The following is a 56,215-nucleotide window of genomic DNA, read 5'->3' as shown; positions in this document are numbered from 1 at the left end:
AGCAAGGTTGATCACGGCGGAACGGGCCTGCTCGATCTCGATCAGGACATCGGCCATGCGGTGCTGGAGGGCCTGAAACTTTCCGATCGGTCTGCCAAACTGCTGCCGGGTCTGCAGGTATTCCGTGGTCAGCGTCCGGATACTTTCCATCAGCCCCAAGGCCTCGGCGCTGATCGCCGTAACGGCGCGTGCATTGGCACGTTCCAAAGCGTCCCAGGCATTGCCTTCGGACCCTATGAGCGCAGCCTTTGGCACCGACACGCCGTCCAGATCAAGTTCGCCCGCGCGTCCGCCGCCGTTCAGCGGATAGTCGCGGAAACTGACGGCATCAACCGGCAGCAGAAACAGCGAAATGACTGACGTATCGCCTGTGCTGCCCCCGGTGCGGGCCGAGATCAGGACATGTGTGGCAAAGGGCAGCGCGATCACGACGCTCTTGCGCCCGGTCAGGGTCCAGCCATCGCCGGACGCGGTCGCAGTTGCGTCAACATGGCTCAGATCGTAGCGCGACGCAGGCTCAGCGTGGGCAAAGGCCACACGCACCGTGCCGCCAATGATGTCTTCCACAATCCCTTCCTGACCAAGTTCGGCCAGCAATCCGCCCGCAAGAACACCCATCTCGAGCAGCGGTTCAAAGGCACCAACGCGGCCCAGTTCCTCGAACACCAAGGCAAGGTCAAAACCCGCGCCGCCAAATCCGCCCTGATCTTCGGTGAACAGTGCGCCAATCACGCCCATCTCGGCTAGACCGTTCCAAAGCACCTCGGATTGACCAATATCGGACCCGGTCGCCGAGGCCAGAAGATCGGCTGTCACGGTCTCCCGAAGGTAGCGGCGCAACCCGTCCTGAAGCATCTGGCGTTCATCTGTGAGGTCAAAGTTCATGGCTCAAAGCTCCAGAATGGCTTTGCTGATGATCGTGCGCTGGACCTCAGAGGACCCGCCGTAGATCGACAGCTTGCGGTTGTTGAAATAGGCCTGCGTGGCGGGCATCGCATAAGCCGGACCAACGGGTTCGGCGTTCACGCCTTCATCCAGTGCTTCGGATACGAACGGCATCGCATAGACACCAACAGCCTGACGGGTCAGCGCGTTGATTTCCTGCCGGATTTGCGTGCCTTTGATCTTGAGCATCGAACTTTCTGCCCCGGGCGCCTGTCCACCAGCAGCCGCCGCGACAATGCGCATGTTGGTTGTCGCCATCGCCATCAGGTCAATCTCGACCTGCGCGATCTTCGCGGCGAACAACGGATTTTCGATCAGCTTGCGATCCCCGTCCTGCTCCAACCCCGCGATGCGTTTCAGACTGGCAAGTCCCGCCCGGGCAAAGCCGACGCCGGCGATGTTCGTGCGCTCATGTGTCAGCAGATACTTGGCATAGGTCCAGCCCTTGTTCTCTTCGCCGACCAGATTCTCGACAGGCACCCTGACATTGTCAAAGAAAACCTCGTTCACCTCGGGTTCACCGTCCAGCAGAACGATGGGGCGCACTTCGATCCCGGGGGTGTCCATGTCGATCAGCAGGAAAGAGATGCCTTCCTGCGGCTTGCCGTCTTTCGACGTCCGTACGAGGCAGAAGATCATGTTTGCGTACTGACCCAGCGTGGTCCAGGTCTTCTGCCCGTTGACGATATAGTGGTCGCCATCGCGCACAGCCGTGGCCTTGACCGATGCAAGATCCGACCCGGCACCGGGTTCGGAATAACCCTGGCACCACCAGTCATCGCCGTTAAGGATGCGCGGCAGATACTGCGCCTTTTGCGCGTCATTGCCGAACTTCTGCAGCACCGGGCCCAGCATGGCGAGGCCGAATGGAACGATCCTGGGCGCGTGGGCGGCGGTGGTTTCTTCTTCGAAGATATGCCGTTGCACGGCGTCCCAGCCAGTCCCGCCAAACTGCTCGGGCCAGTTTCCCGCCAGCCATCCCCGCGCGTTCAGGATCGCGTGCCATTCCTCGTAGTCGGCTTTTGTCAGACGTTTGCCGCCCGCCACCTTGTCCGATAGCCGTGTGGGCAATTTGTCGGCCAGAAGGGCCCGCACCTCGGCGCGAAAGGCCTTCTGTTCGTCTGTGTAGTTCAGATCCATGTTCGGACCCTTTCTTGTTATGCGCGACCGCTTCACCTTTGGGGGGCGGGTCCGCGCTACTTTGCTGAGTGCGCTTCAGAAGATTTCAAACAGCCCGGCTGCGCCCTGTCCGCCGCCGATACACATGGTCACCACGCCCAGTTTGGCACCGCGACGCTGGCCTTCGATCAGCAGGTGGCCGGTCATCCGCGCGCCGGTCATCCCGAACGGGTGCCCGACCGAGATTGATCCGCCGTCGACGTTCAGACGATCATTGTCGATGCCAAGAAAGTCGCGGCAATAGAGCGCCTGACTGGCAAAAGCCTCGTTCAATTCCCAAAGATCAATGTCGTCGACGGTCAGCCCGTGACGAGCCAACAGGCGCGGAATGGCAAAGACCGGCCCGATCCCCATCTCATCCGGCTCACAGCCCGCGACTGCAAAGCCGCGGAACCGTCCCAACGGCGCAAGACCCGCCTTTGCGGCTTCGTCCGCCTCCATCATCACCAATGCCGCCGCCCCGTCAGACAGTTGCGAGGCATTGCCGGCGGTGATGAACTTGCCGGGCCCCTTGACCGGTTCGAGCTTTTGAAGACCTTCCAGGGTGGTGGTCGGGCGGTTGCATTCGTCCTTGTCCAGCGTGACCTCAACCTCGGATACTTCGCCGCTGACCTTGTCCTTGACTGCCTTGGTCACGGTGATCGGTGCGATCTCTTTGTCGAACCGCCCGGCATCCTGCGCCGCTGCCGTTCGCTGCTGACTTTGCAGGCTCAGCGCATCCTGTGCGGCCCGTGAAATGCCATAGCGTTCGGCAACGATGTCCGCGGTGTCGATCATTGCCATGTAGAGGTCAGGCTTGTTTGCCTCGATCCAGGCCTCGCGCGAATTGCGCACCGGCAGCTGCACCATCGAGATGCTTTCGACTCCACCGACCAGCACGGCTTTCGCGCCTTCGTGGGCGATCATGTGGCCCCCCATGGCCACGGCCTGCAACCCGCTGGCGCAGAACCGGTTCACTGTGGTCGCGGCGATGGACACTGGCAGCCCCGCGCGGATCACCGCCTGACGGGCGATATTGCCACCGGTGACATATTCCGGATAGCCGCAGCCCCAGATGCTGTCCTCGATCAGCGCGGGGTCAATGCCCGCGCGCGCCACGGCCTGCGCCGCCGCATGGCCCGCCATGACCGCGCCATGGGTCATGTTAAAAGCACCGCGCCCGGCCTTGCCGATCGGTGTGCGTGCAACGGATACGATAACGGGATCTTTCATCGGTCTCTCCTTAGCCTGCGTTCAGGCTGTCAAATGTCTGCTCTTCGGCAACCAGCCGCATCAGCAGCGGCGCCGGGTGCCAGAAATAGGGATCGTCCTGAGCATAGGATTCCATGTCGCTCAGGAGGGATTCGAGCCCCTGCATGTCGGCCCACTTCATCGGCCCGCCGCGATATCGGGGAAACCCGTAGCCAGCGAGCAGCGTCACATCGACATCAAGGGGACGCTGCGCGATCTCTTCTTCCACCACACGAGCCGCCTCGTTCACCATTGCCGCCATGTAGCGGCGCACGATCTCGTCCTTGGTGAAGGTGCGCGGAGTGATCCCGGCATCGGCACGAGCCTTGACGATCATCTCGTCGACTTCCGGGTCAGGTGTGCCCTTCCGCCCTTCGTAGATGTAATAGCCACGACCGGTCTTTTGCCCCAAACGCCCGAGGTGGTAGAGTTCGTCCGCCCAGACCGGCACAACCTCTTGAGGGTCTCGGTCCGCCGCTTTGCGCTGCCGCGTCATGTAACCGATGTCGAGCCCGGCCAGATCCGCCACCGCGTACGGCCCCATGGCGAAACCGAAATCGGTAAGGGCCCTATCAATTTCAAACGGGCTGGCCCCAGCCAGAACCATCCGGTCCGCCGCCGCGCGATAATGCGACAGGATGCGGTTGCCGATGAAACCGTCGCAGACCCCGGCACGCACAGCGACCTTGCCAAGTCTTTTTGCCAGGGCAAAGGCGGTGGCGGTCACATCAGGCGCGGTTTCGTCCGCCACCACGACCTCAAGCAATTTCATCACATGGGCGGGTGAGAAAAAGTGCAATCCGATGACATCCGCAGGGCGCGAGATGCTGTTCGCGATTTCGTTGATGTCGAGGTAGGAGGTGTTAGTTGCCAGAATCGCGCCGGGTTTGCAGACGCGGTCCAGCTCGGCAAAGACAGCCTTCTTTACGGCCATATCCTCGAACACCGCTTCGATCACCAGATCTGCGTTTTTCAGTTCGCCGTAATCCGTCGCAGTGGCCAGAGTCCGCCCCAGGATCGCATCGCGCCCCTCTTCGGTCAGCTTGCTCCGCCTGATGGCCGCACCCAGATTTCCGGCAATGGTGTCGCGCGCCTTTTCTGCGGCGGCCCCGTCCTGTTCGATCAGCGTCACCGACAGGCCCCGAAGCAACGCGGCCGTGGCGATGCCTGCCCCCATGGTGCCGCCCCCGATCACGCCGATCTGCGACAGCGTCCTTGGTTCGATGCCATCGATTTCGGGCAGACGCGCGACCTTGCGTTCGATGAAAAAAGCATGGATCAGCCCTTCGCGCTGCGGCGTTTGCATCATCTCCTGAAATTTGGCGCGCTCGAACGCCAACCCCTCGGGCAAATCCTGATCGCAGGCGGCCTCGACCGCCTCGACTGCGGCTAGAGGTGACACGAGGCCCCGTGCCGTTTTCGCCAAGGTGGCCCTGATCGTGGCGCTGGCTGTGGCGTCCGCAGCGGGGCGCGGCATGGCAGAAACAGGGCGCACCGGTGCAGCCTGCGCCAACAGTTCAGAGGCATAAGCCTTGGCATCCTCAAGCAGATCGCCAGTGCCGATACGGTCGATCAGACCGATTTCTAGCGCCGCTTCCGGAGTAACGGGCGCACCGGAGGACACCATCTCCATCGCTTTTGCCAGCCCGGTCAGACGCGGGGTGCGCTGTGTGCCGCCTGCTCCGGGCAGGATGCCCAGCGTGACCTCGGGCAGACCCAGCTTTGTACCCGGCATGGCCAGCCGGTAATGGCATCCCAGCGCCACCTCAAGACCGCCACCCAGTGCCGCACTGTGCATCGCGGCGATCACCGGTTTGGGGCAGGCCTCAATCCGGTTGATAACCTCGGGCAGCCAGGGATCCTGCGGCGGTTTGCCGAATTCGGAAATGTCCGCGCCGCCGATGAACAGCCGCCCCGCGCCATAGATCACTGCAATTCCGGCCTCACCGTCCTGAATGAACGCTTCTATCGCAGCGTCCAGCCCGGCGCGCACAGCCTGACCCAAGGCATTAACCGGGCCATTTTCGATACGGATAAGGCCAATCCGGCCCTCTCGCTCATATGTCACGGGGTGTGTCATGCGATCCCTTTTTCATAGCTCGGACCGGAGTTCAGACCGGTATTCTTCCAACATGCCGCTTTGCATTCCGCTCTGCGGCCAGATTTATGCTCATCCACGCATCGAGACGGCCGATCCCTGCCCCATCATCCGCTCAAGCTCGCGTACAGCGTCGTTCAGCGCCGGGCCGACTTCGGTGCGCAACCGCTCAAGGCTCAGATCGGCGGGCGTCGCGCCACAGGTAAAGATGACAGGCTCGCTCAGATCGCGGGAATGAAACGGCTTGGCGACGGCGTGGATACTGTTCGCAAAATACTCGGTCGGGTCGGCGATCACCGTCCCATTGGCCAGCAGTTGCGCATAGCCCGTCTTGCGGATTTCCTGTGCCCGTTCTGGCGTCAGCCCCCGGTCGCCGTCGGCCTCTGTCACTGTCCTCTCGAACAACTCATCGGAAAGGGCCGACAGCAACGCATGCCCCGAGGATGAGCCGTTGAACGGAATCCTGTGCCCGACCTCCAGCCACAGGGACGACACATTGCGCGGGCGCCATGTCTTGACGATCAGCAACCTGTTCTTGTCCCGCACCAACAACAGCGCCAGCGTGCCGGTTTCGTCCGCCAGCCGCTGCATGATGCCGCCCGACAGATCCACAAAGGAAATCGAAGAAGCCGCCACATTCCCCAGCGCCAGCAGCGCAGGCCCCGGACGATAGCGGTCATGTCGGCGCGCGTGATTCAGATATCCCAGCGACTGCAGGGTGAAGGTCAGGCGCGACACGGTCGATTTCGGCAGGCCCGTACGTTCCGAAATCTCCGCATTGCCAAGACCATCATCCGAGGGACGAAAGGCGCGCAACACCGCCAGCCCCCGCGCCAGCGTGGTAGCAAAACGGCGATCGGTTTCGGTCACTTTGGTCATCGGGAGCTCCTGTTTCGCGTGTCCGGCATGAGCTACATGGACCCCGGAATAAGAAGCGAAATGATCGGAAAGGCCATGATCAGGATGAGTACGATCACATCCACCGACAGGAAGCGCAGGATGCCGGCAAAGATCCGATCAATCGGAACTTCCTTGCCCACCACCCCGGCAATGACAAACACGTTCAACCCGACTGGCGGCGTGATCAACCCGATTTCCAGCAGCTTGATCACAACGACCCCGAACCAGATCAGATCAAAGCCATAGGTTTCAACCAGCGGCACCATCAGCGGAAGCGTCAGCACCATGATCCCGATTGGGTCAAGGAACATGCCCAGCAGCAGATAGATGGCCGCGATGGCCGCCAGAAGCATGAAGGGCGACAGTTGCGCATCGGTCACCACCTGTACGATTTCGCCCGCGACCCCGGTCAGCGCGATGAAAGCGACGAAAATCTTGGCCCCGGCTGCGATAAGGAAAATTGCCGTAGTCTGCACGCAGGTTTCACGCAGCGCCTCGATCAGCGCCTTCACGGTCAACTTGCCTTGGGCAAACCCGATCGCAACGGCTGCTGAGACACAGACCGCTGCCGCCTCGGTCGCGGTGAAGAACCCGCCGTAGATGCCGCCGACAATGATAGTGAACAGGGCAATTGCGGGCCAGGCATCCAGCGCCGCGGCGAATTTTTCGCGCGTCGTGATGATACCGGTGAACCGCGGTGCCGCCGACGGATCGCGCAGAACCCAGACATAGATGACAAGGATGAACCCCAGCAGCGACAGCAGCCCCGGCAGGATACCCGCAAGAAAGAGCGAGGAGATCGAGGTTTCGGTAAAGATCCCGTAGATGATGAAAAGCACCGACGGTGGGATTAGCGATCCAAGGGTACCGCCCGCCGCGACCGACGCCGTGGCGAGGCGTTTGTCGTAGCCCATCCGCAGCATCTCGGGCGAACAGATCCGCCCCATGGTGGACGCGCAGGCGATGGACGATCCGGTGATCGCCGAAAACCCGCCACAGCCCACAACCGATGCAATCGCCACGCCGCCGGGAATGCGCGCCAGCCAGACACGCGCCGCGTGGTAGATCTTGGTCGTGATATCGGCGCGATAGGCGATGTGGCCAAGGGCCACAAATAGCGGGATCATCGACAGATCATAGGAATGGATCAGGTCGAATGAGTTTGAAAACACCAGGGAGGTCGTTGGCCGCACGGCTCGCTCGGGTGCAAAGGCCCCGGTGCGAAAGGCGAACATCACAAATGTCCCCACCGTCGCAACACCGGCCAGCGCAAAGGCAATCGGCACACGCAGGCCCAGCAACAGGATCACAGCTCCAAAGGCGCATAGCCCGACAAGAGTTCCATCCATGCGCTTAACCCTCTGTCCCGTAGGCGGTTTCAGCCAAAGGCTCGCCGTGCCACATCGCCTTGAAATCCGCGACAACCATCAGCAGCAGGCGCAACCAGCAAAAGGACATGCCAATAAGAAAGATCACCCGACCCGGCCATTTCGGCAGCATCAGCTCGCCAAAGAAGAAGCCCCCCGAAGTCATTGCATGTGCCGCCTCGCGCCAGCCCGCATAGATCAGCGGCGCCAGAGCGAACAGGCCCGCGACAGAACCAAGGACCACAAGCGCCTTTTGTCCGTTTTCCGACAGATGGTTGGAAACAAATTCCACCGCGATATGCGCCCTCTGCGCCGTGGTCACGGCCAGCGGCAGCACGATGGCAGCCACCATCAGTTCGCGCACCATGACGATGGCATCCGGCACACCCGAGTTGAAGCACACCCGCAACAGAACCGTCGCCGTGATCAGGACGCCAAGCCCGATCACCGCCGCAACGGCCAGATCAAGCAAAAGCTGTTCGATGCGTCGCAGCATGGACACCTCTGGTAGAGAAATTGGGAAAAGGTGGGCCCGCAAACCAGCGGGCCCGCTTTGGTTCAGCCGTTCAGATCAGCCGCGCGCCCAAGGATAGCCCTGCTCGTCGCGAATGCCCTCATACTTTTCGATCAGGCCACGGTACTCGTCCAGCAGCGCCGCGCCATCAAGGCCCGCCTGCCCTGCCCGCTCGACCCACTGGTCAAGGAACTGCTTGCTGGTCTCGACCAGCTTTGCGCGCTCCGCTTCCGGCAACTCGATGATCTCGACCCCGGCGGCCTTCATCGTCTCGATGGCCTTGTCGTTGTCGGCGGTGATCAACTCGCCCAGTTTGTCTGCCATGCCTTCACCAGCGGTCAGAAGCGCCTCCTGCACCGGCGCATCCAGCGCATCAAACGAGTCCTTGTTCATGAGTACCCCCAGCGCGCCGACCTGACCCCAGTTCAACAGCGTGTAGCTGTCGATCACTTCCTGCTGCTTGAGCGCCGCCATGGCATAGGAATAGCCCTGCGAGCAGTCGATCAGGCCGGTGTCGAGGCCCTGATACGCATCATAGATCGACATCGGCACCATGTTCGCGCCGAACTCACGGAAGGTATCACCATAAGCGCCCACACCGCGCACCTTGAGGCCCTTGATATCCTCGACCGTACGGATCGCCGCGCCCTTGCAGCCGATGTGCACGGCCGAGGTGGTGAAGGTTCCAAGGTAAACAAGGTTCATCTCGGCCAGGTTCGCCTTGATGCTCTCGCTCCCCCGCATCAATTCGTCCGTCGCCTTCATCCCCACCCAGGCATCCGGGTTCTGGATCGGCAGATCAGCGATACCATAGGCGACCATCTCCTGCGGAAAATAGACCGAGATGACAGTACCCAGATCGGCAACGCCATCAGCGATACCGTTCAGCGCCGCACCCGCCTTGAACAGCGCCCCGCCCCATTGGATATCCATTTCAAGCTGGCCGTCCGAAAGCTCGACCGCCTTGTCGGCAAACCATTGCAGCGCCACGGCGCGTGCGCCGCGATTGGGCCCCGCTTCGCCGACGAACAAAGATTGTGCCTGTACGGCGCCGGACATCGCGATCAAAGCAGATGCCGTTGCGCCAAGTAGAAAACGCTTCATAGTGCCCTCCCATTTCCACTATGCAGAATTTATTTCTGACATGCGAATTTGTAGCGCCGAATTTTGCCGAAATCAAGAACTGTGTGCATGGGAAATGAGCAGTTCAAGAATAGACAGCAAACGCGACCGCCGGGCGGCGCCGCGTGTTTTGAAGTTTTGTAAGTGCGTATTTGAAAAGAGAAGAAGCAGGGGACCGACCCCCGCTTTATCTGCCCAAAAATATTCCGGGCGAACCTCTGAAAGGCGATGGGTGAAGCGCCCCCGACTGTGCAGGGATCAGTGTCAGGACTCAGACTGACAAATATGCGTCCCGGATTTCCGGGTTTTCCTGCAGTTCAGTAAGAGAGCCTGCAAATTTCTGCGTCCCGCTTTCAATGATCACCACGGAATCCGCGACCGCCTGAGCAAAATGCAAGTTCTGTTCCGACAGCAGCACCGTAAGCCCTTCGTGCTTCAGCTGCAGGATCACGTTTGCCATCTGCTCGACGATCACGGGGGCGATGCCCTCGCTCGGTTCGTCCAGCAGGACCAGCGCGGGGTTGCCCATCAGGGTCCGGGCGATGGTCAGCATCTGCTGCTCGCCACCCGACAGGGCCTTGCCCCGGTTGCCACGCCGCTCGGCGAGGTTGGGGAACAGGTCGAACAACATATCTTCGGTCCAGGTTACACAGCCCTCGCGCGCAGGCTGGCGGCCAACTTCCAGATTTTCCAGCACCGTCAGCTGGGTAAAGATCCGCCGTTCTTCGGGGACATAGCCCAGCCCGGCCTTGGCCACGCGATGCGGTGCCCAGCCGGTGATATCCTGGCCCTGATAGGTGACCTTGCCACCGCGGGGCTGTATCATCTGCATGATTGACTTCATGGTCGTCGTCTTGCCAGCGCCATTTCGGCCCAGCAGTGCCACGACCTTGCCGCGCCCAACCTCAAAACTCAGATTGTTGAGCACATGCGCCTTGCCGTAGAACGCATTTACGGCTTTCAACTCAAGCATCGGCTTTCTCCTCTGCCGCGTGGAACAGCATCCCACCGCCCAGATAGACCTCTTGCACCTGAGGATTGTTGCGGATCTCTTCGACCGAGCCGTCGGCGATCAACTGCCCCCGGTTCAACACCATGATCCGGTGCGCATGGGCAAAGACCACGTCCATGTCGTGTTCCGTAAACAGACAGCTGACGCCCTGATCCCGAACGATATCCGCCGTCAACTGCATCAGCGCGATGCGTTCGCGCGGGGCCATGCCGGCGGTCGGTTCGTCCATCAACAACAGCTTTGGCTCATGCGCCAGCGCCACGGCGAGCTCAAGCCGCTTGAGGTCACCGTAAGCCAGCACGGCGCAGTGCCGGTCGGCTTGATCGGCCATACCCACAGTGTCGAGAAGCTCCAAAGCCCGGGTGCGGTAGAGTTTATGCGCATAGGGCAGCATGGAATAGATCCGCCGGTGGTGCGAGATCAGCGACATCTGCACATTCTCGACCACTGTCATCGAACTGTAGGTCGCGGTGATCTGGAACGTTCGCCCCACGCCCTTGCGCCAGATCTGGCGCGGAAGCAATCCGGTGATCTTTTCACCGTTTAGCTTCACGACACCGCCGGTCGGCTTGAGCTGGCCCATCAGCATGTTGAAACAGGTACTCTTGCCCGCGCCATTGGGACCGATCAGAGCCAGCAATTCTCCTTGCTCAAGCGAAAAGGACACATCATCCACCGCCTTGATCGCCCCGAAAGAGCGGCTCAGATGCTCGACCGTCAGAACCGCGCTCATCGCTTATCCTCCCCAGTGTTCAGCACGCCAAGGCGTTCGCCCAGCTTGCGCAAGGAACCGACGATGCCTTCGGGCGCGAGGATCACCACGCCGATGATCAGCAGACCCAGCGCGAGGCGCCAGTATTCGAACCGGGTGAGGTAGTCCTTGACCGCCTCGAACGAGGCACCGCCGACCCATCCGCCCGAAAGCGTCTTCACACCGCCAAGAAAGACCACGATCAGCGCATCGAAGGATCGCGCGATTTCAAGTTCGTTGGGGAAAACGCTGCCCTTGGAGAACACGAACAACCCGCCCGCGACGCCCGCCATCGCACCGGCAAAGGCAAAGGCAACCCACTGGATGCGTTTGGTGTTGATACCCATCGCCTCGGCCTGCCGTGCGCTGTCGCGCGCGGCGCGCAGGGCGTAGCCAAAGGGCGAATGCGCCGCGTGGCGCAGCAGCAGGATGCCGCCCGCACAGATCACCAGCGTGAGGTAAAAGAACACCGTGTTGGACGAGGCCCAGGCCGAAGGCCAGATATTGACCAGCCCGTCGTCGCCCCCGGTGATATCGCCCCACTGGAAAACAAGGCTCCAGAGAAGTTGAGCAAAGGCCAGCGTCAGCATGGCGAAATAGACGCCAGTACTGCGCAGACAGACCCAGCCGATGATGACCGCAGCAAGACCCGCGCCCAGTGGGGCCAGGATCAGCGCCAGTTCCATCGGCGTATGCGCATAGGTCACGAACAGCGCCGCCACATAGGCCCCGCCACCAAAAAATGCCGCGTGGCCGAAACTGACCAGACCGCCCATGCCAAGCATGAAGTGCAGAGAGGCGGCGAAGAGGCAGAAGATCAGGATGTCGGTCGCCAGCACCTCGGTAAAGTTGGACCCCAGGATCGGGATCAACCCCAGCAGCACCAGACCGACCGCCACCAGCAGACGCACGGGCAGCCCCGCAGGTTTGATGGGCCGTTCGGGCTCGCCAACCTGTCCGTGTTCGCCTGCAACCTCTTCCTTGCCGAACAGGCCGAAGGGGCGGAACATCAGGACCACGACCATCACCAGAAACATCAACACCAGCGTCGATTTTGGCATGTAGGACACGCCGAACACGTTCAGCACCGAAATGATCACAGCGGCAAGGTATGCCCCCGGCAACGACCCCATGCCGCCAATCACCACCACCACAAAGACCGAGGTGAGGATGTTGAAATCCATCAGAAGGTCCGCACCGCCCTTGGGCAGTTGCACGGCACCGCCAAGGCCAGCCAGCGCACAGCCAAGGAAGAAGACACCTGTAAACAGCCAAGACTGATTGACGCCCAAAGCGCCGACCATCTCACGGTCCTGCGTCGCGGCCCGCACGAGGATACCGACGCGGGTCTTGGTGATCAGATACCAAAGGGCAAAGGCGACAAAGGGCGTGATGGCGATCAGGGCAAGGTCATATTGCGGCACGGGTTCATCCATGATCCGCACGATGCCCTTTAGACCCGGCGCACGCGGGCCAAGCAGATCCTCAGCCCCCCAGATCATCAGGGTAAGGTCCTGAATAACGAGGATAACGCCGAAGGTCGCGACCAGCTGGAACAGCTCTGGTGCGGAATAGACGGGACGCAGAACGCAGATCTCGACGATCACGCCGATCAGCCCGACGATGATCCCGGCAAGCAGGATCGCCCCCCAGAACCCCACCATGCCCGGCAGGACCTGCATCAGCGTCCAGCCGACATAGGCGCCCAGCATGTAAAAGGATCCATGCGCAAAATTCACGATCCGGGTAACGCCAAAGATCAGCGACAGGCCAGAGGCGACCATGAACAAGGCCCCCGCATTGGCCAGCCCGGTCAGAAGCTGTGCAAGAAACAGACCCATCAAAGGTCTCCTGTCAGTCTAGGGGAATTGCAAAAGGAATGGCCCGGACGCATAGCCCGGGCCATTCAAAGGCTCACTCGGAGGGACGCAGCTTTTTCACTTCCTCGTCCGACGGCAGATAATCCGCGCCATCCAGATAGGACCAGTCGACCATCACCCCTGCGCCATCTTTCAGTGCCGTGGTGCCGACAAAGGCGCCCATGGTGGCCTGGTTGTCGATCTCGCGGTAGGTGATGCTGCCCACTGGCGTCTCAACCGGCAGACCTTCAAAGGCTGCGCGGATGGCTTCGGTTTCGGTCGAACCCGCTTTTGCAATTGCCGCCGCGATGGATTCCGCCGCCATATACCCGACGAGCGATCCGATCTTGGGCGTCTCGTTCCACTTGGCCTGATAGGCGTCGACAAAGGCCTTGTTGGCACCGTCATCCTCGGTGAAATCATACCACGGATAGCCGGTCACGACCCAGCCCTCTGGGGCCTCGTCCGCCAACGGCTCCAGATATTCCGGTTCGCCCGACAGCAGGCCGTAGACCGTGCGGCCATCGAACAGCCCACGGGTGGTTCCGTCACGAACGAACTTGGCAAGGTCGGTGCCGAAGGTCACGTTGTAGATCGCGTCGGGTTTCGCACGCTCCAGCGCCTGCACTTCGGCGCCTGAGTCGATCTTGAACAGGGCGGGCCATTGCTCGGCCACGAACTCGACATCAGGCTTGAGCTTGGTCAGAACCTCCTTGAAGGCCGCGACCGCGTCTTTGCCATAGGCGTAGTTCGGCGCGATGGTGGCGTACTTCACCGCATCCGTCTTGGCCGCGGCTTCGGCCAGCATCGCCGCCTGCATGTAGGTCGAGGCGCGCAGACGGAAGGTATAGGGGTTGCCCGCGCTCCAGGTCACGGCATCGGCCAGAGGTTCGGCCGCGAGGTAAACCCACTTCTTTTCGCCAGCGACAGAAGCAATGGCGAGGCCCACGTTCGACAGAATGGACCCGGTCAGCATCACGGCACCGTCGCGGGTCATCAGCTCCTCGGCAATCTTGATCGCCTCGCCGGGATCGCCCTGATCGTCGCGGAAGATGAATTCAAGCGGACGGCCCAAAACGCCGCCGTCACCATTGATCTCTTCCAGCGCCAGCTCGATGCCCTTTTTGTAGGGTTCGGCAAAGGCCGCCATGCGCTTGTAGTGGTTGATCTCACCGATCTTGATCGGCTCGCCGCTTTGGGCGAAGGCCACAGGCGCTGTGCTGGCCAGAAGCGCGGCCCCGATCAGGCCCTTCAGGAAAGTCTTGCGTTGCATAGTGGTTCCTCTCTGTCAGACGCCCCTTTTTATTGGATTTTGGGGCTTTCATGGGAAGTGTTAAGTTCAGTCGTGCTGCACGAATACCGGTCGCACCGGGTCCCCCAGATCCTCTGTTGCCTCTGCTTCGACCAGATCACGGATGCGTTTGCGATAGACATTCGGCCCCTTGTCGATGGCAATCCGGATTGGCTTGCGTCGGTGTGGGCGCTTCTCCTCTTCGTGTACCGCCTCAAGGATTTCCTTGTCCTCAGCAAAGGCGATGCGGAACATCTTGTCCATCTGTTCTGACGCCGCCTCGTCCCCCACCGCCATGTTGCGCAGGTGGGCCCAGTGGTCGATCGTGTAATCTTCGGTCACGGGCGTGACAAAGTGCAGGGCAAAAATGCGCACACCCTGATTGCGGTCTTCTTCATCCAGTTTTCTGTCTGCATCCACGCTGCCAAAGTCGATCACGGCTGTCGAGGGCATATGCAGGTAATAGTAATGCCAGCGGTCCACATTCCCGGTGAACCCGCCGAATGCCTTGAAGAACCCGATCGGTTCGGCATCCCGGATCCAACGCCACGCGACGATCGCCTCGCCGCTGGTCTTGACATGCACCGGCACGTTCTCGGACGCCGCATTGCCCAGCGTGGTCGGGTGCACGAAACTGACATGGGCCGGATCGACAAGGTTTTCCGCCACGTTCAGGTAGTTTGCCTGAATATGCAGCTTGTCGCCATGGTGCAGATGCCAATCGGGGTGCCCCAGTTCCGGCAGATCGAAAATCTTGGACACATCCGCCTTGGCCGGATCGCCCATCCAGACCCAGACAATGCCGTGTCCCTCGTGCACTGGGAAAGCATCGACATAGGCCGAAGCCGGCAGATTATCCTGGCCGGGAACGCGTACGCATTTGCCCGCACCGTTGAAGGTCATCCCATGATAGCCGCACTGGATCGTGTCGCCGATCCGTTTACCACGGCTCAGAGGAAGCTGGCGATGCGGGCAGCGATCCTCAAGCGCGACAACAGTTCCGCCGGAAGCGCGAAACATCACCAGAGTCTGCGACAGGATCATCAGCGGTACCAGCGCCTCGCCGAAATCCGTGGACCAGCCTGCAACGTACCAGGCATTTTTTACGAATGGCATGAATTACGCTCCCTTGTGTCCGGTTTCCGCAGGCGCAGGTCTTGACCTCATGTGGCCTCAGAAACTTGTTAGTTGTCAAACAATATTTTGCAACAATCTCTTTGTTTACCCTGACGGCGTTTCGTGGAAAGATGCTGCACAATTCTCGTGCGGTTTGCAAAGGGCCGGGCGTCATCATGGGTTGGGCATCGCTGCAAGGATTGCGCGGGCCGATCCGCAGGATATGGACACTCCCGTGCTGAAAGACCCGAAAACATCTGACGCGGTTCCCGAGTACCGGCTCGAAGAACAGATCGGCTTCAAGCTGCGTCTGGCCAACCAGAAGCACCTCGAAGTGTTCGCCCGCCTCATGCCCGACGTCACCCCGACGCAATTCGCGGTGATGGCCAAGCTACGGGACGAAGGCACGATCAGCCAGAACCACCTTGGTCGACTGGTTGGCATGGATGCGGCAACAACCAAAGGCGTGGTCGACCGCCTGCGCAAGAAAGGTCTGCTGCAAAGCAAGCCGTCACAGACAGACATGCGGCGTCTGGAAATTTCGCTGACCGAAGAAGGCCGGGCCTTTGCAGATGAGGCCGTCGTCACCGCGCGTGACATTTCCAAGCAGACAGTCGGCGGGCTGACCCAACGCGAAGTGGAGCGCCTTCTGGACCTGCTCGACAAACTCTGACGCATCTCTGTCGTCGCGTTTGCGCATTCGGAAAGAGAAGGCGCAAAGGGCATCCCCAGCTTCATCTGTCCAGAACCACCCCAGGAGTGTCCGCAGGGCGGGGGCAGCCCCCCCTGCGACGACAAAACTCAGCGCAGGCCGTCTTCGCCCACCGCATCTTTGTGAATGAGCCCCCCGACCCGCGGAAGCGGGCGCCCGGAATCCGTGACCGCCACGGCCACCATGATCTCGTTGGCACGGGGTGCATCGCTCAGGCGCACTTCGATACCGTCGAAATGCGATCGCACATAGGCCGCATCCTTGTGTCCCAGAGGCACATCCAGAACCTGCCCCGGGCCGCCCATCTTCTTGGATGACGGCACCAGCGCCGCGCCTTTTTCCACGGCCTTGCGCAAAGGCGCGCCCAGCTTGGGATGCAGGATCGCGGCAGCATGCTCCAGCTCACCATTCTCTCCCACCATGGCGGCCTTGCCGTAGCTTTGGGCCTGCGATGGCGTGATCCCGAGGGCCGCTACACATTTGTCACCCAGAAGAGCACCCAGTTCGGCACCGATTTCCATCAGATCACTCAGGTCTTCGACATATTTCCCGGCAAAGGGGTTGGCGATCACTGCAACGGCCACGGCCTTGCGGGTTGGCGGGGTGATGCTCTTGCCGATTTCGCGATGGGTCTCTTCGACCCAGACCGCCAGTTTGCGAATGTCTGCGCTCATCTCAAACCGTCCTCACCCTTGATGTCCGCCGCAGCCAGACCGCCGGCCCGGTTGTGCACCCGCGCGCCCGTGGTCATTACCAGAACATACAGAAGCTCATCCGCACGCGGGCTGTCGTTGCAGCCCACTTCGATGGAATCGAAATGGCTGCGCACGTAAGAGGCATCCAGATGCGTCACCGGAACGTCCAGCCGGGTGCCCACGCCGCCGACCTTCTTGGTGGAGGGCACGATGGCCTTTGATCCACCCAGGACTTCGCGCATGGCATAGCCCCCCGGTGCATGCCAAAGCGCGCCATGCTCAAGCTCTCCGGCTGCGCCGACGATTGCCCCCTTGCCATAGCCTTCGATCAGCTTGGCATCACCGCCCAGAGCCGCAAGCAGACGCTGCGCCAAATCCACGCCAAGCGGTTTGAGGTCCTCCATGAAGGGCTGAATATCCTCGACATACTGCCCTGCAAAGGGATTGCGGATCACGGCAAAGATCGCGCCGCGTTTCTGAGGCGTGTTGGCGCGCGGCCCGCCTTCGTGAAAGATTTCCTCAACCGAGGTGACGATCTTGCGGATTTCGACGTCAGGCATGTGTCAGTATCTTTCCTTGTGAAATTTCAGTCCCCGGCAGCCCGGTCACCCGTGCAGCCCCCCTCAGAAATAGCGCCGCCCCGTGTATGAGCCCCGCCGTTGCCATATTTTGCGCCACAGCCTGTCCGCGGTCCAGTGCCGCGTCAACCTCGGACGCCGTCAACTGGCCAACATGGGTCACCACGAGATGGTCCCGCAGGTCCGAATCCGGCTGCACATCGGAGGCCCGCTGGCGGCGGATCGCGTGGTGCCCGGGCAGGTCCACGGCGTTGCCGATCAGGGTCGCAGCCACATCCGCCTGCGCCGCCGTGCGCGCCAGCACCGTGACCGCATCCGCAATGCCAAGGGACAGGCTGCGCCCGCCCTGCCCGCTGGTGGCGATACCACGGATCGGATCGCTGGCCGTAATCTCGACCCGGCCCAGATCGGCGCCATCCGGTGCTGCAACGGCCAGACGATAGGTCGCGGCCCCCGTCAGGTGCAAAGCGATGTCGCCGCCGTTGTTCACATAGGCCCGGGCCAGCGGCGTCGCCGCGACCATGGCCGACAGTACCGCCTGTGCCACCGACCCTGCAACCGCCGCCATTGGGGTCACGACGCCATCCGTGTGGTGGCGGGTGGCATCGAACATGCACCGGCCGATTGCGCCCATTGGGGCGTCACTGACCGGACGCCGCAGCAGATCCAGTTCTGCCACCAATTCGTCCAGAACCGTTTCGAACCGATCCCGCGCTGCTGCAAAAGCCGTCTGTCGGTCGCCCGTCACCCCGATGACAAGATCAATCGGTCCGTGCTGCAAATGCAGGCGCTCTCCCGGCAAAAGGGCGGCAACCGGCTTCATCAGGCCCCCTTGGTCCAGCGGTAGTTCCTGCTGTCCTGCGGATCGGGCTGCGACAGGTTGTGTGGCACGCGACGGTTGTCCTTGCGGATGACCGACTGAACCGGCTGGATATGGTTCATGTGCCCGCCCAAGGTGCTGTAATCCTCGCGCCGAAGGGTGAATTCAATCGGCGCGACCAGCGCAGGCGTAGGCACATAACCAAAGGAATTCGTTGGCATGTCCATCACATCCACCATGACGGTGATCCCGCCGCCGGGCCAGACATAGGCTTCGGCACCACCGCAGGACACATAGGTCAGGGCATCCTTGACCGACCGGGTCAGGCGCACCGGATTTTCCGTCACACCCGCCCGCAGGGATCCGCCCGCGCCGCCCATGAACAGCACCGAACACAGGGACGGTTCGCAGTTTTCTGCGATGCGTTCAGCCACCGCCAGCAACGGCGGCGTGATCTCGGCCGGTTGCGGGATCAGGGCATCGTCCAGCACGTAATAGGCCCATTGCTCGCCCGTGGTCGAAATCATCAGCAGCCGCAGACCGGGCTTGGCGACCTTGGGGTCAGCGGGTTTCAGGATCGTCAGCGGATCCTCCACATTGGTCCCGCCCCAGCCGGTGCCCGGATCGGCGACCTGGAAATACCGCCCCGGAGTCGAGCGTCGCCCTTTGACCTTGATCCCCGAAGGTGCCATTTCCAGCCCCTTGCCGGATTCATGTTCGGTCAGCACGCCGGTGATGTGATCGTCGACCACCACCACCTCGTCCACATGGCCATGCCACTGCTTTGCGAACATCCCGATGGTGGCAGACCCGCAGCCCACCCGCATCAGTTTCTCGGTGACGCCATTGATTATCGGCGCGCGGCCTGCCTGCACCACCAGTGTCACGCCGTCGTCTATGACCATCTGGACCGCTTCGCGGTTGCACAGCTTCATCAGTGCATCACAGGTCACGCGGCCCTCTTTCTTGGACCCGCCGGTCAGGTGTTCAACCCCGCCGAGCGAGAGCATCTTGGACCCGTATTCGGCAGTCATCACATGGCCGATCGCTTCGCCGTCGACACGGACGATGGCGCGTTCCTCACCGATGTGGCGGTCGGTGTCGATCTTTACCTTCACGCCGCAGTAGGAAAAGATGCCCTCGGTCACGACCGTGACCATGTCCACGCCCTCGACCTCCTGACTGACGATGAAGGGTGCGGGTTTATAATCTGGATAGGTGGTCCCTGCGCCCACGGCAGTCACGAAGGTCCGGCCCCCCTGGATCACGTCGCCGTTCCAATCCTGCGCGTTGTTGCCCTGATCCAGAAAAGCGACTGCCTGCGCGCCTGACTGGATCACGGTGAGCGGATCAAGCCGCACCAGTTCGCCGCCGTGATTGGCGTAGCGGTCGCAGGCCCCGGATTTGCCGTCGGCGATGTAGCACATCACCGGGCAGGCATCGCAACGGATCTTTTCGGCTGTTTTAGGGGCCGTGGAAGTCAAATCGGTGGTTTCCAGATCGTCAGACATATCCAGCCTCCTTCAGGGCCGCGCGGACACGGGCGGGCGTAGCAGGTGCGTGCATCAGGCGTACCTTTGTCGCGTCGTAGACCGCGTTGAAGATTGCAGGCGCGGTGGGGATCAGCACATGTTCACCCAGACCCTTGGCACCATAGGGCCCGTGCGCATCCTCGATCTCAAGGATCAGCGTTTCGATGGGGGGCACGTCCCCGATGGTCGGGATCAGGTAATCGTGCAGGTTTTCGGTCCGGCCGGGGATAAATTCCTCCATCAGGGCCATGCCCAGCCCCTGCGCGATGCCGCCCTGCACCTGTCCCTCAACCAGCAGCGGGTTGATCGCGCGGCCCACGTCATGGGCCGCAGTGAAAGAAACCGGCGTGATGCGCCCCAGTTTCAGGTCAATTTCAGCAACGCAAAGATGCGCGGCATAGCCGAACTGGGCATAGGGAATGCCCTGCCCGTTTTCGTCCAATGGCGCGATGGGTGGATCGTAAGTTTCGACGGCTTTCAGAACATATCCCTCTGCGTCCGCCTCCAGACGGGACAAGTCCACCGCATGGGCCAAATCAGCATCGACCACATGCAGGTGGCCACCATTTAGCGTAATCTCGGCCGTATCCGACGCATTCGCCTGCTGCAACACCTGCGCGCGCAGGGCCTGCCCCGCCAGCCGCGCCGCATTGCCAGACACAAATGTCTGCCGCGAGGCCGAGGTTTTGCCCGCATCCGGCGTGATGTCGGTATCTGCCCCCAAAACAGTGATATCCGCCACCGGCACGCCGAAGGCGCGCGCAAAGATCTGCACAATCACCGTGTTCGACCCCTGCCCGATATCCATCGCCCCCTGATGCAAAACAAGGGTGCCGTCCGCCCGCAATCCGGCCTTGATGGTCGACGGGTTGGGAAGTGATGTGTTGCCGCAGCCATACCAGCCGCCGGCAATGCCGACCCCGCGTTTTACGTCGGCGTTTTCGGCGTTGAATGTGGCACAGGCTTGTTTGGCCTGATCATAGGCCGGTTTCAGCGCCTCAAGGCAGGCCTGGATGCCCACCCCCTGTTCGAACACCTGCCCGCAGACTGTGGGTTGCCCGTCGTGCAACGCATTCTTGAGCCGGAATTCCAGCGGGTCCATGCCAAGTTTGTCTGCCAGCACGTCGAAGGCCGTTTCCTGAGCGATGGCTGACTGTGGCACGCCAAAGCCGCGGAATGCGCCCGAGGGCGGGCAATGTGTATGCACCGCGCGGCTCTGGGCCCGGTAATTGCGAATAAAATATGGCCCCGATGCGTGAACCGGCACCCGGTTGGCCACAGTCGGCCCCCAACTTGCATAGGATCCGGTGTTGAAATCCCCGTGGAAGGTGAGGCCGGTGAGGGTGCCGTCGGCCTTGGCGCCGACCCTGATATCAATACGCGCCGGGTGGCGTTTGGTCGTCGACTGCATGGATTCCACCCGCGTGTAACACATGCGCACGGGCTTGCCGGTCTTCAGCGCCGCAAGGGCAAGGAACGGCTGCACCGACACGTCGATTTTTGATCCGAACCCGCCGCCCACAGCCGTCGGCAGGATGCGGATATCGGCGCGGTCCATTCCCAGAACCTGCGCCAGCGTTTCGCGGTCCATGCCTGTCGCCTGTGTGCAGGCCTGCACGTGCAGCCGCCCGTCCACCACTTCGGCCCAGCCCGCTTCGGGTTCGATATAGGCGTGTTCGACAAAGCTGGTTTCGTAAAACCCGTCCACGACCACATCCGCCCCAGCCAGCGCCGCATCGGCATCACCGCAAGCAACGAAACCGCCGCACATGATGTTGCCGGGGCGATCAGCGTGCACCAGCGGCGCACCACCCTGCAAGGCTTCGGGTACGGTCATCAGCGCATCGAGCGGCTCCCAGATCACCGGAAAATCCGCCGGATCGAAGGCCAGCATTGCATCCGCCTCGCCCACGACGCAGGCCACCGCCTCACCCCGGAACAACACTGTGTCCACGGCAAAGACCGGCTGATCAATAAAGCCCGGGATCACGCCAAAGGCATTCAATCCTTTCACATCCGTCGCGGTCAGCACTGCAACTACATCCGGGCGCGCCTCAAATGACCCAAGGTCGCCGAAGGTGAACCGCGCATGCGGATAGGGTGAACGGATCACGCGGACAACCAGCGCGCCGTCGGGCGCAACATCGTCCCCGAACAGGTCCCGGCCCTCGACCTTGGCCAGACCGTCAAAGCGTCGTGCTGGCGCGCCAAGTTCTTGTGTCGATTCCTGAAGGGTGTCCGCTGCATGGGCGCCGACCACAGCATCAATAATTTTGCGATACCCCGTGCAACGGCAGAGCACCCCGCCCAAGGCATCCTGCACCTGCGCCACGTCGGGCTCTGGCACCGCGCGCAGCAGGGCCACGGCTGAAACCATCATCCCCGGCGTGCAGATCCCGCATTGCGCCGCCTGATGATGCTGAAAACTTTCCTTGAGGCGCAGCGCATCCGGGTCCGCCTTGGCCAACCCGGCGAGTGTCTCGACACTGCGGCCCGCCGCCTGTTGAACCGGCATGAGACAGGCACAAACAGGCGCGCCGTCCACCAGCACCGTGCAGGCACCGCAATCACCGGCGTTACAGCCGATCTTGACATCCTTTGCCCCCAGACGGTCGCGTAGAGCCTGCGAGAGACGCTCACCCACACGCGCTTCGACCTGCACGGGCGCGTTGTTCAGCGTGAATCCTGTCAGATGCGTCGCCGCTGCCTTATCCATGCGCCTGGCCTTTCATGATCTGTGTCAGTGTCCGGCGGATGGCCTCGACCACTGCCTCGCCGCGAAATTCCGCCGATCCGCGGATGTCCGAAATCGGCGACAGGGCCGCCAGCCGTTCGGGTGTGACCCGTTCCAGTGCCTCGGCCAGATCCGCGCCGACCAACGCATTTTCCAAGTCGCCCATACGAAGTGCCACAGGCGAGGCCGACCCGACAGTGATCCGTGCAGTGGCGATGCGCCCGCCCGACAACGTCAGAACCGCGCCAACCATGGCGACGGAAATCACGAGGTACTTGCGCCCGCCGATTTTTGTGAAGCCACCGCGTGCGCCAGCCGACAGGGCCGGAATGTACAGCGCCGTCACGATTTCGTCCGCTGCCCGGGCCGTTTTGCGCACTCCGGTAATGAACTCTGCCAGCACCAGCCGCCGCACGCCCCGGGTTGAGGTCAGCTCGACCTCAGCATCAAGACTGAGAAGCGGCGGCACACCATCGGCAGCGGGGGAGGCGTTACAGATATTGCCCGCAACCGTCCCCGCATTCTGGATCTGCACTGATCCGACCTCTCTCGCCGCCAGTTTCAGCCCGTCGAACGCCGGTGGCAGGTCCGCATGCAGGATATCGCTCCATGTCGTCGCCCCACCGATCCGCCAGCCGGTGCCGACTGCACTGACCCCGCGCATCCCTTCAACGCGGGTCACGTCAAGCAGGGTGCCGTTATAGGCCCGCTCGCCTTGCGCCGGGAACCAGTCGGTCCCGCCTGCGATGACCGACACGGGGGCCTCTGTATCCCGACCGGACAGCGCCCCAAGGGCCGCGTCCAGTGTGGTAGGTGTGAGATAGCTCATGACGCCTCCTGACCTCAGTGATCACGAAAGGGGGTACGGGGCTGACAGACTGGGAAACCCGTCCCCGAAATTTGTTCGCATACGAATAAGAAATCCAGCCGGGCGTCCTGTCAAACGATTTCCGTTCAGCACTGCGGGATCGCCCCACATCTCCCTAGTCCACAAAGGCCTTTTCGACCACAAAAGTGGCAGGCCTGTTATTGGCGCCCTCTTCCAGCCCGAACCCTTCCAGCGCCGCTTTGGTGTCGCGCAGCATATCCATCGATCCGCAGATCATGCCCCGGTCATCGGCCGGGTTGATTGGCGGTACGCCCAGATCTTCAAAGATCTTGCCGCTGGCCATCAGGTCGGTCTGTCGTCCGGTTCGAGGCCAGTCTTCGCGCGTGAGCGTATCATATAGCGTCAGGTTCTGTGCCAGTTCACCCACCAGCGGATCGGCCTTGAGCGCGGCAACAAGGTTGCGGCCATAGGTCAACTCTCCGGCCTCCCGGCAGGTGTGGCACAGGATCAGGGTGTCAAATTTCTCGTAGGTTTCAGGGTCGCGGATGATGCTGGCAAAGGGCGCGATCCCGGTACCTGTGGCAAACATCCACAACCGTTTGCCCGGCAGCAGCGCATCGTTGACCAATGTTCCGGTCGGCTTGCGACGCATCAGCACCGTGTCGCCGACGTTTACCTTTTGCAGGTGCCCGGTCAGCGGGCCACCCGCGACCTTGATCGAATAGAACTCGATCTCTTCGTCCCAACTGGGCGACGCGATCGAATAGGCCCGAAACACCGGCTTTTCCGCATTCGGCAGGCCGATCATCACGAATTCGCCCGACCGGAACCGAAAGGATGCAGGGCGCGTGACCCGGAACCGGAACAGCGAGCTGGTGTAATGTTCCACTTCGGTCACCGTCTCTGCAAAGACGTTTGCAGGAACCGGGAAATCCGTTTGGGGGGCGATGGTCTTGGCGGGCGCGTCGAGTGTCATGTCTGCCTCCTGTTTCATCATCTTCCATTTTTGTTAGTATGCAAACAAGATTTCTGTCAAGCCATTCGCGGCTTCGATCTTGACCGGATCGCATTTTCCATTAGCGTTCAAATGAAATAGCTGCATTTTGATGCACCCCACCGAAAGGACCCCCGCCATGACTGATACGCCCGCCAAACTGGTCATCCGCAATATCGGCCTGATGCTCTCGGGGCGGATGGAGGAGCCGGTTCTGGACGCCGACTGCCTGATCGCGCTGGACGGCAAGATCACCGAATGGGGAAAAGAGGCAGATCTGGACACATCCGAAGCCACGGTCGAAATCGACGCCCACGGCGTCACCCTTTGCCCCGGCCTGATCGACAGCCACATCCACCCGGTCGTCGGCGATTACACCCCACGCCAGCAGCAGTTGAACTGGATCGATTCGACGCTGCACGGCGGCGTGACCACGCTGATTTCGGCAGGCGAAGTTCACATGCCGGGCCGACCAAAGGACATCGTCGGGCTCAAGGCGATGGCGATCGCCTCGCAGCGCTGGTACGAAAATTTCCGCCCCTCTGGTGTCAAGGTACACGCCGGGGCGCCGGTGATCGAACACGGCCTGGAGGAACACGACTTCAAGGAGTTGGCCGAGGCAGGCGTGAAACTGATGGGCGAAGTTGGCTTGGGATCAGTCAAGGACGGCAAGACCGCCCGCCAGATGGTGGACTGGGCGCGCAAATACGGCATCCAGTCGACGATCCACACCGGCGGCCCGTCTATCCCCGGTTCTGGACTGATCGACGCCGACATGGTGCTTGAGACCGGCACGGATGTAGTCGGCCACATCAATGGCGGCCATTCCGCCCTGCCCGATGACCAGATCATCTGCCTGTGCGAAAACTGCACAGCCGCCTTGGAGATCGTGCACAACGGCAACGAACGCGCTGCGGTATTGACCCTGAACACCGCGCGAGAGCTGAAAAAGCTCGACCAGATCATTCTGGGCACCGACGGGCCTGCCGGTTCGGGCGTCCAGCCGCTGGGCATCCTGCGCATGATCGCGATGCTGTCAGCCTTCGGGAATGTGCCCGCCGAACTGGCCTTCTGTTTCGGCACCGGCAACACGTCGCGGCGGCGTGAACTGGACACCGGCATCATCGAGGTCGGCAAGGCTGCAGATTTCGTGCTGATGGATCAGGCACAGCACGCACCGGGCAAGTCGATGCTCGAATCCGTGCAGCTGGGCAACCTGCCGGGCGTCGGCATGACGGTGATCGACGGTGTCCCCCGCTCTGGCCGGTCGCGCAACACACCGCCCGCGACACGCCTGCCGGAGTTGGTGAAAGGCAGTCTGGCGAATGGCGCAGGGGGGCACTAGCGCCGCCCAAAGTCGCCGCCTGACGACAATCAAACCGACGCCCCCGGACAGCAGCAGCCTGACCGGGGGGTGGCATCCCGATGCAATCAGTACTTGGATCGGGAATTAGCTGTAGCTGTTCAGCCGTTGCAGCGTTTTTGCCGCAGTCCGGCGCAGGTTGCGCCACTCGAAAGGTCGGCGGTGCGCGCTCCCCCCGGCTTTTTAAGAACGGACCCGGCTCTGACTGCCGCCTCGTCTTGACCCTCCCGGCTGCATCCTAGATACCCGTCACATCAGGCCAAGGAACCGTCACGGCATGACCGAACCCAAAATCACAGACAGCCACTGCCACCTCGATTTCCCCGATTTCGACGGCCAGCTACCCGAAATCCTCTCGCGCGCGGCTGAAGCCGGGGTGCACCGCATGGTCACCATTTGCACCAAGCTGAAAAACGAGCCGCACGTGCGCGCCCTTGCCGAGGCTCATCCCCAGGTATTCTATGCCGCCGGCACCCACCCGATGAGCGTCGCGGACGAACCGATGGCCACCGTGGAGGAATTGGTCGCCCTCGCGCAGCACGAAAAATTCGTGGCCATTGGCGAGACAGGGCTGGATTATCATTATACCGCCGACAGCGCCGAGGTGCAGAAACAAAGTCTGCGCATCCATATCCAGGCAGCACAGGAAACCGGCCTGCCGCTGGTGATCCACGCCCGCGCCGCAGACGACGACATGGCGCAAATCCTGACCGAAGGTTTTCGCGCAAGGCCCTACTCTTGCGTCATGCACTGCTTCTCCTCATCTGCTGAATTGGCAAAAGCCGCACTGGACCTTGGGTTCTATCTCTCAATGTCCGGCATCGCCGCCTTCCCCAAATCACAGGAACTGCGTGACATCTTCGCTGCCGCACCGCTGGACCGTATCCTTGTCGAAACCGACAGCCCCTACCTCGCTCCGCCCCCGCACCGTGGCAAGCGCAACGAACCTGCCTTTACCGCCCACACCGCCCGGCGGGGTGCCGAAGTCTTTGGGCTCGACTACGCCGACTTCGCGGCACTGACCGAACAGAACTTCGAACGCCTTTTCGCCAAGGTCGCAGCCTACAGGGCCGCCGCATGACCTCTGAGCTGCGCTTCACAATTTTGGGCTGCGGCTCCTCAGGTGGCGTGCCGCGCCTGGGCGGGCTCTGGGGGGAATGCGATCCCGCCAATCCAAAGAACACGCGCCGCCGCTGTTCGCTATTGGTCGAGCGTGAGACGCAAGGTGGCATCACCCGCGTACTGATCGACTCCTCGCCGGACCTGCGCCAGCAGTTGCTGGATGCAAACATCGGTACGCTGGACGCGGTCGCCTATACCCATGCCCATGCGGATCATGTCCACGGCATCGACGATTTGCGCATGATCGTCTTCAACCTGCGCAGTCGCCTGCCGGTCTGGGCCGACGCCCCGACCAGAGAAAGCCTGCTCGACCGTTTTGGCTATGCTTTCATCCAGCCGGAAGGAAGCTCCTACCCGCCAATCCTCGACATAAATGAAATCAATGGTGCTTTCACGATCTTCGGGGCCGGAGGCGACATCACCCTGACGCCGTTCCTTGTCCGTCACGGCGGCATGGATGCGCTGGGGTTCCGCATTGGCAACACTGCCTACCTGCCGGACGTCAAGGACATCCCCGAAGAGGTCTGGCCGGATCTCGAAAACCTCGACTGCTGGATCCTCGATGCACTGCGCCGTACACCGCATCCGACCCATGCACACCTCGCCCAATCTCTCGAATGGATTGAGCGGGCACAGCCGAAACGCGCCGTGCTGACCAACATGCACATCGACCTCGACTACGCCACGCTCGAGGCCGAAACCCCCGACCACATCACGCCGGCCTATGACGGCATGGTGATCCACACGCCCATCTGAGCAGTACCTTTTCGCGTCTTCTATTTCCAAAACGCAATTCTCGGCCTTCGCCCCAGGCACCACGCCTGACAGATCCGGACCCACCAAAATGCAAGCGCTTCTAGACGTCATCCTCCCGGTCTTTCTGGTCATCGGTTTTGGCTATCTGGCCAGCTGGCGCAAGCTCATGCCGGATACGGCCGTTGACGGGCTGATGACCTTCACCCAGAGCTTTGCTATCCCCTGCCTGTTGTTCCGCGCAATCTGGACGCTGGATTTGGGACAAAACTTCGATCCACTCCTTCTCGTGAGCTTTTACACCGGCTCAGCCTCGGGATTTACGCTCGGCTTGCTCGCGGCGCGTTTCGTGTTCAAGCGCGACTGGGAAGATTCCGTGGCCATCGGATTTTGCTGCCTGTTTGCCAATTCACTGATGCTGGGCATCCCGATCACCGAACGCGCCTATGGCGCGGACAAGCTTTCGGCGAACTACACGATCATCGCCATGCACTCGCCTTTCTGCTACGGGATCGGCATCACCGCGATGGAGATTGCCCGCGCCCGCGGAACAAGCCCAGGGCAGCTGCCGCTCAAGGTTCTCAAGGCGATGTTCCGGAACGCGCTGGTGATCGGCATCGCACTTGGGTTGTTGTTCAACCTGACGGGCCTGTCTCTTCCCGCACCGGTCACAGGCGCACTCGACATGATGATCCGCACCGCCCTGCCGGTCGCGCTATTTGGTATGGGCGGCGTGCTCTACCGCTATCGTCCCGAGGGGGATCTGCGCGTCATCGCCTTTGTCTGCGTGGTCGCCCTGATCCTGCATCCCGCAATCACATGGACCATGGGCAAAACTTTTGGCCTGCCACGCGATGCATTCCGATCGGCAGTGCTCACCGCTTCGATGGCGCCGGGAATCAACGCCTATGTCTTTGCCAACATATATGGAAGGGCAAAGAGGGTCGCCGCCTCGTCCGTGCTGATCGCCACGGCTGCCTCAGTCCTGACAGTCTGGGTGTGGCTGGCCATTCTGGGATAAGATCGCCCATTTTCGGGGATACCCGCCCCACATATTGAAGGGTCCAACTTGCATCCCGCCCCTGCACAGATACGCGGGCCGATCAAGCGGCTCCATGCAGTTTCGGGAAAGGGCCGCGACCGCAATGGGGTGTATTCCCTGGTACCCTTATTTCCCCTTCCACATCGGATCGCGTTTTTCGGCGAATGCTTTTGCGCCTTCCATCTGGTCCTCTGACGCATAAAGTTGATCCACTGAGGCAAGCTGTCGTTTCGTGATCCGGTTCAGGGCATCCTGGAACTTCATGTCCTCTGCGTCGCGCACGATTTCCTTGATCGCCGCATAGACCAGGGGCGGCCCCGAGGCGAGAATCTCTGCCATCTTCCAGGCTTCCGCCATCAGATCCGCCCCCGGGTGCACATGGTTCACCATCCCCCAGCGCGCTGCTTCCTGGGCATCGATCCAGCGTCCGGTCAGCAGCATCTCCATCGCGATGTGATACGGAATGCGCTTGGGCAGCTTGATGCTCGCTGCGTCCGCGACCGTGCCGGACCGGATTTCGGGCAGTGCAAAACTCGCGTGATCCGCTGCAAGAATAATATCCGCCGACAAGGCGAGTTCCAGCCCGCCCCCGCAGCAGATGCCGTTGACTGCGGCGATCACCGGCTTGCCGAGCCCGCGCAACTCCTGCAGGCCGCCAAACCCGCCCACGCCATAGTTGCCATCCACCGCATCGCCATCCGCCGCTGCCTTGAGATCCCAGCCCGGGCAAAAGAACTTTTCGCCCGCACCTGTGACAATCGCCACCCGCAGATCGGGATCGTCGCGAAAACCGCGGAACACCTCGCCCATAATCACGCTAGTGGCGAGGTCGATGGCATTTGCCTTGGGGCGGTCCAGCGTCACCTCAAGTACGGCTCCACTGCGTTTCTGTTTCACCGGGCTGTCGGTCATGTTCTCTCTCCTATCCGGATCAACGCATCCACCGCCACAGCCCGGTCCGGCAGGGCGATCAGCGGGTTGACCTCGACTTCGGCCACAAGGCCATCTTGCGCCACGACATAGGCCTGCACGGCCAGAACCGACGCGACTACAGCGTTCATGTCGACAGCCGGTGCGCCGCGATAACCGTTCAATCGTGGCGCGATCCGCAACCCGGCAAGGGCCGTACGGATGTCCCCGTCAGTCACCGGAAGCAGCAGTGAAACCGTATCACGCCACAATTCGGTCAACACGCCACCCGCGCCAATTGTCAGAACGTAGCCATGCGCCGGATCCGCGACCACCCCGATCAGCAGTTCGACGCCGGCGTCGATCATTTCTTCGACCAGGTATTCCGTTGCCGCCATGCCGCTCGCGGCCTCGCTCACCGCCTGTGCGCCCTGCAAACCCAGCACAACGCCGCCCTGATCTGACTTGTGCGCCACCCCCCGCGCCTTTAGCGCGACCCGGCCCATCCCCTCGGCCACCTGCCCCGCAGCCGCTGCATCACTCACAGCTTGGCTTGCCGGAACAGTTACACCGTGGGCCGACAGCGCTGCCTTGGCCGCGACTTCGTCCAGCATCCGCACTGTGGTCGTTGTTCTCGGCAGGAACAGCGGCGCGGGCCGTTCCCAGACTGAACCCAGCGCAATTGCCGCGCGCACTGCCTCCAACGCGGCGTCAAGGCCGCACAGGGGGATCAGGCCCCTGTCGATCAGGTCCTGCGCACGCTTTTCGGACATCGTATCGGCGATGGAAGAGACGACCGCGAGCGGCCTGCCAACCTGTGTGCAGGCTTGCTCGGCGGCCTCGATCAGCTTCTCCCAAGAGGGTGCCGGACACCGATCCTCACGCGGGAAATCAGCCACCAGCAGGCTCAAACCAGCAGAGCCCCGCATCATTTCACCAAACACCTGCGCCATTTGCGGCACATTCCCCCAGATGAAGGTGTTGTAATCCAGCGGGTTAGACAAATGTACCCGGGGCCCCAGCACAACGCCCAACCGCTCTGTCTGCTGACCGCTGAGTGGCGCAAATTCGAGGCCCCGCGCCGCCGCACCATCAGCGACCAGGCTTGCCTCTCCCCCTGAACAGGACATGCAGGCGATCTGATTGGCCGACAGAGGCCCGGTGAAATGCAAAAGTTTCAGGGTTTCGATCAACGCTTCGAGCGATCCGACCCGTGCCATCCCCAGCCGCGCGATCAGCGCACTGGCGCCCACATCACTGCCCGCCAGCGACGCGGTATGCGACACCGCAGCCGCCTGCGCCGCCTCGGACCGGCCCGTCTTGAGCACCACAACCGATTTGCCCAGTGATCGCGCCCGCAGGGCCAGCGCCTGAAACGCCTCGATATCCCCGAATCCCTCGACATGCAGCCCAAGCGCCGTGACGCGTTCATCCGCAAGAAGTGCTTCGCCAATCTGCGCGAGGCTGGTCTGAGCCTGATTGCCCGCAGTCGCCATATAGGCAATCGGCAACCCGCGCTTTTGCATGGTCAGGTTCAGCGCGATGTTCGAGCTTTGCGTCAGGATCGCCACCCCTCGCGTCACATGGGGGAGGCCATGGATATCCGGCCAGAGTGCAGCTCGGTCCAGCGCATTGATGAAACCATAGCAATTCGGCCCGATGATCGGCATATCTCCCGCGGCGGCCAGAAGCTGCGCGTTCAGATCCGCGCCATCCGCCATCTCGGAAAAACCGGAGGCAAAGCAAACCGCCCCCCCGGCGCCCATGACGGCCAGCCCCCCCACGACCGCAATGGTGGCGTTCCGGTTAACGCCGACAAAGCAGGCATCAGGGGGGGCAGGCAAGTCATCGACCCGCGAGTAGGCGCGCGTACCAGCGACGCTCTCGGCAGAGGGATGCACCGGCCAGACGTCCCCGGCATAGCCCATTTGGCGCAGCCCCTCGATCACCGCAGTGCACCAGTCCCCGCCGCCGACAACGGCCACCGAACGGGGCTTCAATAGGCGGTTGAGGTTATGAGTCATCGTTGCCTGTTCCCAGCGCCGAAACACCTTGTTTGGACTTCATCTGTCAAAATGCTGCGCCTCAAAGTCGACCACGGCGCAAAATCCGGGATGGGGCCACGACGCACGGTCAGGACCCCAGAGGGCGCAGCAGTTCGCGGCTGATGATGTGACGCTGGATCTCGCTGGTTCCGTCCCAGATCCGTTCGACCCTTGCATCGCGCCAAAACCGTTCAATCGGCAGATCGGCCATTAACCCCATTCCGCCGTGAATCTGCAGCGTTGCATCCGTCACCCGGGCAAGCATTTCACTGGCGTAGAGCTTGGCCGAGGCGATCTCGCGGTTGGCAGGCAGCCCCTGATCCAGACGCCATGCCGACGCCAGTGTCAGCCAGTCGGCCGCGTCTATTTCCGTCACCATATCAGCGAGCTGGAAGCTCACTCCCTGAAACTTGCCGATCGGTTGGCCGAACTGTTTGCGTTCTGCCGCGTAGTTCAGCGCATAGTCAAAGACCCGCCGCGCACGTCCGACCGCCATGGTCGCCACGGTGATGCGCGTGGCATAAAGCCATTCGTTCATCACGGCAAAACCGCCTTCTACCGCGCCCAGAACCTGACTATCGGGCAGCCGACAATCCGAAAATTCCAGAATGCTGTTCTTGTAGCCCCGGTGGCTCACGCTCTGATATCCGTGGCGGACGTCAAATCCGGGATGGCCGCGGTCCACCAGAAAACAGGTGATGCGTTTTTTGGGGCCGTGCGGAGTGTCATCCACCCCCGTGGCCACGAAAACGATAAAGAAATCTGCGTGATCCGCGCCAGAGATAAAGTGCTTTGACCCGTTCAGCACCCAATCGCCCCCTTCGCGACGAGCCGAACATTTCATGCCGCGAACATCCGATCCCGCATCGGGTTCGGTCATCGCAAGCGCATCCATACGCTCACCCCGCACCGCAGGCACCAGATAACGGTCACGCTGCTCGCCTTCGCAGGCCATCAGGATATTCTGCGGTCGACCAAAGAAATGCGTCAGGGCCATCGAGCCGCGCCCAAGTTCACGCTCGACCAAAGCAAAGTCCACATGCCCCAGACCTGCACCGCCAACCTCCTCGGGGAAATTTGCGGCATAAAAGCCTAGATCAATAACCTTGCGCTTGATCTCGGCGGAAATCTCGGCGGGCACCTCGCCGGTGCGCTCGACCAGATCCTCATGCGGATAGATTTCACGCTCGACAAAGTCGCGCACGGTCGAAACGATCATCGCTTGCTCGTCGCTCAGACCAAAGTTCATGTGCTCAGACCTTCTTGTGTGCTGCGGCCAATTTGGCCAGGCGGGCTTCGACTTCGGGCAACGGCGGGCATGATTTGCGGGTCTCTAGGCTCACATGCAGCAGAAACTGATCACATGTCGCCAGCAATTCCTGATCAACGTCGCGCCGCATCTCATGGTAAAGCTGAAGTTTTTTGCCTTCGCCCAGCAGCACGCGGGTCGCAACACTAAAGCCTTCGCCCGCGTGGGTTTCGTTAAGATATCTGATTGTCGTCTCAGCGGTGAAATAGCTGTTTCCGGCAGCGATATAAGCGCGGTCAGCACCAATATGCGTCATCAACTCTTCGGAGGCATCCGAGAATACTTGCCCATAGCGCCCTTCGTTCATGTGCCCGTTCACATCGGTCCAGTCCACGGGAACTGTGCGGGACTGGGTGATCAGAGGGACGGTTTCAGGCAAAGGCGCACGCAGAGTATTTTCGTGTTCGATCAGCGACTTACCCGCTGCCGCACCCTGCTGCTTCAGCGCCCGCATCATGGCGACGAGGTTGTCGTCGCGCAGGGTTTCCAACTCGCGGATCGACTTGTCACCGGACTGGGCATCGGATTGATCTGCAATCAGATCGACCAGTTCTTCGGTGAATTCCGGCACATCCGTCAGACGGCTCCAGGGCCATTCCAGACAGGGGCCAAACTGGGCCATGAAGTGTTTCATGCCTGCTTCGCCACCTGCCACCCGGTAGGTTTCGAACAGGCCCATCTGCGCCCACCTTAAACCAAAGCCGTAACGTATTGAGTTATCGATCTCTTCTGTTGTCGCAACACCATCTTTGACCAGCCAAAGCGCCTCGCGCCAGACAGACTCAAGGAAGCGGTCGGCGATATGCGCGTCGATCTCGGAGCGGACATGCAACGGATACATCCCGATGGATGTCAGTATTTCCTTTGCCTTTTCAACATATTCCGGAGGGTTCTTCGAGCTAGGGACGAGTTCTACCAGCGGCAAGAGGTAAACGGGGTTGAACGGATGCGCGACCATTATTCGAGATGCAAATGATCCTTGATTTTCCTGCAGTTCCGAAGGCTTATAGCCCGATGTTGAAGAGCCTATCAGGGCGTCAGCATCAGCGTTTTGCGCGATTTCGGCAAACACCGCATTCTTGATGGATAGCCGTTCCGGCACGGATTCCTGAATCCACTGCGCGCCCTTCACCGCCTCGGCGACTGTCGCGTGATAGCTGATCGCGCCACAGGGTGGCATCTGTGTATCGTAAAGCATTGGCAGGGTGCGGCGGCCATTGGCCATGACCTCACCAATCTTGCGTTCCGCCTCGGGATCCGTATCGAAGATCCGTACGTCCCAGCCCATGAGCGCAAATCGCGCGGCCCAGCCGCCGCCAATAACGCCACCTCCGATGATCGCTGCTGTCTTCATGGTACCAAGGTCTCCGTATGTCCGTCTATGGCCAGGATCTGGCCGGAAATCATTCTCGCCTGCGGCGAGGCAAGGTATAGAATCGTGTCGGCCACGTCCTCGGGCGAAACCCAGCTGCGCAAGGAAACGCCTTGGACATACTGTGCGCGGACGTCTTCGGGACTGAGGCCAGAGGCGGCAGATTCCATCGCGACGACATGATCCATCCGGTCGCCGGTTACAGCGCCCGGGCAAATGGCGTTGACGCGCACACCTGCGGGGCCAAGTTCCATCGCGAGGGTTTTCGTCAGGCCGACAAGACCCCATTTCGCAGTGGCATAGGGCGAGCGCAGAGGATAGCCGAAGAGGCCGGCGGTTGAGGATGTGATCACGATGAGCCCCGCGCCCTGCGCCCGCATAACCCGGGCGGCCCAGCGACAGGTCAGGAACGTCCCACACAGGTTCACGTCTAGGCAGGCCTTCCACGCGGCATAGTCAAGGTCTTCTATCCGCCCGACAGGCCCACCAGTCCCGGCATTGGCACAGACCACATCGACGCCGCCCCATTCAGCTTCGACCCGGTCCAGAAAGGCGATCATGCCGTCTTCGTCCGTCACATCAACATGGGCGATAATCTGGCCCGGCATCGCCTTGGCGGCGGCGGCAACAGCGCCCGCATCAGCATCGCAAAGGGCAACTTGATCCCCGGCGGCGACAAATGCCTCGGCCATGGCGCGGCCAAGCCCAGCCCCGCCTCCGGTGATCAGAACGCGCCTCATTGTCTGTCCAGCCGGGTCAGGTCGTAGCCGTACCAATCGAGGATCTCGCGCGCTGCCTGTATCCGGTCAGGGCTGCTTGCACTCGTGCGGTCCATGATCCAGACGCGATTGCCTGCGGGATCGCCGATCGCCGCCGTCCTGTTGCCGCCGTCGAGCCAATGGACCCAGAGCGGACCATCCTCGGTCTCATAACGCCCCTGCCCTCTGGCTACGAAAGAGGTGACCAAAGTCTGCGTTGGGGTCATGGTGCGCATTTGGTCCGAAGCTATGCGGACCTGTGTGCCCACGGGCAGCCCCGCGCCCTGCACCACAACCCAGTCACCGGACAGCCGCGCGGTGGTCACATCGACCTGAGAAGCAACCAGCGTCGATGGATTGCGCAGAGGCACAGCCGTGTCCTTTGCCGGAGAGGCCGCGCATCCCGCAAGGAGAAGAACCAGGGCCAGAAACCTCAACGCGCCACCGGGGCTCGTTTCGTCAAGCCCAGCTTGGCACGAACCTGCGCAGGGGTCATCACGCGGGCGCCCATACGCTCAACGATCCCGGCCGCCCGTTCCACCAGCTGCGCATTGGCGGCAAGCTCACCTTTGCCAAGCCAAAGATTATCCTCAAGCCCGACGCGGACATGGCCGCCGGCCAGCACGGTGGCGGCAGTATAGGCCATTTGGTGACGACCCAGGGCAAAGGCGGAAAAGGTCCAGTCTTTCGGTACGTTGTTCACCATCGCCATGAAGGTGTTCAGATCATCCGGCGCGCCCCAGGGCACCCCCATGCAAAGCTGGACAAGCGCGGGACCATCCAGAATGCCCTCTTCCACAAGCTGCTTGGCGAACCAGAGGTGGCCGGTATCAAAGGCTTCGATCTCTGGCTTGACGCCAAGGTCAGTCATCATCCGCCCCATGGCGCGCAGCATTCCGGGCGTGTTGGTCATCACATAATCGGCTTCGGCAAAGTTCATCGTTCCGCAATCGAGTGTGCATAATTCCGGTAGACATTCCGCAACATGGGCAACCCGTTCCGCGGCACCAATCATGTCCGTACCAGCCGCGTTCACCGGCAATGGGGCATCGACAGGACCAAAGGTGATGTCGCCGCCCATCCCAGCGGTGAGGTTCAGCACCACATCCGTGCCGCTGTCGCGAATTCGCTCGGTCACTTCGCGGTAAAGATCGAGGCGGCGCGAAGGCGCCCCGGTTTCCGGATCGCGGACGTGGCAATGGACGATGGCAGCGCCAGCCTTGGCCGCGTCAATGGCGCTTTCTGCGATCTGCTGTGGTGAGCGGGGGACATGCGGACTGCGGTCCTGGGTGGCACCCGACCCTGTGACCGCGCAGGTGATAAAGACCTCTTGGCTCATACTCAACGGCATCGGACACTCCTGTTTCTGCCACCAGCTTTGCCGCTGGCGCGGCCCCACACCATGCAGTAAAAGCCAAAGGCATGCGCAAAGCGACACAAACCCCGATCAAGATCACCTTTCTGCTGTTCGGGCGGTTTTCAAACCTTTGTCTGGCCAATTGTCTTGAACCGATGCGGGCCGCCAACGGATTCGTGCCACATCCCGCCTATCGCTGGCGCTTTGCCACGCTGGATGGTGGACCGGTGCGGACAAGCTCTGGCCTGCCGGTGCTGCCCGATGCCGCACTGGCGGAAATGGGGGCGGTTGACCGGCTTTTTGTCATGGCGAGCTACGACCACCTGGGCCACGACAGTCCAGCCACCCGCCGCGCCCTGGCTCGCGCGGGCCAGCGCGCCGGTCAGGTGGTGGGGCTGGACGCCGGGGCATGGCTGATGGCTGGGGCCGGACTGCTGACAGACAGGCGCGCAACGATCCACTGGGATCTGGCCGAAGCCTTTGCAGAACGGTTTCTGGATGTGACGGTAGAGCACGAGTCGCACTTACAAGACGGGGACCGGGTGACCTGCGCCGGGGCGATGGCAGCCTTTGACATGACCCGCGCGATGATCCGCGACGATCTTGGCCCTGCGATTGCTCTGGATGTGGACGGGCTGTTTCTGACCGAACGCCCCTCACCCCAAAGCCCGTCGCGGCGGGGTGATCCGCTGGTCAGTCGGGCCACAGCCCTGATGCGGGCACGGCTAGAAGCTCCGCTGCCGCAGGAAGATCTGGCGCGCACGCTTGGCACCACGCCCCGGACGCTGGCGCGGCGCTGTCAGGCGGCATTGAACCTGACGCCGGGGGCGCTCTACCGGCATCTGCGGTTGTCAGCCGCGCGACAGTTGGTCGAATCCTCGGTACTTCCGGTGTCCGAAATCGCGCTGCGCTGCGGCTATGAGGATCCAACCGCGCTGACCCGCGCCTTCCGGCTTCGGTTTGGCGCATCGCCCCAGACGCTGCGACGCCAGTTGAACATGCCAAAGGCACAATGACGGGCCAAATTCGCCTCATTTCCCGGGCATACGGACCCTGTGCCATCCCGGCACGCCGCCGTTTGGAAAGGGTTCAAGATGCGCAGCTATCCCTATTTGGTACACTCCGCCGCAGAGACACTTGGACAACAACCCAGTTTGCGACGGACCGCACCTCGCGGACCACTGCCAAGGCGCGCACAGGACGTCCAGCTGGATCAGGAAGAGGAATACCGTGTCCTCTCGCCCGCGCTCGCACGGCAGATGCAGGCCCGCGCCGCCGAGTCACTGCAATTTTAGGCGGACGGATCAGCAGCCTCTGGCAAAGCGCCGCGAAATCCGGTGGCAACGACAAATTTCTCGGAGCTGTCAGCTCGTGACGCAGGCGGCTTGACGTTTGCAACCTTGGCAAAGCGCTGCTTGAGTAGTTTCTGCAACTCACCTTCTGCCCCGCCTGCCAGGACCTTGGCCACAAAAGTGCCGCCGTCCTCTAGCACGTCAAAGGCGAAATACGCGGCCGCCTCGCACAACGAAATAATTCTCAGGTGGTCGGTCTGCTTGTGCCCGGAAGAGGCCGCAGCCATGTCCGACATCACCACATCCGCCTTGCCGCCCAGCCAATCCTTGACCTGATCGTCCGCGCCTTCGGCAAGAAAATCCAGCACATGCAGCTCGACCCCGGGGATCTGATCGACTTCCTGAAGATCCACACCCAGAACGAATCCGACGGCCTTGCCGCTTTTTTCGCCCAGAGCATTCGTCCGTTTCGCGGCAACCTGGCACCATCCACCGGGCGCACAGCCCAGGTCGACGATACGCGCACCAGGCACCAGAAAGCGAAATTTTTCGTCCAGTTCCAGGATCTTGAAGGCCGCCCGCCCGCGATAACCTTCGGCCTGGGCGCGTTTCACATAGGGGTCGTTCAACTGGCGCTGCAACCAGCGGGTCGAGCTGAGTTTGCGCCCGCGGGCGGTCTTGACCTTGACCTTCAGCTCGCGTTGCCCGCGTCCGGAGGTGTTCTTGCCGGTGGGTTCCTTGGCCATGACTTTCCGCTTCTTCTCTTGTCAAATACGCAAATCCGGCCCCTGCCGTCCGCGCCAAGGCCTCCAGCTAGGCGCTTGCGACCCAACCTGCAAGGGCTAGTAGGGCCCTTCTTCCAGCACGCCATCCGCAGTCATCTGCGCATAAAGCAGCCCTTCGCGCAGGCCGCGGTCGGCGACGGACAACCGATCAGTCGGCCAGCAACGCAACAGCGCCTGCAAGATCGCAGCCCCAGACATAATCAGCGCCTGCCGATCCTGCCCGATGCGCGGATCACGGCGTCGCCCGGCCGGGCCGAGTTCGAGATATCCGTTGATCACCGTCTCGATCTGATCGCTGGTCATGCGCAGGCCATCCACCTTGGTGCGGTCATAACGGCGCAAGCCAAGATGCGATGCGGCAACCGTGGTGACCGTGCCGCTGGTACCGACGATCTGAAATCCCTCGCGGGTTTGCTCATCTTTATAGGGCGCGAACTCCGCGAGGTTTTCTTCGAAATACCACGACATCAGCGCATAACGCGCCGCATCGTCGTCCACATCAGAAAACTGATCCCGCAGTGTCGCCACTCCCAGCGGGACCGATATCCAGTCCACCACCTTTGCAGCGGGAAACGGGCTGTCGATCTGATGAAAACCGGCGTGCAGCCGCATGATCGCCCGGGGACGTTCGGCATTGGGCACCGAAGACAGATCGATCCAGACCAGTTCCGTCGACCCGCCGCCGATATCCACCACCAACAATTGCTCCGTCTTGGTCGAAACCAGCGGTGCACAGGAAATCACGGCAAGCCGCGCCTCCTCCTCGGGCTGGATGATCTCCAGGGTCAGCCCTGCCTCGCGCTGCACCTGCCGGATGAAATCACGCGAATTGACCGCCCGCCGACAGGCCTCGGTCGCGACAAGGCGCATGCGTTTGACGTTGTGGCGGCTGATCTTCTGCTGACACACCTTCAGTGCCGCCACCGTACGCCCCATAGAGGCACGGCTCAGGCGGCCGCTTTTCTCAAGTCCCGCTCCGAGCTGGACGGATTTGGAAAAGCTGTCGACGACATGGAACTGGCTGCCCTTTGGCTGGGCAATCAGCATGCGGCAACTGTTCGTTCCCAGATCCAGCGCGGCATACAGCTCGGCAGGATCCGGTTTGTCGGGCGCGGGGCTCTCGACCGGTTTCGGGAATGCGCCCGCACCCATGGGACGCTCTGGCGCCATCATTTATGCGCCTTCCGATATACAAGTTGCTGTCAGGATACGCAGGCGCGCGCGGACCTGCAAGTTTCTTGGCGATCCGGATCAAAAAGGCGTGTCCCAGTGGCATAAAAGGTGGTGCCCTCCGATATGAGGGAACGCGCATCGCACTTCGCGGAGGATTGACTATGCCAGGATGAATTTCGTTCATCTTGGCCGTGAATGCTTTTCCAACCCGTCGCGGTGGTGCCGCCCAGTCAAGTGCCCTAAGGTCGCCAAAGTCACGCAGCGTCGCGGAATGCGCCGCATCTGTCGAAATCCGCCCCCGTGCCGCGTCGACCCGGCGCTACACAGGCCATACCGGAACAAGGGGAATCATCCATGCCCGACGTCACCATCGTTTTCTGGCGCGACATTCCGGCCCAGGTCATCGTCGGCCGGGGCCGTTCAGGCGCCAAGGTGCAGTTGCCTGAGCGCTTTGAACAGGCAATCGACCGCGCCGCGATGAAGACTGGTGCTGCGGGTACGGACGAATACCTTGCTGAATGGCGCAAAGCCGCCCCCTACCCGGTCGAGGGCGTGCCCTCGGATATCGCGAACGCCGAAGCCGCACGGCTTGAGGCGGAATATGATCAGGACCGTATCAAGGCACTGATCGCAAACAACGGATGGGCCTGAGCGCCTTGCGATTGATGGAGGCCGTGATGGCATTGTTCAACTTCAAGAAACGTGATCCTGATGCCGTTGCTTCAAATGGCCAGATCGAAAGCTTTCTGCAGGGCTATTCCATTGAGGTGATGCCACGCACAGCCGAAAAGGTCGTCGATTTCCGCGCGCTGCTGCCCAAGGGCACCCGGGTTTACATCGCCCATATCGACGGCACCCCGATCGAGGATATGGTCGCGACCGCCAGGCGTCTCAACACTGACGGCTATATCGTCATGCCGCATTTTCCGGCGCGCATCATCAAGGACCGTGCCACGCTCGCCGACTGGATTGCCCGCTATCAGGGCGAAGCGGACGTGCGTCAGGGCCTGCTACTGGCGGGCGGCGTTTCCAGCCCGCAAGGTGATTTCGAGAATTCCATGCAACTGCTGGAAACCGGCCTGTTCGATGCTGCCGGGTTCACGCGTCTGCATGTTGCGGGCCACCCCGAGGGCAGCCGCGACATCGACCCTGATGGCGGCGACCGCGCGGTAATGGATGCGCTGCGCTGGAAGCAGGCGTTCTCGGACCGCACGGATGCGCAGATGGCGCTTGCCACGCAGTTCTGTTTCGACGCCGACCCGATCATCGCCTGGGAAAAGAGGCTGCGCGATGAGGGCATCACGCTGCCAATTCACATCGGCATCGCCGGCCCGGCCAAGCTCCAGACCCTGATCAGGTTTGCCATCGCCTGCGGTGTTGGACCGTCGCTGAAGGTGTTGCAGAAACGCGCGATGGATGTGACCAAACTGCTGCTGCCCTATGAGCCGACGGAGGTGCTGTCCCGACTTGCCGCACACAAGGCCGCGCATCCGGACAGCAATATCGAACATGTGCATTTCTTTCCACTGGGTGGGATCACGGCCAATGCGGAATGGGCAATTGCCAATGGGGGTGCCGCCGGGGTACCTGCTGCCCACAACGGCTAAGGCGTTTATATGGCACGGATCGGAACTCTATGACTTTGGCATTGCTATTCGACCTGGACGGGACGCTACTGCATACCGATCCCCTGCACGAGGCCGTTTTTGCCGAGTTGTTTGCGGAGCACGGTCGTGATTTCGATGACGGATTTTACCTGCGCAACATCCACGGGCGGCATAACCTCGACATCTTTGCCGAACATTTCCCGCAGGAAGTTCCCCAGGCCATGAGCGATGCCAAAGAACTTGCATTTCGCACCCGCCTTGGCGCTTCTGCTGAACCGATGCCGGGCCTTCTGTCGCTGCTGGACCGGGCCGAGGCCGCAGGCTGGCCCATGGCTGTCGTCACCAATGCACCGCGCGACAATGCGGAAGCAATGCTTGCGGCCATTGGACTGGCAGAACGCCTGCCCCTGCGCATCATCGGCGATGAATGCGATCGGGGCAAACCCGACCCGGCCCCCTACAGCGCCGCGATGGAGCGACTATGTGTTGCACCGGCCGACTGCATCGCCTTTGAGGATAGCCCCTCGGGGCTGCGCTCTGCCCGGGCAGCGGGGGCCTACGCCGTCGGCATCCGCTCGTCCCTGTCCGACTCCGCCCTGCGCGACGCCGGTGCCCAGATCACCATCGCGGATTTCACAGATCCTATCCTGCCGGAGCTTCTTTCCCGGCGCATACCATCCCAAGGAGCATGACCTGCATGACCCGCACCATTGTCGAATCCAAGACCAAGACCGCCATCATCGGCTTTGATCAGCCATTCTGCGTGATCGGCGAAAGAATCAATCCGACAGGTCGCAAGATCCTTGCCGCCGAACTGGAACAGGACGATTTTTCGCGGGTTGAGGCCGACGCGATTGCGCAGGTCGCCTGTGGTGCGACGATGCTGGACGTGAATTCGGGCGCGGTGTTTTCCAACAAGATGGCCGAAGATCCGCGTTATGCCGACAACAACTTCGTCGAACCGATGCTGATGCCCGAACTGATCCGGCGGGTTCAGGCCGTTGTCGATGTCCCCTTGTGCATTGACAGCTCGGTTCCCGGCGCGCTCGAGGCAGGACTCGAGGCATGCGAGGGTCGCCCGCTGCTGAATTCGGTCACCGGTGAGGAAGAGCGGCTGGAACTCGTCCTGCCGCTGGTCAAGAAATACAATGTGCCGGTGGTGGCGATCAGCAACGACGACACCGGAATTTCCGAGGACCCGGATGTCCGCTTTGCCGTGGCCAAAAAGATCGTTCAGCGCGCTGCTGATTTCGGCATTCCGGCTCATGATATCGTGGTCGACCCGTTGGTGATGCCGATCGGCGCGATGGGAACGGCCGGCCTGCAGGTCTTTGCTCTGGTTCGCCGCCTGCGCGAGGAGCTGGGCGTGAACACCACTTGCGGTGCCTCCAACATCAGCTTTGGATTGCCCAACCGGCACGGCATCAACAACGCCTTTCTGCCGATGGCGATGGCGGCGGGGATGACCAGCGCCATCATGAACCCGGTCGGCCTGCCTATCGGCGCTTCAAAGATTGCCGAAAAGCGCGCGGCGGTCGAGGCGGCAGGCATCATGCTGCCCCCGGACATGGATGACGAGGCGTTCTGCCAGATGTTCGGGATTGGCAGCACAATGCCGCGCCCCGGCAAGGAGATGGAGGCAATCCGCGCCGCCAACTTCCTGACCGACAATGACCCATCCGGCGCGCAGTGGATCATGTTCAACCGCGACCCGAATGCCGCTGACGGCGGGGCTGGTGGCCGTCGTTCCGGTGGACGCCGCCGCAGGGGGTGATCCAATGATCGGCGGCGTTGTCGTCGTCGCCTGCGCACGACGCCGCTTTTCCGGAGCCCCGAAGAAGCTTTAGCAACGGCTGGAGCAGAGATTTTCGCAGGGGATTCCGTCATGGTCCCCATCGCGTTTGCTCTGCCCGCATTGCAGCAGCTTGAAGCAAGCCTCGGCGCAGGAACTCAGACGCTTGCAGCTGACATCCCGGCAATCGAACGCCTGCGCAAGGCGGAGCGCGTTCACCCGCTCTGCAAAGGTTTTCTCCGCGTCGCCCCAACACGGCTGTGCGATCAAGAGCAGACAGATGAGCCATGGTGCACGTGTCATAAATCACTTCGAGAGCCGTTTACGAATGGTTAACACTCGTTGGAGCCTGCCTGCATTACAAGGGAAATATTCCACTCTGCGCGACAGCTGTTTTTTTTGCGTCATCCCCCCCTGTGACCCAAACAACTTGCCCACGGTCCCAGCTACATCATTCACCATTCGTACCGACCGGCTCACCTTCCGGTGACGGAGGCGACACAATCCTTGCAGCGCTGCCCGCTAACCCACACTGTGTAACCCAACACAGACAGGGTCAAACAACCGCGCCCCACTACCCCTTCTCCAAGGACATTTAATGCCGACCGAACGCCTAACCTTCCCCGGTCACTCCGGTGCCCTTCTGTCGGCGCGCCTAGACCTGCCGGACGGACCACTTCTTGCCACGGCGCTGTTCGCGCATTGTTTCACATGCTCCAGGGATATCCCGGCCGCGCACCGCATCTCCCAACGGTTGGCGGCCATGGGCATCGCCGTGCTGAGGTTCGACTTCACCGGGATGGGCCATGCGCAGGGGGAATTCGCGCATACCACCTTCACTCCCAACGTCGGGGATCTATGTGCCGCCGCCGCCGTGCTGGGAAAACGTGGCATGGCGCCAAGGCTGCTGATCGGCCATTCGCTTGGCGGTGCCGCGATCCTTCGCGCCGCACCTGACATTGCCTCCTCCAGAGCAGTCGTGACAATTGGCACGCCTTTCGATCCGGGTGATCTCTGCCAGAATTTCGGCGGCGCATTGGATGCGAGAGGCAACAAAGGCCATGCACTGATAGATCTGGGCGGGCGCGCCCTTGGCGTCAGCGATGCCTACATCAGCGACGTAGCAGCGACACGTCTGGAACCCATCGTTGCACATCTGAAAAAGGCGCTGCTGGTGCTGCACGCGCCATGCGACAAAACGGTCGATATTTCCAACGCCGCACAGTTGTTCACCGCCGCCAAACACCCAAAAAGCTTTGTTACCCTGGACGATGCTGACCACCTGATCAGCGATCCGAAGGATGCGGAATATGCCGCCACCGTGATCGCAGCCTGGGCTGGTCGCTATCTTGAGCTGAACCACCCTGCCCCCCCAATCGGCGCCCCCGAAGGCGTAGTGCGCGTTTCTGAAGCCGATGCTGACGGTTTTCTGCAGGATGTGCAGTCCGGCCCCTATCACCACGCTCTGGCCGACGAACCGCTGGCCTATGGCGGCACCAATCGCGGCATGTCGCCCTATGGCTTCGTCGCTGCGGGGCTTGGCGCCTGCACCTCCATGACCATACGGATGTATGCCCGGCGCAAGGGCTGGCCGCTAAAGAATGTGCGGGTAGAAGTGTCCCATGACAAGGTGCATGCTCAGGATGCCAGCCCCAGCACCGATACGCAGATCGACCTTTTTCGCCGCCGTATCACGCTCGACGGGCCGCTTGATGCGGCGCAGCGGCAACGCCTGTTGGAAATCGCCGATAAATGCCCGGTGCACCGTACTCTTGAAGCTGGGGCACGGGTCGAAACCGAATTGCTATGACCTCTACCCGCCTCTTCTCGTTCCAAATACGCTAGGCTCCAAAAGGAACAGGCGCACAGCGCTGGCGAACCGGCTCACGCGACCACAGGCGCCAAAAACGAGTGAGGCGCAGAGCATCGCTCTGCGCCTCACAATAGGATCAAGACTGCGAAAGGATCAGCCGCGTGCGCGGCCGACCAGCTTCCAGAGCGCAGGCAGCAGCAGCGCCGCAAGCCCGAGTTTAACCGCATCCCCCAGCAGGAACGGTGTCAGGCCCCACTGCAGGATCGGCTTGTCCCAGCCATAAAGCATACCCAGCCAGATCAGGCCCGGCACGTAGATCAGCACGTTCCCCAGCAGCATCGCGCCGGCCATCTTCGGCGCCGACCGGTCCCATCCGGCCCGTGCGAGTACGCCAAGTGCCAGCGTCGCCAGCACATAACCCACAAGATAGCCGCCAGTGCCACCCATCATGTAGCTGATGCCGTTCAGATCGGCGGTAGAGTTCTGGAACACATCAAAACCCAGCATCCCGATCAGCATCCAGCCCAGCATCGTCACCAGACCAAGACGCGCACCGTAAGCCGCGCCAACGGTCAGCACGGCAAAAGTGCCCATGCTGATCATCACAGGCGAGCCGGGAACCGGCACCTTGATCTTTGCTGCGACAGCCAGAACGGCGATCCCCGCGACCACCAGAGCGGCCTGCTTGATCCGCAGCCCCAGCCCTTCGGTTGCGCCGAACGTGTCGACCAGTACGTTACGCTTCAGTGCCAAATCCATCTCTGTCTCCCCTAGTTTCAAATCCCTGTTACGCGCTTTTCTGCCTGATGACCTGAAATGCTGCAAGTGCTAAGCAGTGTTAAGTCACGGTCAGCGGCGCATATGCCGTCTCCATTCTGTAGGACTTGCGCGGGCCGGATACCGTCCAGACACTGCGCCAGCACGGCCAACCGGCAAAGTCATAGGTCACTTCATAATGGTCGGGGTCGCACCAGTGCGCGTCGTCTGGCGCGGCCGTCCCAAGGGCGATGGTATGAAAGCTGCGCCCATCATCAAAACAGACCGCGATTCCGTCGGTCACCGCCCGCCACAGGTAGCGCCGTCGCCCCTCCAGCGGTTTCTGCCCCGGAAGTTGCAGGATGATCTCCTCGTCATAGACCAGCCCCTGCGGCCCCGGCGACAGGACCGCCTGCCCGGTGGCAATCGCCGCCTGACCGGCCCTGCGATCATCGATATCGCGCCGCAGGCTCCAGTGGCCGACAAAATCGTGCAGGTCGGCGGGTTTCACCCTGGTCTCTCCGGGGTTCGGTCGAATACCACGTTACAACAGACCATCCGTATCCTCTTTCCCGCACCGACGCGGCCGCGCGTGCATCGCTATTTTGTTGGCGTACCCTGCCGCTTGACTGCTTCACTGCCCTGCACAAACACACTTCGCCCGACGCCACAATTATCCACCACCCTTGTCGCTGCGGCAGGCGCAGTCTATGACCGCGCTCAACATCCTCACAAGCCACGAAAGGATCCGCGCCGATGATCCCCCGTTATTCACGCCCCGAAATGGTCGCCATCTGGGAACCTGCCACCAAGTTCCGCATCTGGTACGAGATCGAGGCACATGCCTGCGACGCGCAGGCAAAGCTTGGCGTGATCCCACAGGAAAGCGCGGACGCCGTCTGGAAAGCCAAAGACGTTGAATTCGACGTTGCACGCATTGACGAAATCGAAGCTGTCACCAAACATGACGTCATCGCCTTCCTGACCCACCTGTCGGAACACATCGGTTCGACCGAGGCGCGTTTCGTGCATCAGGGCATGACCTCCTCGGACGTGCTCGACACAACGTTCAACGTCCAGCTTGTACGCGCAACGGACATCCTTCTGGCAGGCGTCGACCGTGTTATGACCGCGCTCAAAACCCGCGCACTTGAGCATAAGGACACCATCCGCATCGGCCGGTCCCATGGCATTCATGCCGAACCGACGACGATGGGCCTGACCTTTGCCCGGTTCTACGCCGAAATGGATCGCAACAAGAACCGTCTGGAAAAGGCCAAGTGGGAAATCGCCACCGGCGCCATTTCCGGCGCGGTCGGCACCTTTGCCAACATCGACCCGGCAGTCGAGGAACATGTCTGCGAAAAGCTTGGCCTGCGTCCCGAACCGATCAGCACACAGGTCATCCCACGCGACCGCCACGCGATGTTTTTTGCCACGCTGGGTGTGATCGCATCAAGCATCGAAAACGTCGCCACCGAGATCCGCCACATGCAGCGCACCGAGGTTCTGGAAGCCGAAGAGTTCTTCTCGGCGGGGCAAAAGGGCTCCTCCGCCATGCCGCACAAGCGCAACCCGGTGCTCACCGAGAACCTGACCGGGCTTGCCCGTCTGGTGCGGATGTCGGTGGTTCCGGCGATGGAGAACGTGGCGCTCTGGCACGAACGCGACATTTCGCATTCTTCGGTGGAACGCACGATCGGCCCGGACACCACCATCACGCTGGATTTTGCGCTGAACCGGCTGGCCGGTGTCGTGGAAAAGCTGGTGATCTATCCCGACAACATGCTGGCGAACATGAACAAGTTCCGCGGCCTCGTGATGTCGCAAAGGGTGTTGCTGGCGCTGACCCAAGCCGGAGTGAGCCGCGAGGACAGCTATAAGCTCGTGCAGCGCAACGCCATGAAGGTCTGGGAACAAGGCGCGGACTTCAAGACGGAACTGCTCGCCGACCCCGAAGTGACGGCAGCCCTGAGCCCCGCACAGATCGAGGAAAAATTCGATCTCGGCTATCATACAAAACACGTGGAAACTATCTTTGCCCGCGTATTCGGCAAAGACTGACAGCGCGTCTGGGCGGGGCACAGGGTCCCGCCCAGAGACCGATATCGCCTTTTTGTCTGCCCCACAGCCTGAAACAACCGTTTCTCACCGCGTGCTTCAAAAGCCGGTTGCTTCTCCAGACGACGCTTCCGGGGACACTCTCACCACAGATATTATTGGAAATTAGACAGATTTTTAGGTAATAACTGCAACCTATATTAACCGAGATGCGCTAGCCCTTGGCCAAGGTCCAACGGAGCGTTTCATGAACAGCCTCACCCCCCTTGCCGCCCTCGCACCACCCGGCGGTAAGCCGATTCTGACACGCAAGGTCAAGGCTGCTATCATCGTGCAGTTCATCCTGAATGAAGGCGCCGACGTACCGCTATCATCGCTTCCTGAAAACATGCAGGAACAGCTGACACAGCAACTGGGTGCCATGCGCTATGTCGACCGGGACACCCTGACGCAGGTGGTGCAGGAATTCGCGGATGAGCTCGAGGCCGTCGGCATTTCGTTCCCAGGAAATATCGCTGGTGCGCTTTCAGCCCTTGATGGCAAGATCAGCGCGGTCACCGCCGCCCGCCTGCGCAAGGAAGCGGGTGTTCGTCAGGCAGGCGATCCATGGGTTCGGATCAGCACACAGGATCTGGACTGGCTGGAACGCATTGTCCTGTCCGAAAGCACCGAAGTTGCGGCCGTCATGTTGTCCAAGATCGACGTGACAAAGGCCGCAGCGCTGCTCGGGCGACTGCCCGGAGTCAAGGCGCGGCGTATAACTTATGCGGTGTCCATGACGGCCGGGGTCACCCCCGAAGCGGTGGACCGTATCGGCCTCAGTCTCGCCAGTCAGATGGATGCTGAACCGCCGCGCGCCTTCTCCTCTGCGCCGGTGGAACGTGTCGGGGCAATCCTGAACTATTCCGCCGCCGACATCCGTGACGACGTCCTCGAAGGCCTTGATGAAACTGACAGCGACTTTGCTGAAGCAGTGCGCAGGGCGATCTTTACCTTCCAGAACATCCCAGCACGGCTTAACGCCATTGACGTGCCCAAGGTCACCCGCGACGTAGAGGCCACCGTTCTGGTCACTGCCATCGCCGGGTCGCGCACCAACGAAGAAAATGCCGCCTGTGAATTCCTGCTGAACAACATGTCCAAACGCATGGCTCAGTCGCTACGCGACGAAGCGGCAGAAAAAGGTAAGGTAAAGCTCAAGGTGGCCGAAGATGCGATGAACTCCGTTGTTGCAGCAATCCGCGACCTTATCGCCTCGGGCGAGATCGAATTGCTCAGCCCCGATGAAGCCGAAGATTCCGCTGCGGAGGAGTGATCTGGTGGCAGGGTTGTGAACTGCGAGCCTCCGGCCTAATTCTTGGCCAGGGTTGTGCAGGAGCGTCGAGTGAGCCGGACAAGCCCAGAAGAGCGGATAGTCGGCAACTGGTCCGACTGGATCGCCGACCGGGCGCGCGGGTGGTGATCCGGCGGATGCTGCGTCTGCCGTTACACCTACGCCTGTGGCTGATGGGGCGGTTTGTGGCACGTATCGTGGCGCCACTCAGCGGATATCGGGCGCGCGCGGTCGAAAATCTGACCCATTTCTGGCCGGATATGCCCGAAGACGAAAAAAGCGCATAGCCGATGCTGTTGCTGAAAATGCCGACGCACGAATATCGAGAATTACGAGTTGGTCGGCCTGCGTGACGGAATGCGGACCCTAACGGTATCGGGCGAAGGGTTGACCGCAGTCTAAAATGCCCGCGCCGAAGGCCGTCCCGTTCTGTCCGTCACCGGGCATTTTGGAAACTTTGAAGCGCCGCGCGCAGCGCTGGCCGCCTGCGGGTTCGAAATTGGCGGCCTTTACCGCCCCATGTCCAACCCGTTCTTCAATGACCACTATGCGAGGAACATGCATCGTCTCTCCGGCCCGGTGTTCGAACAAGGTCGGCGCGGCATCACGGGCCTGCTGCTCCACATCAGGGAGGGCGGCATGGCGCAGCTGCTGTTTGATGTCTATGACAGCGCGGGCACACCGATCGACTTTATGGGTCAGCCCGCGCTGCCCCTGACATCAACCGCCGACATTGCCCTGCGCACCGGGGCGCTGATGGTGCCATTCTTTGGTATCCGCCAGCCCGATGGCTGCAGTTTCAAAGCCGAGTTCGACGCCCCCATTCCTCACGGCGATCCGGTTGAAATGATGCGCGCGGCCACCGCAAAGCTAGAAGAGCGGATCCGCGCCCATCCCAAACAGTGGTTCTGGATCCACCGCCGCTGGAAACCGCGCCGTCAGCGCAAGCGCGCAGCGGCGAAGATTGGGCCGTAATTCGAACCCTGCACCAGCACGACGACGGGCGCGTTGCCTGTGACCCGGGCGGTGGTGGAAAAGCTGCCCTGCCCGTTCCATTGGCCGATGACATTCCAGTCCGTGACGATATGCGAGTAGGGAAGCGTGCGCCCAGCGTTTTCGCCGCGCTTTATCACAACCGATTCCTGCGGGATGTAGCGCACCAGCTCGATCTCCGTCGGGCCAACGTTCCTGACGCTGCTTGCCCGGATGTTCAGCATGCCACCGTTGCGCGAAATTTCCAAAGTCACGGCCGTTGGCACCGCCTTATGAGCCTTGATCAACGCAGCCACATCCTTGGGTCGGTTGCCCACCGCGTCGTGTTTTCCGTTCACGATCATCTGCGGTGTGTAAATCGAGCGGTTGCCCAACGCAGCGGCGTAACCCTTCTGACGCGCTGTAAAGGCCGGAATGGCATATCTATCCTTCCACCCGATATAGTCCCAATAATCGACATGAAGCGCCAGCGGGATGACATCGTCGCGCGCGGAAAGCTCGGCCAGCAACGCATCGGCCGTCGGACATGACGAACACCCCTGAGAGGTATAAAGTTCAACCACCACAGGGCTTTGCTGTGCAAAGACTGAACCGGCGCAGAATATCAACACCCCTGTAAAGCAACTTAGAAGATGACGCATCGCGGTTCCGATCCTGATCTTTGGTTGCGGGAGGGTTACCGAACACCACCTGAAATACCAATCAAGGTTTTGCGAGAGGTAGTTTATAAGGCCATTTTATTAACCGGTAACGCCCAAGGATTTGGCCGGAGCTGTCGGATCTGCTTTCATCCGGCCATTGTGTGCAATGGTATACATAAATTGTCGCACCCCCCTTGATCGCACGTCAGGCATGGGGCAGATAGCGTAACAGACCCAACGAAATCCATTCGTACCTCACAGGGAGACCCCCATGCCCATTTCCGTCGGACAGGACACCGCCAAGACGCGCAAGACGCTTAGCGTCAACGGCACGTCATTTAGCTATTATTCGATCCCAGCCGCCGAAGAAGCCGGTCTGGGGGATTTTTCCAAGCTGCCTGTTGCGCTGAAGGTCGTCTTGGAAAACATGCTGCGGTTCGAAGACGGCAAAACCGTCACCGTCGACGACATCAAGGCCTTTGCCGCCTGGGCAAAGGACGGCGGAAAATCCAGCCGCGAGATCGCCTACCGCCCTGCCCGCGTGCTGATGCAGGATTTCACCGGCGTTCCCGCAGTTGTCGACCTTGCCGCTATGCGTGACGGCATCAAGGCGCTTGGTGGCGACCCGCAAAAGATCAACCCGCTGAACCCGGTTGATCTGGTCATCGACCACTCTGTCATGATCGATGAATTCGGCAACCCGCGCGCCTTTCAGATGAACGTCGACCGCGAATACGAGCGGAACATGGAGCGCTACACCTTCCTCAAGTGGGGCCAGAACGCGTTCAACAACTTCCGCGTCGTGCCGCCGGGCACCGGCATCTGCCATCAGGTGAACCTGGAATACCTGTCCCAGACCGTCTGGACCGACAAGGACCAGAACGGGAATGAAGTCGCCTATCCCGACACGCTGGTCGGAACGGATTCGCACACCACCATGGTCAACGGCGCGGCCGTTCTGGGCTGGGGCGTTGGCGGGATCGAGGCCGAAGCCGCGATGCTGGGTCAGCCGATTTCGATGCTGATCCCCGAGGTTATCGGCTTCAAGCTGACAGGCCGCATGATGGAAGGCACCACCGGCACTGACCTGGTTCTGAAGGTCGTGGAAATGCTGCGCGCCAAAGGCGTTGTCAGCAAATTCGTCGAATTCTACGGCGAAGGGCTGGATCACCTGCCGCTGGCCGACCGCGCGACCATCGCCAACATGGCGCCGGAATACGGCGCGACCTGTGGCTTCTTCCCGATTGACGATGAAACCCTGCGTTACCTCAAGAATACCGGGCGCGAAGAATCCCGTATCGCGCTGGTCGAGGCTTATGCCAAGGCAAACGGTTTCTGGCGTGGTCCGGATTACGATCCGGTTTACACCGACACCCTGGAACTGGACATGGGCACAATCGTGCCCGCCATCTCTGGCCCCAAGCGCCCGCAGGATTACATCGCACTGGACAGCGCCGCGACAGCGTTCGGTCAGTATGTCAAGGGTATCCGCGAAGGCAAGGACGCTACTCCCAAAGAGGAATTCCGCTGGGAAGGCGAAGGCGGCGCACCTGAGCCGACCGATATCCCGGGCGACGAAGGTCATCACAACCGTGGCTATGTCGCCACGGAAGACGGCCACTACCAGTTGCATGACGGTTCCATCGTGATCGCGTCGATCACGTCGTGCACCAACACATCGAACCCCTATGTGATGATCGGCGCCGGTCTGGTGGCCCGCAAAGCCCGCGAAAAGGGTCTGACGCGCAAGCCTTGGGTCAAGACATCGCTGGCACCGGGGTCGCAGGTGGTTTCCGCCTACCTTGAGGCCGCAAACCTGCAGGACGATCTGGACGCCATCGGCTTCAACCTTGTTGGCTATGGCTGCACAACCTGCATCGGCAACTCTGGCCCGCTGGCGCCGGAAATCTCCAAGTGCATCAACGACAATGATCTGATCGCCACTTCGGTCCTGTCGGGCAACCGCAACTTCGAAGGCCGGATTTCTCCGGACGTGCGCGCCAACTACCTTGCCTCGCCGCCGCTGGTCGTGGCCTATGCCCTGGTCGGTGACATGAACGTCGACATCACCAAGGAATCGCTAGGCAATGACAAGGACGGCAACCCCGTCTACCTCAAGGACATCTGGCCGACGACAAAGGAAGTCGCCGATCTGGTTCAGGAAACCGTGACCCGCGAAGCGTTCCAGAGCAAATATGCCGACGTCTTCAAAGGTGATGAAAAGTGGCAGGGTGTTTCGGTTCCGCAGCAGGAAACCTATGACTGGCCGGCAACTTCGACCTACGTTCAGAACCCGCCCTATTTCCAGGGCATGTCGGCAGAGCCGGGCGTTATCACCAACCTCGAGAACGCGCGCGTGCTGGCAATTCTGGGCGACATGATCACCACCGACCATATCTCGCCCGCCGGATCGTTCAAGGATACTACGCCAGCCGGCAAGTATCTGATCGAACGTCAGGTGCCCCAGCGCGAATTCAACTCCTATGGCTCGCGTCGTGGCAACCACGAGATCATGATGCGCGGCACCTTCGCCAACATCCGTATCAAGAACGAGATGCTGGATGGCGTCGAGGGCGGCTATTCCAAGGGACCGGATGGTGAGCAGACGTCGATCTTTGATGCGGCCATGGCCTATCAGGATCAGGGCACACCTCTGGTGATCTTTGGCGGCGAACAGTACGGCGCCGGTTCCAGCCGCGACTGGGCAGCCAAGGGCACGGCCCTGCTGGGCGTCAAGGCAGTGATCGCTGAATCGTTTGAGCGTATCCACCGCAGCAACCTGGTCGGCATGGGCGTCATCCCGTTCGAATTCACCGGTGGTGACACGCGCAAGACACTAGGTCTGACCGGCGAGGAAACCGTTTCGATCAGCGGTCTCGACACGGTCAAGCCGCTTCAGGAAGTGCCTTGCACGATCAAGTTCGCTGATGGCACCGAGAAGACGATCCAGATCAAGTGCCGGATCGATACGGCGATCGAGGTCGAGTACATCGAACACGGCGGCGTTCTGCACTACGTTCTGCGTAACCTCGCTTCGGTGGCATGAACGACGCGCGACCTGTCGCGCTGATCACCGGGGGCGCGCGCAAGATCGGGCGCGCCCTTGCAAACACACTGTCCCAAACACACCGGGTCGCGATATCCCATCGCGGCCCGGTGCCCGTTTTGCCCGATGGCTTCACTCCGTTCCGCGCGGATTTCACAGATCCACAGGCTGCACCGCATCTGGCTGCCGAGGTTCTTGAGGCATTTGGGCGGATTGATCTGTTGGTGAACAACGCGGGATCCGTTGACGAAGCGGACTGCATGGCAGTCAACTATATCGCTCCCCGTGCCCTGTTCGACGCTTGCCTGCCGCAGCTTTCGGGCGGCGGCTGTGTGGTGTCGATATCATCCATGAATGCGCGCCTGCCTGCACTCTCTGCACCGGGCTTTTCGGCCAGCAAGTCCGCGCTTGAGAACTGGACCCGCTGGGCCGCAAAAAAGCATGGGCCCGCTGGAATCCGCATCAATGCCGTCGCCCCCGGGCCGGTCGACATTCCTGACGCGCCCCGGCCACCCGAACTTGAAGCGCTTTTCAGGAAGGACATCGCTCTGGGTCGCTTTGCGACTCCGCAGGATATTGCAGAGGCTGTGCGGTTTCTGGCGTCGGACGCCGCTGGTGCGATAACCGGTCAGGTGCTGAGCGTCTGCGGCGGCTATCGGCTGTAACCCGCGCCCACTACGCAGATTTCCGCCAATAACCAAACCGTGAGCGAACGAATCGCGCTTCCCGGCGTTTATTTATCTGAGAGGCTTTCCACCCAAGAGGAAGCCGTGCAGAGGCGGAACAATGAAGCTGACATTCATGACGATTTATCAGGCGACACTTCTGGCGCTGCTGATGGTGATCGGGGCCTACGCCTCTAGCGACAACCCAAAAGGCTGCCCTTCGCTGCATGCCGAAGCGCAATGCGAGCTGTAGGCCGACCGAATTACTTCGCCAGCGCGGCTTCCAGCGCAGGCACGAACCGCTGTTCATAGTCGCTGCCCACCAGCGGCCCGGCAAAGCGGAACAACACGACACCCTCGCCGTCCAGGATGAACGTCTCCGGCGGGGCGGTGACGCCCCATTCAATGGCCGTGCGCCCCTTGGGATCAAATGCGATGGCTTTGAACGGGCTCGACTCATCCGCAAGGTAGGAAAGCGCGTCGCCCGCCTGATCCTTGAAATTCACACCGATGATCTGCATGCCATCGGCCTGCATCTGCAAAAGTCTGGGATGCTCAGCGCGGCAGGGCGGGCACCAGCTGGCCCAGAAGTTGACCAGCGTCACCTCACCTGTCTTGAGCATGTCCGGCGTCACGCCGGGAAAATCGCCCAGCACCTCAAGCGTGATTGCGGGGGCCGGTTGTCCGATCCGGGTCGATGGCAGGCCCTCCGGGTCGTCACGAAACATGCCCACAAAGGCGAGCATGGCGAACCCGGCAAAGATCAGCGGCGGCGCGATCATCAGCGGCGATAGTTTAGCCATCCCGTTTGCTCCGCTTCTCAACCTGCTCCAGCGCCGCCTTGACCCGTCGCGCCCGCCATATGCTGACGGCTACCAGCGCCACGATCAGCCCCAGCGCAACCACATAGGATGACAGAACAACGCCTGCGTATTTTCCAAGATCGGGCATCATCCTCGCTGCTCCCTTGCGATCAGCGCGCGTGTACGGCGCGCCCGGATTTCCGTCTGCGTGCGCAGGAACACCAGCGCAACGAACAGCAGCACAAACCCTGCGATACAAACCAGCAGCGGGAAATAGAACACGTCGGCGACGTTCTCTTCCTTGTCGAGGCTCAGCGACGCGCCCTGATGCAGTCCCTGGTTCCAGAAATTCACTGCATAGCGGCTAAGCACGGCAAACACCGACCCGACAAGGCACAGGATTGAGGAGAGGTCGGCGGCAGTGTCGTCATCCTCGATCGCGGACCAGAGCGCGATATAGCCAAGGTAGAACAGGAACAGGATCAGGAACGAGGTCAGGCGCGGATCCCAGGCCCACCAGGTGCCCCACATCGGCTGGCCCCAAAGCGCGCCTGTCGCCAGAGCGATCAACGTCATCACCGCCCCCACCGGGGCCGCTGCCCGCGCCGCCAAGGCGCTGACATGGTGACGCCGGACAATCCAGATGATCGACGCGACCAGCATCATCATCCAGGCATTGATCGCCATCAGTGCCGATGGCACATGAAGATAGATGATCTTGACGGTCGAACCCTGACGGTAATCCTCGGGCGTGAAGAAAAAGCCCCAGATCAGGCCGGTGACAAGGCACAGCACAGCCAGAACCGAAATCCATGGCAGCACCATATCCGTCGTGCGGATGAACTTGACCGGGTTTGCATATTCCCAAAGCGACATGAACCTGACTTATCTCCCCATTTCCCAACTGACAGATCAAACAAACGCGCCATGAATGGCAAGGCGTCAGATGCGCACATAACCGTTAGCGCAGGTTGATCCGCAACACTGCCGCCGAAGCGAAGGGCAAAAGCGCCACCGCGCCAAAGCTGATCCCAGCCAGCAGCATGAGCGGCGTCGCGACATCGAGCTCCTCTGCCCCGCGTCGCGCCACCTCGGCACCAAAGATCAGCGTCGGCACATAGAGCGGCAGGACGAGCAGCGACAGCAG

At 61.3% G+C, this 56,215-nt stretch carries 53 protein-coding genes and 1 pseudogene (2 of these 54 only partly in view); 17 read left to right on the top strand and 37 right to left on the bottom strand.

All coding sequences use genetic code 11. The features are described from left to right. From CHB75_RS01885 to CHB75_RS01825, 13 genes are all read right to left on the bottom strand, one after another. Positions 1 to 885, bottom strand: the 5' portion of a protein-coding gene (locus CHB75_RS01885) for an acyl-CoA dehydrogenase family protein (protein ID WP_089268810.1). It extends 234 nt beyond the left edge of the window; only the first 885 of its 1,119 coding nucleotides appear in the window; it begins with the start codon at positions 883 to 885; its stop codon lies off the left edge, out of view. A 3-nt stretch (positions 886 to 888) separates the two neighbouring features. Next, positions 889 to 2,085, bottom strand: a complete 1,197-nt coding sequence (locus CHB75_RS01880; protein WP_089268809.1) for an acyl-CoA dehydrogenase family protein — start codon at positions 2,083 to 2,085, stop codon at positions 889 to 891. A 75-nt stretch (positions 2,086 to 2,160) separates the two neighbouring features. Continuing rightward, entirely contained in the window at positions 2,161 to 3,336 is a 1,176-nt protein-coding gene (locus CHB75_RS01875; RefSeq protein ID WP_089268808.1) for an acetyl-CoA C-acyltransferase, read from the bottom strand. A 10-nt stretch (positions 3,337 to 3,346) separates the two neighbouring features. Then, positions 3,347 to 5,434 carry a 3-hydroxyacyl-CoA dehydrogenase NAD-binding domain-containing protein gene (locus CHB75_RS01870; protein WP_089268807.1) on the bottom strand — a complete coding sequence of 696 codons (2,088 nt, stop codon included), beginning with the start codon at positions 5,432 to 5,434 and terminating at the stop codon, positions 3,347 to 3,349. Between the two features lie 90 nt (positions 5,435 to 5,524). Continuing rightward, entirely contained in the window at positions 5,525 to 6,331 is an 807-nt protein-coding gene (locus tag CHB75_RS01865) for an IclR family transcriptional regulator (RefSeq protein WP_089268806.1), read from the bottom strand. 32 nt (positions 6,332 to 6,363) lie between these two features. Then, positions 6,364 to 7,701, bottom strand: a complete 1,338-nt coding sequence (locus CHB75_RS01860) for a TRAP transporter large permease (protein ID WP_089268805.1) — start codon at positions 7,699 to 7,701, stop codon at positions 6,364 to 6,366. Between the two features lie 4 nt (positions 7,702 to 7,705). Beyond that, complete coding sequence (locus CHB75_RS01855) at positions 7,706 to 8,215, bottom strand: TRAP transporter small permease (protein WP_089268804.1); 510 nt, start codon at positions 8,213 to 8,215, stop codon at positions 7,706 to 7,708. Positions 8,216 to 8,290: 75 nt separating this feature from the next. Beyond that, entirely contained in the window at positions 8,291 to 9,337 is a 1,047-nt protein-coding gene (locus CHB75_RS01850) for a C4-dicarboxylate TRAP transporter substrate-binding protein (protein ID WP_089268803.1), read from the bottom strand. 289 nt (positions 9,338 to 9,626) lie between these two features. Then, on the bottom strand, positions 9,627 to 10,328 hold the full coding sequence (locus CHB75_RS01845; protein ID WP_089268802.1) for an ABC transporter ATP-binding protein: 702 nt from the start codon (positions 10,326 to 10,328) through the stop codon (positions 9,627 to 9,629). Further along, positions 10,321 to 11,100, bottom strand: coding sequence for an ABC transporter ATP-binding protein (locus tag CHB75_RS01840; protein ID WP_089268801.1), 780 nt, complete (start codon positions 11,098 to 11,100; stop codon positions 10,321 to 10,323). Before CHB75_RS01840 ends, CHB75_RS01845 begins: the two co-directional genes overlap by 8 nt. Then, positions 11,097 to 12,959 (bottom strand): ABC transporter permease, encoded by a 1,863-nt coding sequence (locus tag CHB75_RS01835; protein WP_089268800.1) that lies wholly within the window; start codon positions 12,957 to 12,959, stop codon positions 11,097 to 11,099. Before CHB75_RS01835 ends, CHB75_RS01840 begins: the two co-directional genes overlap by 4 nt. A 73-nt stretch (positions 12,960 to 13,032) precedes the next feature. After that, a complete protein-coding gene (locus CHB75_RS01830; protein ID WP_089268799.1) occupies positions 13,033 to 14,250 on the bottom strand; it encodes an ABC transporter substrate-binding protein in 1,218 nt (405 codons plus the stop codon). Between the two features lie 66 nt (positions 14,251 to 14,316). After that, complete coding sequence (locus CHB75_RS01825; protein WP_089268798.1) at positions 14,317 to 15,384, bottom strand: aromatic ring-hydroxylating dioxygenase subunit alpha; 1,068 nt, start codon at positions 15,382 to 15,384, stop codon at positions 14,317 to 14,319. Positions 15,385 to 15,619: 235 nt separating this feature from the next. Here CHB75_RS01825 and CHB75_RS01820 point away from each other — a divergent pair, with 235 nt between their 5' ends. Continuing rightward, positions 15,620 to 16,057, top strand: a complete 438-nt coding sequence (locus tag CHB75_RS01820; protein ID WP_342745271.1) for a MarR family winged helix-turn-helix transcriptional regulator — start codon at positions 15,620 to 15,622, stop codon at positions 16,055 to 16,057. A 128-nt stretch (positions 16,058 to 16,185) separates the two neighbouring features. On the opposite strand, the gene CHB75_RS01815 is transcribed toward CHB75_RS01820, so the two are convergent. From CHB75_RS01815 to CHB75_RS01785, 7 genes are all read right to left on the bottom strand, one after another. Next, positions 16,186 to 16,770 (bottom strand): amino acid synthesis family protein, encoded by a 585-nt coding sequence (locus CHB75_RS01815; RefSeq protein WP_089268797.1) that lies wholly within the window; start codon positions 16,768 to 16,770, stop codon positions 16,186 to 16,188. Beyond that, complete coding sequence (locus CHB75_RS01810) at positions 16,767 to 17,351, bottom strand: amino acid synthesis family protein (protein WP_089268796.1); 585 nt, start codon at positions 17,349 to 17,351, stop codon at positions 16,767 to 16,769. The genes CHB75_RS01815 and CHB75_RS01810 overlap by 4 nt, the downstream gene beginning before the upstream one ends. Beyond that, positions 17,344 to 18,192, bottom strand: coding sequence for a UPF0280 family protein (locus CHB75_RS01805; protein ID WP_089268795.1), 849 nt, complete (start codon positions 18,190 to 18,192; stop codon positions 17,344 to 17,346). Before CHB75_RS01805 ends, CHB75_RS01810 begins: the two co-directional genes overlap by 8 nt. Continuing rightward, complete coding sequence (locus tag CHB75_RS01800) at positions 18,192 to 19,700, bottom strand: 6-hydroxynicotinate reductase (protein WP_089268794.1); 1,509 nt, start codon at positions 19,698 to 19,700, stop codon at positions 18,192 to 18,194. The genes CHB75_RS01805 and CHB75_RS01800 overlap by 1 nt, the downstream gene beginning before the upstream one ends. Continuing rightward, entirely contained in the window at positions 19,693 to 22,437 is a 2,745-nt protein-coding gene (locus CHB75_RS01795; protein WP_089268793.1) for a molybdopterin-dependent oxidoreductase, read from the bottom strand. Before CHB75_RS01795 ends, CHB75_RS01800 begins: the two co-directional genes overlap by 8 nt. Further along, positions 22,430 to 23,284 (bottom strand): FAD binding domain-containing protein, encoded by an 855-nt coding sequence (locus CHB75_RS01790; protein WP_089268792.1) that lies wholly within the window; start codon positions 23,282 to 23,284, stop codon positions 22,430 to 22,432. Before CHB75_RS01790 ends, CHB75_RS01795 begins: the two co-directional genes overlap by 8 nt. 154 nt (positions 23,285 to 23,438) lie before the next feature. Continuing rightward, positions 23,439 to 24,260, bottom strand: a complete 822-nt coding sequence (locus tag CHB75_RS01785; RefSeq protein ID WP_089268791.1) for a ferredoxin--NADP reductase — start codon at positions 24,258 to 24,260, stop codon at positions 23,439 to 23,441. A gap of 157 nt (positions 24,261 to 24,417) precedes the next feature. Between CHB75_RS01785 and CHB75_RS01780 the strand changes: the two genes are divergently transcribed. The 4 genes from CHB75_RS01780 (at position 24,418) to CHB75_RS01765 (ending at position 28,537) form a co-directional block, all read left to right on the top strand. Then, entirely contained in the window at positions 24,418 to 25,623 is a 1,206-nt protein-coding gene (locus CHB75_RS01780) for an amidohydrolase family protein (RefSeq protein WP_089268790.1), read from the top strand. A gap of 295 nt (positions 25,624 to 25,918) precedes the next feature. Further along, positions 25,919 to 26,722 (top strand): TatD family hydrolase, encoded by an 804-nt coding sequence (locus tag CHB75_RS01775; RefSeq protein WP_089268789.1) that lies wholly within the window; start codon positions 25,919 to 25,921, stop codon positions 26,720 to 26,722. Further along, the gene (locus tag CHB75_RS01770) at positions 26,719 to 27,519 is read left to right on the top strand and encodes an MBL fold metallo-hydrolase (protein WP_089268788.1); all 801 of its coding nucleotides are present in this window, start codon (positions 26,719 to 26,721) and stop codon (positions 27,517 to 27,519) included. The genes CHB75_RS01775 and CHB75_RS01770 overlap by 4 nt, the downstream gene beginning before the upstream one ends. Before the next feature lie 88 nt (positions 27,520 to 27,607). Further along, positions 27,608 to 28,537, top strand: coding sequence for an AEC family transporter (locus CHB75_RS01765; protein WP_089268787.1), 930 nt, complete (start codon positions 27,608 to 27,610; stop codon positions 28,535 to 28,537). Positions 28,538 to 28,684: 147 nt separating this feature from the next. On the opposite strand, the gene CHB75_RS01760 is transcribed toward CHB75_RS01765, so the two are convergent. The 7 genes from CHB75_RS01760 to bcoG form a co-directional block, all read right to left on the bottom strand. Further along, positions 28,685 to 29,470 (bottom strand): carnitinyl-CoA dehydratase, encoded by a 786-nt coding sequence (locus tag CHB75_RS01760; RefSeq protein ID WP_089268786.1) that lies wholly within the window; start codon positions 29,468 to 29,470, stop codon positions 28,685 to 28,687. Beyond that, on the bottom strand, positions 29,467 to 31,491 hold the full coding sequence (locus CHB75_RS01755) for an acetate--CoA ligase family protein (RefSeq protein ID WP_089268980.1): 2,025 nt from the start codon (positions 31,489 to 31,491) through the stop codon (positions 29,467 to 29,469). The genes CHB75_RS01760 and CHB75_RS01755 overlap by 4 nt, the downstream gene beginning before the upstream one ends. Positions 31,492 to 31,600: 109 nt before the next feature. Further along, entirely contained in the window at positions 31,601 to 32,761 is a 1,161-nt protein-coding gene (locus tag CHB75_RS01750) for an acyl-CoA dehydrogenase family protein (RefSeq protein WP_089268785.1), read from the bottom strand. A gap of 4 nt (positions 32,762 to 32,765) precedes the next feature. After that, positions 32,766 to 34,175: a carnitine 3-dehydrogenase gene (locus CHB75_RS01745; protein WP_089268784.1), complete on the bottom strand. Its 1,410-nt coding sequence runs from the start codon at positions 34,173 to 34,175 to the stop codon at positions 32,766 to 32,768. Continuing rightward, positions 34,172 to 34,933 carry an SDR family oxidoreductase gene (locus CHB75_RS01740; protein ID WP_089268783.1) on the bottom strand — a complete coding sequence of 254 codons (762 nt, stop codon included), beginning with the start codon at positions 34,931 to 34,933 and terminating at the stop codon, positions 34,172 to 34,174. Before CHB75_RS01740 ends, CHB75_RS01745 begins: the two co-directional genes overlap by 4 nt. Then, positions 34,930 to 35,322 (bottom strand): lipocalin family protein, encoded by a 393-nt coding sequence (locus CHB75_RS01735; protein WP_245840597.1) that lies wholly within the window; start codon positions 35,320 to 35,322, stop codon positions 34,930 to 34,932. Before CHB75_RS01735 ends, CHB75_RS01740 begins: the two co-directional genes overlap by 4 nt. 62 nt (positions 35,323 to 35,384) lie before the next feature. Further along, positions 35,385 to 36,302: a 3-dehydrocarnitine:acetyl-CoA trimethylamine transferase BcoG gene (gene bcoG, locus CHB75_RS01730; protein ID WP_089268781.1), complete on the bottom strand. Its 918-nt coding sequence runs from the start codon at positions 36,300 to 36,302 to the stop codon at positions 35,385 to 35,387. A 71-nt stretch (positions 36,303 to 36,373) separates the two neighbouring features. Between bcoG and CHB75_RS01725 the strand changes: the two genes are divergently transcribed. Continuing rightward, positions 36,374 to 37,324 carry a GlxA family transcriptional regulator gene (locus CHB75_RS01725; RefSeq protein ID WP_089268780.1) on the top strand — a complete coding sequence of 317 codons (951 nt, stop codon included), beginning with the start codon at positions 36,374 to 36,376 and terminating at the stop codon, positions 37,322 to 37,324. A gap of 275 nt (positions 37,325 to 37,599) precedes the next feature. On the opposite strand, the gene CHB75_RS01715 is transcribed toward CHB75_RS01725, so the two are convergent. Together CHB75_RS01715 and CHB75_RS01710 are read right to left on the bottom strand one after the other, a co-directional pair. Next, positions 37,600 to 38,346: an RlmE family RNA methyltransferase gene (locus tag CHB75_RS01715; protein ID WP_089268778.1), complete on the bottom strand. Its 747-nt coding sequence runs from the start codon at positions 38,344 to 38,346 to the stop codon at positions 37,600 to 37,602. Between the two features lie 96 nt (positions 38,347 to 38,442). Further along, positions 38,443 to 39,555: a Ppx/GppA phosphatase family protein gene (locus CHB75_RS01710; RefSeq protein WP_089268979.1), complete on the bottom strand. Its 1,113-nt coding sequence runs from the start codon at positions 39,553 to 39,555 to the stop codon at positions 38,443 to 38,445. A 357-nt stretch (positions 39,556 to 39,912) separates the two neighbouring features. Here CHB75_RS01710 and CHB75_RS01705 point away from each other — a divergent pair, with 357 nt between their 5' ends. From CHB75_RS01705 to CHB75_RS01690, 4 genes are read left to right on the top strand one after another with little or no spacing between them, the layout of a single operon-like run. Beyond that, positions 39,913 to 40,209 (top strand): virulence factor, encoded by a 297-nt coding sequence (locus tag CHB75_RS01705; protein WP_089268777.1) that lies wholly within the window; start codon positions 39,913 to 39,915, stop codon positions 40,207 to 40,209. Between the two features lie 26 nt (positions 40,210 to 40,235). After that, entirely contained in the window at positions 40,236 to 41,165 is a 930-nt protein-coding gene (locus CHB75_RS01700) for a methylenetetrahydrofolate reductase (protein ID WP_089268978.1), read from the top strand. Between the two features lie 29 nt (positions 41,166 to 41,194). Further along, the gene (locus CHB75_RS01695) at positions 41,195 to 41,857 is read left to right on the top strand and encodes an HAD family hydrolase (RefSeq protein ID WP_089268776.1); all 663 of its coding nucleotides are present in this window, start codon (positions 41,195 to 41,197) and stop codon (positions 41,855 to 41,857) included. Between the two features lie 5 nt (positions 41,858 to 41,862). Then, positions 41,863 to 42,939, top strand: coding sequence for a methyltetrahydrofolate cobalamin methyltransferase (locus CHB75_RS01690; RefSeq protein WP_089268977.1), 1,077 nt, complete (start codon positions 41,863 to 41,865; stop codon positions 42,937 to 42,939). A gap of 69 nt (positions 42,940 to 43,008) precedes the next feature. Here CHB75_RS01690 and CHB75_RS01685 read toward each other — a convergent pair whose 3' ends face one another. Beyond that, complete coding sequence (locus tag CHB75_RS01685) at positions 43,009 to 43,260, bottom strand: excalibur calcium-binding domain-containing protein (RefSeq protein ID WP_089268775.1); 252 nt, start codon at positions 43,258 to 43,260, stop codon at positions 43,009 to 43,011. Positions 43,261 to 43,555: 295 nt separating this feature from the next. On the opposite strand from CHB75_RS01685, the gene CHB75_RS01680 reads away from it, so the two are divergent. After that, the gene (locus CHB75_RS01680; RefSeq protein ID WP_089268774.1) at positions 43,556 to 44,767 is read left to right on the top strand and encodes a bifunctional alpha/beta hydrolase/OsmC family protein; all 1,212 of its coding nucleotides are present in this window, start codon (positions 43,556 to 43,558) and stop codon (positions 44,765 to 44,767) included. A 156-nt stretch (positions 44,768 to 44,923) separates the two neighbouring features. Here CHB75_RS01680 and CHB75_RS01675 read toward each other — a convergent pair whose 3' ends face one another. Together CHB75_RS01675 and CHB75_RS01670 are read right to left on the bottom strand one after the other, a co-directional pair. Continuing rightward, on the bottom strand, positions 44,924 to 45,529 hold the full coding sequence (locus tag CHB75_RS01675) for a biotin transporter BioY (RefSeq protein ID WP_089268773.1): 606 nt from the start codon (positions 45,527 to 45,529) through the stop codon (positions 44,924 to 44,926). Positions 45,530 to 45,608: 79 nt separating this feature from the next. Then, the gene (locus CHB75_RS01670) at positions 45,609 to 46,037 is read right to left on the bottom strand and encodes a DUF6314 family protein (RefSeq protein WP_089268772.1); all 429 of its coding nucleotides are present in this window, start codon (positions 46,035 to 46,037) and stop codon (positions 45,609 to 45,611) included. Between the two features lie 245 nt (positions 46,038 to 46,282). Between CHB75_RS01670 and purB the strand changes: the two genes are divergently transcribed. The 3 genes and pseudogenes from purB to CHB75_RS01655 form a co-directional block, all read left to right on the top strand. Continuing rightward, positions 46,283 to 47,590: an adenylosuccinate lyase gene (gene purB / locus CHB75_RS01665; protein ID WP_089268771.1), complete on the top strand. Its 1,308-nt coding sequence runs from the start codon at positions 46,283 to 46,285 to the stop codon at positions 47,588 to 47,590. A 244-nt stretch (positions 47,591 to 47,834) separates the two neighbouring features. After that, a complete protein-coding gene (locus CHB75_RS01660) occupies positions 47,835 to 48,902 on the top strand; it encodes a flagellar motor switch protein FliG (RefSeq protein WP_089268770.1) in 1,068 nt (355 codons plus the stop codon). A gap of 435 nt (positions 48,903 to 49,337) precedes the next feature. Next, a pseudogene (locus CHB75_RS01655) lies at positions 49,338 to 49,895 on the top strand (lysophospholipid acyltransferase family protein); the annotation flags it as partial. Here CHB75_RS01655 and CHB75_RS01650 read toward each other — a convergent pair. Next, the gene (locus CHB75_RS01650; RefSeq protein ID WP_089268769.1) at positions 49,859 to 50,554 is read right to left on the bottom strand and encodes a DUF1223 domain-containing protein; all 696 of its coding nucleotides are present in this window, start codon (positions 50,552 to 50,554) and stop codon (positions 49,859 to 49,861) included. The pseudogene CHB75_RS01655 and the gene CHB75_RS01650 overlap by 37 nt on opposite strands. Positions 50,555 to 50,825: 271 nt before the next feature. On the opposite strand from CHB75_RS01650, the gene acnA reads away from it, so the two are divergent. The 3 genes from acnA to CHB75_RS22325 all read left to right on the top strand — a co-directional run bounded on the left by acnA (position 50,826) and on the right by CHB75_RS22325 (position 54,518). Further along, positions 50,826 to 53,600: an aconitate hydratase AcnA gene (acnA, locus tag CHB75_RS01645; RefSeq protein WP_089268768.1), complete on the top strand. Its 2,775-nt coding sequence runs from the start codon at positions 50,826 to 50,828 to the stop codon at positions 53,598 to 53,600. Further along, positions 53,597 to 54,265: an SDR family NAD(P)-dependent oxidoreductase gene (locus CHB75_RS01640; RefSeq protein ID WP_089268767.1), complete on the top strand. Its 669-nt coding sequence runs from the start codon at positions 53,597 to 53,599 to the stop codon at positions 54,263 to 54,265. Before acnA ends, CHB75_RS01640 begins: the two co-directional genes overlap by 4 nt. A 121-nt stretch (positions 54,266 to 54,386) precedes the next feature. Beyond that, on the top strand, positions 54,387 to 54,518 hold the full coding sequence (locus tag CHB75_RS22325) for a hypothetical protein (protein WP_281253174.1): 132 nt from the start codon (positions 54,387 to 54,389) through the stop codon (positions 54,516 to 54,518). Positions 54,519 to 54,528: 10 nt separating this feature from the next. Here CHB75_RS22325 and CHB75_RS01635 read toward each other — a convergent pair whose 3' ends face one another. The 4 genes from CHB75_RS01635 to ccmB all read right to left on the bottom strand — a co-directional run. Then, the gene (locus tag CHB75_RS01635) at positions 54,529 to 55,068 is read right to left on the bottom strand and encodes a DsbE family thiol:disulfide interchange protein (protein WP_089268766.1); all 540 of its coding nucleotides are present in this window, start codon (positions 55,066 to 55,068) and stop codon (positions 54,529 to 54,531) included. Next, complete coding sequence (ccmD, locus tag CHB75_RS01630; RefSeq protein WP_425439479.1) at positions 55,061 to 55,216, bottom strand: heme exporter protein CcmD; 156 nt, start codon at positions 55,214 to 55,216, stop codon at positions 55,061 to 55,063. Before ccmD ends, CHB75_RS01635 begins: the two co-directional genes overlap by 8 nt. Further along, on the bottom strand, positions 55,216 to 55,944 hold the full coding sequence (locus tag CHB75_RS01625) for a heme ABC transporter permease (protein ID WP_089268764.1): 729 nt from the start codon (positions 55,942 to 55,944) through the stop codon (positions 55,216 to 55,218). Before CHB75_RS01625 ends, ccmD begins: the two co-directional genes overlap by 1 nt. An 85-nt stretch (positions 55,945 to 56,029) precedes the next feature. Next, a protein-coding gene (gene ccmB / locus CHB75_RS01620; protein WP_089268763.1) for a heme exporter protein CcmB crosses the window boundary here: on the bottom strand, positions 56,030 to 56,215 show its 3' portion. It continues 471 nt past the right edge of the window; only the last 186 of its 657 coding nucleotides appear in the window; the start codon falls outside the window, past its right edge — the gene reads right to left on this strand; its stop codon occupies positions 56,030 to 56,032.

The sequence above is a fragment of the Puniceibacterium sediminis genome (assembly GCF_900188035.1).
GTDB classification, from domain to species: domain Bacteria; phylum Pseudomonadota; class Alphaproteobacteria; order Rhodobacterales; family Rhodobacteraceae; genus Puniceibacterium; species Puniceibacterium sediminis.
Note: the sequence above shows the minus strand (reverse complement) of the source record. Positions and strands in the feature narration are given on the sequence as shown.

Excerpts from the sequence above, each read along its gene's own strand:
- CHB75_RS01715 (WP_089268778.1), bottom strand. The coding sequence starts at position 38,346 with ATGGCCAAGGAACCCACCGGCAAGAACACCTCCGGACGCGGGCAACGC.
- CHB75_RS01705 (WP_089268777.1), top strand. The coding sequence starts at position 39,913 with ATGCCCGACGTCACCATCGTTTTCTGGCGCGACATTCCGGCCCAGGTC.
- CHB75_RS01785 (WP_089268791.1), bottom strand. The coding sequence starts at position 24,260 with ATGACACTCGACGCGCCCGCCAAGACCATCGCCCCCCAAACGGATTTC.
- CHB75_RS01855 (WP_089268804.1), bottom strand. The coding sequence starts at position 8,215 with ATGCTGCGACGCATCGAACAGCTTTTGCTTGATCTGGCCGTTGCGGCG.
- CHB75_RS01850 (WP_089268803.1), bottom strand. The coding sequence starts at position 9,337 with ATGAAGCGTTTTCTACTTGGCGCAACGGCATCTGCTTTGATCGCGATG.
- CHB75_RS22325 (WP_281253174.1), top strand. The coding sequence starts at position 54,387 with ATGAAGCTGACATTCATGACGATTTATCAGGCGACACTTCTGGCGCTG.
- acnA (WP_089268768.1), top strand. The coding sequence starts at position 50,826 with ATGCCCATTTCCGTCGGACAGGACACCGCCAAGACGCGCAAGACGCTT.
- ccmD (WP_425439479.1), bottom strand. The coding sequence starts at position 55,216 with ATGCCCGATCTTGGAAAATACGCAGGCGTTGTTCTGTCATCCTATGTG.
- CHB75_RS01780 (WP_089268790.1), top strand. The coding sequence starts at position 24,418 with ATGACTGATACGCCCGCCAAACTGGTCATCCGCAATATCGGCCTGATG.
- CHB75_RS01790 (WP_089268792.1), bottom strand. The coding sequence starts at position 23,284 with ATGAGCTATCTCACACCTACCACACTGGACGCGGCCCTTGGGGCGCTG.
- CHB75_RS01845 (WP_089268802.1), bottom strand. The coding sequence starts at position 10,328 with ATGCTTGAGTTGAAAGCCGTAAATGCGTTCTACGGCAAGGCGCATGTG.
- CHB75_RS01625 (WP_089268764.1), bottom strand. The coding sequence starts at position 55,944 with ATGTCGCTTTGGGAATATGCAAACCCGGTCAAGTTCATCCGCACGACG.
- CHB75_RS01860 (WP_089268805.1), bottom strand. The coding sequence starts at position 7,701 with ATGGATGGAACTCTTGTCGGGCTATGCGCCTTTGGAGCTGTGATCCTG.
- CHB75_RS01660 (WP_089268770.1), top strand. The coding sequence starts at position 47,835 with ATGAACAGCCTCACCCCCCTTGCCGCCCTCGCACCACCCGGCGGTAAG.
- CHB75_RS01770 (WP_089268788.1), top strand. The coding sequence starts at position 26,719 with ATGACCTCTGAGCTGCGCTTCACAATTTTGGGCTGCGGCTCCTCAGGT.
- CHB75_RS01750 (WP_089268785.1), bottom strand. The coding sequence starts at position 32,761 with ATGAACTTTGGTCTGAGCGACGAGCAAGCGATGATCGTTTCGACCGTG.
- CHB75_RS01795 (WP_089268793.1), bottom strand. The coding sequence starts at position 22,437 with ATGGATAAGGCAGCGGCGACGCATCTGACAGGATTCACGCTGAACAAC.
- CHB75_RS01755 (WP_089268980.1), bottom strand. The coding sequence starts at position 31,491 with ATGACTCATAACCTCAACCGCCTATTGAAGCCCCGTTCGGTGGCCGTT.
- bcoG (WP_089268781.1), bottom strand. The coding sequence starts at position 36,302 with ATGCCGTTGAGTATGAGCCAAGAGGTCTTTATCACCTGCGCGGTCACA.
- CHB75_RS01725 (WP_089268780.1), top strand. The coding sequence starts at position 36,374 with ATGCGCAAAGCGACACAAACCCCGATCAAGATCACCTTTCTGCTGTTC.
- CHB75_RS01745 (WP_089268784.1), bottom strand. The coding sequence starts at position 34,175 with ATGAAGACAGCAGCGATCATCGGAGGTGGCGTTATTGGCGGCGGCTGG.
- CHB75_RS01690 (WP_089268977.1), top strand. The coding sequence starts at position 41,863 with ATGACCCGCACCATTGTCGAATCCAAGACCAAGACCGCCATCATCGGC.
- CHB75_RS01700 (WP_089268978.1), top strand. The coding sequence starts at position 40,236 with ATGGCATTGTTCAACTTCAAGAAACGTGATCCTGATGCCGTTGCTTCA.
- CHB75_RS01840 (WP_089268801.1), bottom strand. The coding sequence starts at position 11,100 with ATGAGCGCGGTTCTGACGGTCGAGCATCTGAGCCGCTCTTTCGGGGCG.
- CHB75_RS01675 (WP_089268773.1), bottom strand. The coding sequence starts at position 45,529 with ATGGATTTGGCACTGAAGCGTAACGTACTGGTCGACACGTTCGGCGCA.
- CHB75_RS01810 (WP_089268796.1), bottom strand. The coding sequence starts at position 17,351 with ATGCCTGACGTCGAAATCCGCAAGATCGTCACCTCGGTTGAGGAAATC.
- CHB75_RS01830 (WP_089268799.1), bottom strand. The coding sequence starts at position 14,250 with ATGCAACGCAAGACTTTCCTGAAGGGCCTGATCGGGGCCGCGCTTCTG.
- CHB75_RS01635 (WP_089268766.1), bottom strand. The coding sequence starts at position 55,068 with ATGGCTAAACTATCGCCGCTGATGATCGCGCCGCCGCTGATCTTTGCC.
- CHB75_RS01880 (WP_089268809.1), bottom strand. The coding sequence starts at position 2,085 with ATGGATCTGAACTACACAGACGAACAGAAGGCCTTTCGCGCCGAGGTG.
- CHB75_RS01760 (WP_089268786.1), bottom strand. The coding sequence starts at position 29,470 with ATGACCGACAGCCCGGTGAAACAGAAACGCAGTGGAGCCGTACTTGAG.
- CHB75_RS01650 (WP_089268769.1), bottom strand. The coding sequence starts at position 50,554 with ATGCGTCATCTTCTAAGTTGCTTTACAGGGGTGTTGATATTCTGCGCC.
- CHB75_RS01740 (WP_089268783.1), bottom strand. The coding sequence starts at position 34,933 with ATGAGGCGCGTTCTGATCACCGGAGGCGGGGCTGGGCTTGGCCGCGCC.
- CHB75_RS01875 (WP_089268808.1), bottom strand. The coding sequence starts at position 3,336 with ATGAAAGATCCCGTTATCGTATCCGTTGCACGCACACCGATCGGCAAG.
- purB (WP_089268771.1), top strand. The coding sequence starts at position 46,283 with ATGATCCCCCGTTATTCACGCCCCGAAATGGTCGCCATCTGGGAACCT.
- CHB75_RS01870 (WP_089268807.1), bottom strand. The coding sequence starts at position 5,434 with ATGACACACCCCGTGACATATGAGCGAGAGGGCCGGATTGGCCTTATC.
- CHB75_RS01805 (WP_089268795.1), bottom strand. The coding sequence starts at position 18,192 with ATGAAGCCGGTTGCCGCCCTTTTGCCGGGAGAGCGCCTGCATTTGCAG.
- CHB75_RS01680 (WP_089268774.1), top strand. The coding sequence starts at position 43,556 with ATGCCGACCGAACGCCTAACCTTCCCCGGTCACTCCGGTGCCCTTCTG.
- CHB75_RS01865 (WP_089268806.1), bottom strand. The coding sequence starts at position 6,331 with ATGACCAAAGTGACCGAAACCGATCGCCGTTTTGCTACCACGCTGGCG.
- CHB75_RS01825 (WP_089268798.1), bottom strand. The coding sequence starts at position 15,384 with ATGCCATTCGTAAAAAATGCCTGGTACGTTGCAGGCTGGTCCACGGAT.
- CHB75_RS01800 (WP_089268794.1), bottom strand. The coding sequence starts at position 19,700 with ATGTCTGACGATCTGGAAACCACCGATTTGACTTCCACGGCCCCTAAA.
- CHB75_RS01695 (WP_089268776.1), top strand. The coding sequence starts at position 41,195 with ATGACTTTGGCATTGCTATTCGACCTGGACGGGACGCTACTGCATACC.
- CHB75_RS01710 (WP_089268979.1), bottom strand. The coding sequence starts at position 39,555 with ATGGCGCCAGAGCGTCCCATGGGTGCGGGCGCATTCCCGAAACCGGTC.
- CHB75_RS01765 (WP_089268787.1), top strand. The coding sequence starts at position 27,608 with ATGCAAGCGCTTCTAGACGTCATCCTCCCGGTCTTTCTGGTCATCGGT.
- CHB75_RS01640 (WP_089268767.1), top strand. The coding sequence starts at position 53,597 with ATGAACGACGCGCGACCTGTCGCGCTGATCACCGGGGGCGCGCGCAAG.
- CHB75_RS01685 (WP_089268775.1), bottom strand. The coding sequence starts at position 43,260 with ATGACACGTGCACCATGGCTCATCTGTCTGCTCTTGATCGCACAGCCG.
- CHB75_RS01835 (WP_089268800.1), bottom strand. The coding sequence starts at position 12,959 with ATGGGTCTGTTTCTTGCACAGCTTCTGACCGGGCTGGCCAATGCGGGG.
- CHB75_RS01815 (WP_089268797.1), bottom strand. The coding sequence starts at position 16,770 with ATGAGCGCAGACATTCGCAAACTGGCGGTCTGGGTCGAAGAGACCCAT.
- CHB75_RS01775 (WP_089268789.1), top strand. The coding sequence starts at position 25,919 with ATGACCGAACCCAAAATCACAGACAGCCACTGCCACCTCGATTTCCCC.